The sequence below is a fragment of the Pseudomonas thermotolerans DSM 14292 genome (assembly GCF_000364625.1).
GTDB classification, from domain to species: Bacteria; Pseudomonadota; Gammaproteobacteria; order Pseudomonadales; family Pseudomonadaceae; genus Aquipseudomonas; species Aquipseudomonas thermotolerans.
Genome location: NZ_KB822618.1, coordinates 1 through 55239, shown reverse-complemented (window position 1 = coordinate 55239; position 55239 = coordinate 1). Strand labels below are relative to the sequence as shown.

The following is a 55239-nucleotide window of genomic DNA, read 5'->3' as shown; positions in this document are numbered from 1 at the left end:
AGGTCCTGGGGCAGCTCGGTGATCGCCTGACCGTAGACCAGGGCGAACGGCAGCTCCTGCTGGGCGTCGGCCTGGCTGTCGGCGGGGTCTGGCGTGCTGTCCTGCATGGCGTCCTCATGCACCGAATGGGGAACCGGCGATTTGCCGGACGGGTCGAACTCTTCGAGAGCCGCCCCGGCATTCTATATCGAGTTGCCTCAGGCCTGCCGCCGCTGCTCGGAGCCTTTCCCGCCCGACGCAATGATGAGGGACTGCCAGATGAAAATCCTGATGACGATGCTCAGCGCGCTGCTGCTGACGCTCAGCCTGGCCCAGTTGCCGGCCCAGGCCGCGATGATCGCCACCGACGAGGTGGTCGCCAACCAGCAGGTGGAGGCCGACCGCGACAAAGTCCGCGACTTCCTGAGCCGGGCCAGCGTGGAAGAACGCATGAAGGTGCTCGGCGTAGACGCCGCGGCGGCGCGCAGCCGGGTCGACGCCCTGACTCCCGCGGAAGTCGCCAGCCTGGCGCAGCGCATCGACAGCCTGCCGGTCGGCGGCGCGCTGAGCGGCACCGACGTGATCATCATCCTCCTGGTGGCGATCCTGGTGGTACTGATCCTCTAGGCCCGATCGCCTCGTCCGCCCCGGCCCGAGGTCGGAAGCCTCGCCTGTCAGGCCAGCTCAGCGAAGGGTGTCGGGTCGCCACAACCGACGCGCAGCACCTCCACCTCGTCGTCCACCAGGCTGACCACGGTGGAGGCTTCCAACCCGCCGAAACCGCCGTCGATGACCAGATCCACCTGATGCTCGAGGATCTGGCGCATCTCGTAAGGATCGCTCATAGGCAGTTCCTCGCCGGGGAGGATCAAGCTACTACTGATCAGCGGCTCGCCCAGCTCGGCGAGCAATGCCTGGGCGATGGGATGTACCGGCACGCGCAGACCGATGGTGCGCCGCTTGGGATGCAGCAGCATGCGCGGCACCTCGCGGGTGGCGTTGAGGATGAAGGTGTAGGACCCCGGGGTGTAGGTGCGCAGCAAGCGGAAGGCAACGGTGTCCACCTTGGCGAACAGGCCGAGCTGCGAGAGATCACGGCATACCAGGGTGAAGTTGTGCTTGTCGTCCAGTCGGCGCAGGTGGCGGATACGATCCACCGCGCTCTTCTCGCCGATCCGGCAACCGACCGCGTAGGAGGAGTCCGTCGGGTAGACGATCACCCCGCCTTTCCTGACGATCTCCACGGCCTGTTTGATCAGACGGGGTTGCGGGTTTTCCGGGTGGACCTGGAAGAATTGGCTCACATTGACTCCCTGTTCAGCGTGCAACGGAAACGCATTGGCCATAGTCGAAACGCGTCCAGAGTGGCGGCAGATCTTCCGGCAAGGCGCGAAACAGGCCCAGTTCGGACCACTGCCCCGGGGCATGGAAATCACTGCCGACGCTCGCCAGCAGACCGAACTCCCGGACCAGAATCGCCAGGCTGCCGACCTGTTCAGCCGGCTGCATGCCGTTGACCACCTCCAGAGCATGCCCTCCCGCGGCGACGAATTCGGCCACCAGCCGGCGCCGCTTGCTGCGGGTGAAATCGTAATACCAAGGGTGCGCCAGACTGATCCAGGCACCCGACTCTCTCAGCGTAGCAACCGTCTGCTCGAGCGTCGGCCAATGCTGCTTGACGTCGCCCAGCTTGCCGGCCCCCAGCCACTTGCGGAACGCCTCGGCGCGGTCGCGCACGTGGCCGGCGCGCACCAGGTATTCGGCGAAATGCGGACGAGCCGGGGCGTTCTCGCTGTCGCCCAGTTCACACTGGACCTGCCGGGCGCCGAAGAAGGCTCCTGGCATGCCCTTGGCCTCCAGGCGCCGGCCGATCTCCTCGGCACGCCGCCAGCGGCCCTCGTGCAGTTCGGCCAGCGCCCGGCGCAAGGCTGGCGCGTCGGCGGCGAAACCGTAGCCGAGCACGTGGATGGTCGCCCCTCCCCAGGTGCAGGACAGCTCCACGCCATTGATCAGGCGCAGCCCCAGACTGTCGGCCGCCGCCCGCGCCTCGTCCAGCCCCTCCAGAGTGTCGTGGTCGGTCAGGGCCAGCAGGCGCACGCCTCGCTCGTGGGCTCGGGCGACCAGAGCAGCGGGCGTCAGCGCACCGTCCGAAGCGGTGCTGTGACAATGCAGGTCGATGGACATGGGGCAGGTTTTCCATTCAGGGATATGGCCGAGACGGAACCTCAACAGCCCCGGGTTGTTTGATATTATGCCGGCACATCCCGCACCTGGCTGCCACCGTGAAACAATTCATCGATTTCATCCCCCTGATCCTCTTCTTCATCGTCTACAAGCTCGATCCGCGCAGCATCGAACTGGCCGGCCATGAACTGACTCTCGGGGGCATCTTCAGCGCCACGGCGGTACTCATCCTCAGCTCGCTGGTGGTGTACGGCAGCCTGCTGGCGATCCAGCGCCGCCTCGACAAGGGGCAGTGGCTGACCCTGATCGGCTGCCTGGCCTTCGGTTCCCTGACCCTGCTGTTCCACGACGAAACCTTCCTGAAGTGGAAAGCCCCGGTGGTGAGCTGGCTGTTCGCCATCGGTTTCGCCGCCAGCCACTTCATCGGCGACAGGCCGCTGATCCAGCGCATGATGGGTCACGCCGTGCAACTGCCGCAGCCGATCTGGAACCGTCTGAACGTCGCCTGGGTGCTGTTCTTCATCATCAGCGGCGCGGCCAACCTGTTCGTGGCCTTCACCTTCGAAAGCATCTGGGTCGACTTCAAGGTCTTCGGCAGCCTGGGCATGACCCTGCTGTTCCTGATCGGCCAGGGCCTATTCCTGGCCCGCCACATCCACGACGGCGCCCAAGGGGCCGTACCCTCCGCCACCAAGAGCAAGGACTGACATGCTGTACGCCATCATCGCCACCGACGTCGCCAACTCCCTGGAAAAACGCCTGGCCGCCCGTCCGGCCCACCTCGCCCGCCTCGAGCAGCTGAAGGCCGAAGGCCGTCTGGTCCTCGCCGGCCCGCACCCGGCCGTGGACAGCAACGACCCGGGCGCCGCCGGCTTCACCGGCAGCCTGGTGGTGGCCGAGTTCGAGTCCCTGGAAGCCGCCCAGCGCTGGGCCGATGCCGACCCCTACTGCGAAGCCGGCGTGTACGGTCAGGTGATCGTCAAGCCGTTCCGCAAGGTCCTGCCCTGACGGACAGCCGGATGGCCGGAGCGCCAGCCGCGAGATTGCCGACAACCTGCTGGAAAGGGGAGTTCCAATGCGCCGTACGTTGTCCCTGCTGTTCGCCGGCCTGCTGGCCGCTCCGGGCCTGATGGCCGAGGAAGCCGCGGTACCGGCCAGCCCCGATCCACGACTCGTCGCGCTGGAACAGCGCCTGGCCGAGAGCGAACGTCTGCGTGGCGAGCTGGATAGTCGCCTGCAGAGTCTTCGGAAGGACGGCGACGCCCAGCTGACGCGCCTGCTCCAGGAAAACCGGCGCCTCAAGCTGCAACTCAATGAAGCGCTGGCCGAACGGCAGCCCCGCTGGCTCGACGAGCGGCAGCAATGGTTCGCCGCCGGCGGCGGCGTGGCCCTGCTCGGCGTGCTGCTCGGAGCCCTACTGCGTGGCCGGCGCAGGACCCGCCGGGAATGGTTGAACTGAATCCTCTATGAGCGACCTGCTGCTGATCGACGACGACCAGGAACTCTGCGAACTGCTGGTCGCCTGGCTGACCCAGGAAGGCTTCCACGTCCGCGCCTGCCACGACGGTGTTTCCGCCCGCGCCGCGCTGGCCGCCACCCCGCCGGCGGCGGTGGTTCTAGACGTGATGCTGCCGGACGGCAGCGGACTGGAGCTGCTCAAACGGCTGCGCAGCGAGCACCCCGAACTGCCGGTGCTGATGCTCTCGGCGCGCGGCGAGCCGCTGGACCGCATCATCGGCCTGGAGCTCGGCGCCGACGACTACCTGGCCAAGCCCTGCGATCCCCGCGAGCTGACCGCCCGCCTGCGCGCCGTGCTGCGCCGCAGCAGCCAACCGCCGAGCGTCTCCGGGCAACTGGAGGTCGGCGACCTGTGCTTCAGCCCGGCCCGCGGAGTGGTCAACATCGGCAACCACGAGGTTTTCCTCACCCTCTCCGAGGGGCGCATCCTCGAGGCCCTGCTGCGCCAGCCCGGCGAGCCGTTGGACAAGCAGGAACTCGCCCAGCTGGCCCTGGGCCGCAAGCTGACCCTCTACGACCGCAGCCTGGACATGCACGTCAGCAACCTGCGCAAGAAGATCGGTCCGCATCCGGACGGCCGCCCGCGCATCCTCGCGCTGCGCAGCCGCGGCTACTACTACGCGCCCTGACGGCGGGCCAGCCCCGCCCCGGCGCTCTCCAACCCCCATTCACCTTTACCCAGTCTTTACCCACACCTGACTGCGCTTGACCTTGACCTCCCTAGACTGAGCTCATCCGGCAAGCGGCCGGATCCTTGAAAGGAGATACCCCATGCGCAAGACCCTTATCGCTACCCTCCTCGCCATCAGCCTGCCGGCTGCCGCCCTGGCCAATCCGTTCGGCCACCATGGCCCCCGCGGTGGCGACCACGGCCCGCGCCACTTCCACGAGCTGAACCTGACCAAGGAGCAGCAGCGTGAAATCGCCAAGCTGATGGGCGATGAAATGAAGAATCAGCGCAAGATCACCAAGCGCTACCTGGACAAGCTGCCGGAGAGCGAGAAGAAGGCCATGGAGAAGGACCTGCAGGAAAACCGCGAGAAAACCCAGAAGGGTATCCGCGCCCTGCTGAACGCAGACCAGCAGAAAGCCTTCGACGAGCACCTGAAGAAGCTCGAGGAGAAACGTGCCGAGCGCGCCGAGTTCGAGGCCTGGAAAGCCGAGAAGGCCAAGAAGGCCCAGTAATCCCGAGCCGAAAACCGCCGGTACTCCCCCGCCATGGAGAGCATCGGCCCCTGATCCCACCCGCCTGGCCACAACGGCCAGGCGGGTTTCGTCATCTTCCGAGGAGTCGCCGTGCGTTCCCTGTTCTGGCGCATCTTCGCCAGCTTCTGGCTGGCCATCGCCCTGGTCGCCGGGCTGTCGCTGCTGTTCGGCCACGCGCTGAATCAGGACGCCTGGATCATCGCCCGCCATCCGGCGCTCAAGGAGCTGCCGGAGACTTGGGTACAGGTCTACCGGGAACACGGCCCCGAGGCGGCCCAGAAGCTGCTGGAGCAACGCAAGCGGCGCTACCGGGTCGACACCCAGGTGCTCGACAGCAGCGGCGAACCCCTGGTGCGCGGTACCCTGCCGCCGCGCGCCGCAGCGTTCGAGGCGCGCCACCGCGCCCCCCTGCCCTGGCGTCGGCTGACCCAGGAATACAGAGGCCCCGACGGCGAATCCTATCTGTTCATCTACCGCATCCCCCACCCGGAGCTGGATGCCTGGCACCGCAGCAGCCTGGCCTGGCCACTCGCCGCCCTGGGCATCGCCCTGGTGGTGCTCACCGTGTTCAGCCTGCTGCTGACCCTGTCCATCACCCGCCCGCTGGATCGCCTGCGCCGCGCCGTGCATGACCTGGGGCGCACCGCCTACCAGCAAAACAGCCTGGAGCGCCTGGGCCGCCGGCGCGACGAGCTGGGCGTACTGGCCAGCGACTTCAACCGCATGGGCCAGCGCCTGCAGGGGCTGATCGCCAGCCAGCGCCAGCTGCTGCGCGACGTCTCCCACGAACTGCGCTCGCCACTGGCCCGCCTGCGCATCGCCCTGGCCCTGGCCGAGCGCGCCTCGCCGGAGGAGCGCGAGAATCTCTGGCCACGCCTCGGCCAGGAATGCGACCGCCTGGAGGCGCTGATCGCCGAGATCCTCGCCCTCGCCCGCCTGGATGCCGAGCCCGGCGCCCGCCAGCCGGTGGTCCCGCGCGCCCAGCTCGAACAGTTGCGCGAGGACGCCCGGCTGGTCGCCCCGCGCCAGGAGATCCGCATCAGCGGCGGCGAAGGCCTGGAACTGCAGGGCTGGCCGGACATGATCAACCGCGCCCTGGACAACCTGCTGCGCAACGCCCTGCGCTTCAATCCGGAGGATCGGCCGGTGGAGATCGACATCCGCCGCGACGCCGGGCGCATCCGCATCCGCATCCGCGACCACGGCCCGGGCGTGCCGGCGGAGCACCTGGGCCAGCTCGGCGAGCCGTTCTTCCGCGCGCCCCAGCAGAGCGCCCCCGGCCACGGCCTCGGCCTGGCCATCGCCCGCCGCGCCATCGAGCGGCATGGCGGCAAGCTGCGGCTGGACAACCACCCCGAGGGCGGCTTCATCGCCGAGGTGGAGTTGCCGGTCTGAGAGCCCGGACCGCCGCCCCCTACACCTGCAGCAGGCGCTCGCGCAGGGCCTGGATCTGGTCGCGCACCTCGGCGGCGGCCTCGAACTCCAGGTCGCGGGCCAGCTGCATCATCTTCTCCTCGAGCTGGCGGATGCGCTTGGTGATCTCGCTCGGCGAACGCAGCTCGCTCTCGTAGCGGCCGCTCTCCTCCGCCACCTTGGCCACGCCCTTGCGCTTGCCGCCGCGCGAGCCGGGCACGGTGGCGCCTTCGAGGATGTCCTGGACCTCCTTCTTGACCCCCTTGGGCACTATGCCGTGGGCCTCGTTGAAGGCTATCTGCTTGGCGCGACGCCGCTCGGTCTCGTCGATGGCGCGCTGCATCGAGCCGGTGATGGTGTCGGCATAGAGGATCGCCTTGCCGTGCAGGTTGCGCGCGGCGCGGCCGATGGTCTGGATCAGCGAGCGCTCGGAGCGCAGGAAGCCTTCCTTGTCGGCATCGAGGATCGCCACTAGGGCCACCTCGGGCATGTCCAGCCCCTCACGCAGCAGGTTGATGCCGACCAGCACGTCGAAGGCGCCGATGCGCAGGTCGCGGATGATCTCCACGCGTTCCACGGTATCGATGTCCGAGTGCAGATAGCGCACCCGTACGTCGTGGTCGGCCAGGTAGTCGGTGAGGTCCTCGGCCATGCGCTTGGTTAGGGTGGTGACCAGCACGCGCTGGTCGGCGGCCACCCGCTTGCGGATTTCCGAGAGCAGATCGTCCACCTGGGTGGTGGCCGGACGCACCTCGATCTCCGGGTCCACCAGGCCGGTGGGACGCACCACCTGCTCGACCACCCGCCCGGAATGCTCGGCCTCGTAGGGCCCCGGAGTGGCGGAAACGAAGATGGTCTGCGGGCAGACCGCCTCCCACTCCTCGAAGCGCAGCGGCCGGTTGTCCAGCGCCGAGGGCAGTCGGAAGCCGTACTCCACCAGGGTTTCCTTGCGCGAGCGATCGCCCTTGTACATGGCGCCGACCTGCGGGACGGTGACGTGGGACTCGTCGATCACCAGCAGGGCGTTGTCCGGCAGGTAGTCGTAGAGGGTCGGCGGCGGCTCCCCCGGGGCGCGCCCGGAAAGGTAGCGCGAGTAGTTCTCGATGCCGTTGCAGTAACCCAGCTCGAGGATCATCTCCAGATCGAAGCGGGTGCGCTGCTCCAGGCGCTGCGCCTCCACCAGTTTGTTGTGTGCACGCAGCCATTCCAGGCGCTCGGCCAGCTCCACCTTGATCTGCTCCACCGCGCCGAGCAGGGTCTCGCGCGGGGTGACGTAGTGGGTCTTCGGATAGAAGGTGAAGCGCGGCAGCTTCTTGATCACCTCGCCGGTCAGCGGGTCGAAGGCCGCCAGGCTCTCCACCTCGTCGTCGAACAGCTCGACGCGCACCGCTTCCAGCTCGGATTCGGCCGGGAAGATGTCGATCACGTCGCCGCGCACCCGGAAGCTGGCGCGGGCGAAGTCCAGGTCGTTGCGGGTGTACTGCAGCTCGGTGAGGCGGCGCAGCAAGGTACGCTGGTCCATTCTGTCGCCGCGGTCGATGTGCAGGACCATCTTCAGGTACTCCTCCGGACTACCCAGGCCGTAGATGGAGGAGACGGTGGCCACCACGATGACGTCGCGCCGCTCGATCAACGCCTTGGTGGCGGACAGGCGCATCTGCTCAATGTGGTCGTTGATCGAGGCATCCTTCTCGATGAAGGTGTCCGAGGCCGGCACGTAGGCTTCCGGCTGGTAGTAGTCGTAATAGGAGACGAAATACTCCACTGCGTTGTGCGGGAAGAACGCTTTGAACTCACCGTACAGCTGCGCGGCCAGGGTCTTGTTGTGGGCCAGCACCAGGGTCGGGCGCTGTACCTGTGCGATCACGTTGGCGATGCTGAAGGTCTTGCCGGAACCGGTCACCCCTAGCAGCGTCTGGTGCGAGAGGCCGGCCTCCAGCCCCTCGACCATCTGGCGGATGGCTTCCGGTTGGTCGCCCGCAGGCTGGTAACGGGTCACGAGCTGGAACTGAGACATGGCTTTCCTCTATGCAATGGCACGCGCGCCGGGCAACGAACGCGATGCGGATCGGCGACTGTGACGCCCCCCGACAGACTACGTCAAAGTCCCGTGTACCGGGATGGGAAACGACGCCGGGCAGGGGCTGTGCCCCGCCAGCCGTTTCTCGGGAGAAAAGCCTTTAATTCGGGCGTTTTCACTGTCGCCCCGTACACAGGGGACCGCTATACTAGCGCCCCGTTCAGGCGTCCCCAACGCCCCAGAGGGGGACGCAAGGCCTCCACCCTCACCTTCGAGCAGCCGCATCCATCATGAGTCTCTTCTCCGCCGTAGAAATGGCCCCCCGGGACCCCATCCTGGGCCTCAACGAAGCGTTCAATGCCGATCCCCGTCCCACCAAGGTGAACCTGGGCGTGGGCGTCTACTACAACGAAGAAGGCCGCATTCCGCTGCTGCGCGCCGTCGCCGAGGCCGAGAAGGCCCGCCTGGCGGCCCACGCCCCACGCGGCTACCTGCCGATCGAAGGTATCGCCGCCTATGACCAGGCGGTGCAGAAACTGCTGTTCGGCAACGACTCCGCGCTGCTCGCCGAGGGGCGCGCGGTCACCACCCAGGCCCTGGGCGGCACCGGCGCGTTGAAGATTGGCGCCGACTTCCTCAAGCGCTTGCTGCCGAATGCCGTGGTGGCCATCAGCAACCCGAGCTGGGAAAACCACCGCGCGCTATTCGAGGCGGCCGGCTTCCCGGTGCAGAACTACCGCTACTACGACCCGGCCAGCCACGGCGTGGATCGCGCCGGCCTGCTGGAAGACCTGCGCGCCCTGCCGGCCCGCTCCATCGTGGTGCTGCACGCCTGCTGCCACAACCCGACCGGCGTGGACCTCAAGCCCGAGGACTGGAAAGCCGTGCTGGAGGTGCTGCGTGAGCGCGAGCACGTGCCCTTCCTGGACATCGCCTATCAAGGCTTCGGCGACGGCATCGATCAGGACGCCGAAGCGGTGCGCCTGTTCGCCGCCTCCGGCCTGCAGTTCTTCGTCTCCAGCTCCTTCTCCAAATCCTTCTCGCTGTACGGCGAGCGCGTCGGCGCCCTGTCCATCGTCACCGCCTCGAAGGACGAGGCCGTCCGCGTGCTGTCGCAGGTCAAGCGGGTAATCCGCACCAACTACTCCAACCCGCCGACTCACGGCGCCAGCGTGGTCTCCGCGGTGCTCAACAGCCCCGAGCTTCGCGCCCTGTGGGAAGAGGAACTGGGCGAGATGCGCGAGCGCATCCGCAACATGCGCCTGGCCATGGTCAAGCAGCTGGCCGAACTGGGCGCCAAGCGCGACTTCGGCTTCGTCACCGAACAGCGCGGCATGTTCTCCTACTCGGGCCTGACCGCCGAGCAGGTGGAGCGCCTGAAGAGCGAGTTCGGCATCTACGCAGTGGGGACCGGGCGCATCTGCGTCGCCGCGCTGAACGACAGCAATCTGGACGCGGTCACCCGCGCCATCGCACAGGTACTGTGAAAAAAAATCCGCTGAGGGAAGTCGGCAACGCTTGACTTCCCCTTTTTAATCAGTAGGATACGCACCGTTGTTCCGCGATAGCTCAGTCGGTAGAGCAAGTGACTGTTAATCACTGGGTCCCTGGTTCGAGTCCAGGTCGCGGAGCCAAACTTCAAAGCCCTGAGTGAAAGCTCGGGGCTTTTTCATTGGCGGCTCTGGAACTCTCACCAGGGACTGCGTCCCCGGTTATTCGGCCCTAACGGGCCTCCCCCCCTGCGGGGCTGCGTCTAAGCGCGTTCGGCTTGCGCCGTCGAGCCCGGATCGCCGAGCCAAGCTCGTAAGCCACGAATGAAAGCGCGGGGCTTGCGGTTTTCCGGCCGCAGGCTGCCCGCGCCGACCATTCGACCCTGCGCTTCCACGCCCTGCCGCACCGGCGCCTGCCCTCTCCGCGCGAGACGCTGCCGGCATGGAGCGGAACGGCCACTCACAACCGCCGCAGATGGCAGGTCACTTCCTCGCGGTCGTGGTAGAGCTGTTTGCAGCCGATGACGACCCTGACTCCACGGCCCTGCAGACCGTCGGCGATGCGCTCCAGCAGGCGGCGCACCTCGGCGTAACGCTGCTTCATCGGCAGCTTGAGGTTGACCACCGCCTCGCGGCACAGCCCCTCGCCCAGCCAGGTCTCGATCAGCGCCGCGGTGCGCGCCGGCTTCTCGACGATGTCGCAGACCATCCAGTCCACCGGCTTGCGAGGACGGAACACGAAGCCGTCGGCGCGCAGGTGCTCGACCAGCCCGGAGTCCATCAGACTCGGCGCCATGGGGCCATTGTCCACGGCGGTGACCCGCATGTGCCGGTTGACCAGCTGCCAGGTCCAGCCGCCGGGGGCAGCGCCCAGGTCCACGGCAGTCATCGCCGGAGCCAGGCGGTTTTCCCATTCGTCACGGGGGATGAAGTGGTGCCAGGCCTCCTCCAGCTTGAGGGTCGAGCGACTCGGTGCCTCGCGGGGAAACTTCAGACGCGGGATGCCCATGGGCCACATCGCCGAGTTGTCCGCCTCGGCCAGGCCGAGGAAGGCCTCGCGGCCGCTGCGGAAGGTCAGCAGCAGGCGCGGCTTGCCGGCGTCCTCCACCAGCCGCCCGGCCTTGACCAGGGCCTTGCGCAGCGGCATCTCGAATTTCCGGCAGAAGGTGGACAGCTCCTTGCCTTCGTTGCTGTCGAACACCTCTAGCCACAGGCTGCCGCACACCGGGTAGTCGGCCAGGGCCTCGAGCAGTGCGCCGACCCGGTCGCTTTCCGGCAGGCCGACGAAACGCCCGCGCGCCCACTGGCGGGGGAAGATCAGCCCGGCGAAACGCAGCCGGCGCATCAGTTGCGCGGCGCCGTCGGCCTCAGCACAGATGAACTCCGCATAGGCGGTGCCCGGCTTGGCCTTGGCGTAGCCGGCGATGCCCAGGCCGACGGCGTGCTCAGTGATCTCCGCGCACACCTCTCCCTCGAAGCCTGGACGGCAGTGCAGTAGCAAAGAATTCATGGGAAAGTCTCCTGAGGCCGCGCATGATAGCGGAATCGCCGGGGTTCTGACCGGGCGGACTGGCAAAAGGCGGCAAAGCGGTCTAGCTTGTTGGTTCCAGTCCGTGAACCGGCCCGAGCCGTGAGGGCCTGTGAGGAGAGTCTGCAATGCCGTCCCTGGATAGCTTCAACTGCCGCCGCACCCTGCAGGTCGGCGGTCGGGTCTACCACTATTTCGACCTGCCCAGCGCCTCACGCAGCCTGGGCGACATCAGCCGCCTGCCGATATCCCTGAAGGTGCTGCTGGAAAACCTGCTGCGCTTCGAGGACGACGCCACCGTCAGAGCCGCGGACATCCGCGCCCTGGTGGACTGGCAGAAGACCCGCAGCTCCGCGCACGAGATCCAGTACCGCCCGGCCCGGGTGCTGATGCAGGACTTCACCGGCGTGCCGGCAGTGGTCGACCTGGCGGCGATGCGCGCGGCCATGGCCGCGGCCGGTGGCGATCCGCAGAAGATCAACCCGCTGTCGCCGGTGGATCTGGTCATCGACCACTCGGTGATGGTCGACCGCTATGCCTCGCCGCAGGCCTTCGCCGACAACGTGGCCCTGGAGATGCGCCGCAACGGTGAGCGCTACAGCTTCCTGCGCTGGGGCCAGCACGCCTTCGCCAACTTCCGCGTGGTGCCGCCGGGCACCGGCATCTGCCACCAGGTCAACCTGGAGTACCTGGCCCGCACCGTGTGGACCCGGGAAGAAGACGGCCGGCTGTACGCCTTCCCCGACACCCTGGTCGGCACCGACTCGCACACCACGATGATCAACGGTCTCGGCGTGCTCGGCTGGGGCGTCGGCGGCATCGAGGCGGAAGCGGCCATGCTCGGCCAGCCGGTATCCATGCTGATTCCCGAGGTGATCGGCTTCAAGCTCACCGGCAGGCTGCGCGAAGGCATCACCGCCACCGACCTGGTGCTGACCGTCACCCAGATGCTGCGCCAGAAGGGCGTGGTGGGGAAATTCGTGGAGTTCTACGGCGACGGACTGGCCGACCTGCCCCTGGCCGACCGCGCCACCATCGCCAACATGGCCCCGGAATACGGCGCCACCTGCGGTTTCTTCCCGGTCGACGAGGTCACCCTCGCCTACCTGCGCCTGTCCGGCCGTCCGGAAGACAGCGTGCAGCTGGTGGAGGCCTACAGCAAGGTCCAGGGAATGTGGCGCGAGCCGGGCCACGAGCCGCTGTTCACCGACACCCTGGAGCTGGACCTGGGCAGCGTCGAGGCCAGCCTGGCCGGCCCGAAACGCCCGCAGGACCGCGTGGTGCTTCCCCAGGTGCCCAAGGCCTTCGCCGATGCCCTGGCCCTGCAGCCCAAGGCTGCCGACCAGGCCGGCGCCGGCAAGCCGCTGGTCGAGCACGACGGGCAGCGCTACGAGCTGGAGGACGGCGCCGTGGTGATCGCCGCCATTACCAGCTGCACCAACACCTCCAACCCCAGCGTGATGATGGCCGCCGGCCTCCTGGCGAAAAAGGCGGTGGAAAAGGGTCTGACCCGCAAGCCCTGGGTGAAGAGCTCGCTGGCGCCCGGCTCCAAGGTGGTCACCGACTACTTCCAGGCTGCCGGCCTCACCCCCTACCTAGAACAGCTCGGCTTCCACCTGGTCGGCTACGGCTGCACCACCTGCATCGGCAACTCCGGGCCGCTGCTCGAGCCCATCGAGAAGGCCATCCAGCAGGCCGACCTGACGGTCGCCTCGGTGCTTTCCGGCAACCGCAACTTCGAGGGCCGCGTGCATCCACTGGTGAAGACCAACTGGCTGGCCTCGCCGCCTTTGGTGGTGGCCTTTGCCCTGGCCGGCAGCGTGCGCCTCGACCTCAGTCGCGAACCGCTGGGCACCGGCAAGGACGGCCAGCCGGTGTACCTGCACGACATCTGGCCTAGCCAGGCGGAGATCGCCGCGGCCATCGCCCGGGTCGACAGCGGCATGTTCCGCAAGGAATACGCCGAGGTGTTCGCCGGCGACGCCCAGTGGCAGGCCATCCAGGTGCCGCAGAGCGACACCTACCTGTGGCAGGCGGACTCCACCTACATCCGCCAGCCGCCCTTTTTCGAGAACATCGCCGGCGACCCGCCGCACATCGGCGACATCCACCAGGCGCGCATCCTCGCCGTGCTCGGCGACTCGGTAACCACCGACCACATATCCCCGGCCGGCAACATCAAGGCCGACAGCCCGGCCGGTCGTTACCTGCGCGAGCACGGCGTGGCGCCGGAAGACTTCAACTCCTACGGCTCGCGGCGCGGCAACCACGAGGTGATGATGCGCGGCACCTTCGCCAACATCCGCATCCGGAACGAGATGCTCGGGGGCGAGGAAGGCGGCTACACCCTGCACCTCCCCAGCGGCGAGAAGCTGGCGATCTACGACGCGGCGATGCGTTACCAGGAGGCCGGCACGCCGCTGGTGATCGTCGCCGGCAAGGAATACGGCACCGGCTCGTCGCGCGACTGGGCGGCCAAGGGCACCAACCTGCTGGGCGTGAAGGCGGTGCTCGCCGAGAGCTTCGAGCGCATCCACCGCTCCAACCTGGTGGGCATGGGCGTGCTACCGCTGCAGTTCCTGCCCGGCCAGGACCGCCGCTCCCTGGGGCTTTCCGGCCAGGAAACGCTGGACATCCGCGGGCTAGACGGCGTCGAGTTGCATCCGAAGATGCGCCTGACCGTGGAGGTGCACCGCCCGGACGGCACCCGCAGCAGCTTCGAGGTGCTCTGCCGCATCGACACCCTCAACGAGGTGGAGTACTTCAAGGCCGGCGGCATCCTCCACTACGTGCTGCGGCAGATGATCGGCCGCTGATCCGCCCCACAGAGACCGGACGCTGGATCAGGGAAGATCCATACGCCAGGAGAATGTGACGCGATTCAGAAAACGTATACACTCGCCGGCCCTTGGCAGCCCTCAACTCCAATAGCCTGCTGCCGATAACAGGGAACCACCACACGGACCCTTGCCATGCGTAACAACCAGCCGGTCACCCAGCGCGAGCGAACGTTTTCCGCCCAGCAGCGCCTGATCTCCACCACCAACCTCAAGGGCCAGATCCTCTACTGCAACGACGCCTTCGTCGACATCAGCGGTTTCAGCCGGGAGGAACTGGTCGGCTCGCCACACAACATCGTGCGCCATCCGGACGTACCGCCGGCCGTGTTCGCCCACATGTGGCGCACTCTGCAGAAGGGCCGCCCGTGGATGGGCATCGTCAAGAACCGCAGCAAGAACGGCGACCACTACTGGGTGAATGCCTACGTCACCCCGATGCTGGAGAACGGCCAGGTGGTGGGCTACGAGTCCGTGCGCGTCAAGCCCACCGCCGAGCAGGTGCGCCGCGCCGAGGCCCTGTACCGGCGGATCAATGCCGGCAGACCGGCCATCCCCCACCAGGACCGCTGGCTACCGATCCTCCAGGCCTGGCTGCCGTTCATCCTGGTTAGCCAGATCGGCTTCCTCATCGGCCACTTCATCGGCAGCACCTGGGGCTTCCTGATCGCCGCCCTGCTCTCCGTGCCGCTGGGCATGCTCGGCCTGATCTGGCAGTCGCGCGGCGTGCGCCGCCTGCTGCGCATCGCCGATCAGGTCACCTCGGACCCGCTGATCGCCCAGATGTACACCGACAGCCGCGGCGCCGAAGCCCGCCTGGAAATGGCCATGCTCAGCCAGGACGCGCGCCTGAAGACCTGCCTGACCCGCCTGCAGGACACTGCCGAGCAGTTGACCCGTCAGGCCGACCAGGCCAACCAGCTGGCACAGAACAGCTCCAACGGCCTGGAGCGCCAGCGCGCCGAGACCGAGATGGTCGCCACCGCCATCAACGAGATGGCCGCCACCACACTGGAGGTGGCCAGCAACGTAGCGCGCGCCGCCATCGCCACCCAGGAGGCCAACCGCCTGTCCGGCGAGGGCCGTGCCATCGCCGCCGAGACCCGCGAGGCGATCCTGCGCCTCTCCGAGGCCGTCAGCGAGACCGGCGAGACCGTCACCCGCCTGGCCCAGGACAGCAACGAGATCGGTGGCGTGGTGGACGTGATCAAGAGCATCGCCGACCAGACCAACCTGCTGGCCCTCAACGCCGCCATCGAGGCGGCGCGCGCCGGCGACATGGGCCGCGGGTTCGCAGTGGTGGCCGACGAGGTGCGCTCGCTGGCCCAGCGCACCGCCGAGTCCACCGAGCAGATCCACCAACTGATCGCCAAGCTGCAGCGCACCGCCGAAGAAGCGGTACTGACCATGGAGATCGGTCGCAAGCAGGCCGACGAGGGCGTCGAACGCGTGCAAAAGGCCGACCAGGCGCTGCACGGCATCAGCGAGGCGGTGGCCAACATCACCGACATGGCCAACCAGATCGCCGCCGCCGCCGAGGAACAGAGCTCGGTGGCCGACGAGATCAGCCGCAACATCACCACCATCGCCCAACTGGCCGACCAGACCGCCACCGAGGCGCAGAACACCACGGAACTGAGCCGCGCCCTGACCGCCACGGCGCACAGCCAGTCGGCGCTGGTGGAACGCTTCAACCGCTGAGCGCCCCTTCACGAAGCGCAGGCCTGCCACCACCTCGGCAGGCCTTCCGCTCCGCCGGGCCGTTAGCCGGCCATCCTCGTCAGGAACCCCACCACCGCATCCGCCGCGCGATCCAGATGCTGCGCATGGCTGAAGCCGGATGCCTTGAGCGGCTTGAGGTCGTGGTCTGCAGCCGGCAGCCAGCACAGCTCTATGGCGCCTGACAACCGGTAACCCTCCACGGTCGGCCGGTTGCCCAGGGCATCGCGCTCGCCCTGGACGATCAGAGTCGGCGTGCGCAGTTCCGCCAGGTGCCCTACCCTCGGCTTCTCCGGCTTGCCGGCGGCGTGGAAGGGGTAGCCCAGACAGACCAGCGCATCCGCTCCCAGCTCGTCGGCCAGCAGACTAGCCATCCGCCCGCCCATGGACTTGCCGCCGATGGCCAGCGGCCCGTCCACCCGTGCACGCACCTGGGCATGCACCTCGCGCCAGCGCTCCAGCAGTTGGGCCTGGGGATTCGGCGGCCGCCGACGCCCGTCCAGTCGGCGTGCCGCCATGTAGGCGAACTCGAAGCGCACCACATTCACGCCGCGCTCCGCCAGGCGCTCGGCCATGCCCTGCATGAAGTCGCTGTCCATGGGCGCGCCGGCGCCGTGGGCGAGAATCAGGGTGAACCGGCCACCGGCTGCGGCGTGTTGCCACAGCAGCTCGGCAGGACGGTATTGCCCTTGACCCAGATCAATGTTGGTGGAAGGGGGGTTGGACATGCTTGCCGTGCACCCTCGTGCAAGAAATAACCAATCGAACCGTGGACGGAAGCCAACGCAAATGACCACAGCAACAAGTACCGCCTATCACTACAAGGTGGTCCGCCAGTTTGCCCTCATGACCGTGGTCTGGGGGATAGTGGGGATGGGGATGGGAGTCCTGATCGCCGCACAGCTGGTCTGGCCGGAACTCAACTTCGATCTCCCATGGACCAGCTTCGGCCGACTGCGACCGTTGCACACCAACGCGGTGATCTTCGCCTTCGGCGGCTGTGCTCTGTTCGCGACCTCCTACTACACCGTGCAGCGTACCTGCCAGACCCCCCTCTTTGCACCTGGACTTGCCGCCTTCACCTTCTGGGGCTGGCAGCTGGTGATCCTGCTGGCGGCGGTGACCCTGCCGCTGGGCATCACCACCTCCAAGGAATACGCCGAACTGGAATGGCCGATCGACCTGCTGATCACTGTAGTCTGGGTCGCCTACGCCATCGTCTTCTTCGGCACCCTGGCCACCCGCAAGACCAAGCACATCTACGTGGGTAACTGGTTCTTCGGCGCCTTCATCGTCACCGTGGCGATCCTGCACATCGTCAACAGCCTGGAAATGCCGGTCACCTTCTGGAAGTCCTACTCCCTCTACTCCGGTGCCACCGACGCCATGGTCCAGTGGTGGTACGGGCACAACGCCGTGGGCTTCTTCCTGACCGCCGGCTTCCTGGGCATGATGTACTACTTCGTGCCCAAGCAGGCCGAACGCCCGGTCTACTCCTACCGCCTGTCCATCGTCCACTTCTGGGCGCTGATCGCCGTGTACATCTGGGCCGGTCCGCACCACCTGCACTACACCGCCCTGCCCGACTGGGCCCAGTCCCTCGGCATGGTGATGTCGGTGGTGCTGCTGGCGCCGTCCTGGGGCGGCATGATCAACGGCATGATGACCCTCTCCGGCGCCTGGCACAAACTGCGCAGCGACCCCATCCTGCGCTTCCTGGTGGTCTCCCTGGCCTTCTACGGCATGTCCACCTTCGAAGGCCCGATGATGTCCATCAAGACCGTCAACGCCCTGTCCCACTACACCGACTGGACCATCGGCCACGTGCACGCCGGTGCCCTCGGCTGGGTGGCCATGGTCTCCATCGGCTCGCTGTACCACCTGATCCCGCGCGTCTACGGCCGTGAACAGATGTACAGCCTGGGCCTGATCAACGCCCACTTCTGGCTGGCCACCATCGGCACCGTGCTGTACATCGCCTCCATGTGGGTCAACGGCATCGCCCAGGGCCTGATGTGGCGCGCCATCAACGACGACGGCACCCTGACCTACTCCTTCGCCGAGACCGTCGCCGCCAGCCACGCCGGTTACGTGGTACGCATGCTCGGCGGGGCGATCTTCTTCCTCGGCATGTTCCTGATGGCCTACAACACCTGGCGCACCGTGCGCGCCGGCAAGCCGGCCGAAACCGCCGCTGCCGCCCAGCTGGCCTGAGGAGAATCGCGATGAACAAGCATGAAGTAGTCGAAAAGAACCTGGGACTGCTGATCCTCTGCATGGTGCTGGCCGTCAGCATCGGCGGCCTGACCCAGATCGTCCCGCTGTTCTTCCAGGACGTCACCAACAAGCCGGTGGAAGGCATGAAGCCGCGCACCGCCCTGGAGCTGGAGGGCCGCGACGTCTACATCAAGGAAGGCTGCGTCGGCTGCCATTCCCAGATGATCCGTCCGTTCCGCGCCGAGACCGAGCGCTACGGCCACTACTCCGTGGCCGGCGAAAGCGTCTGGGACCACCCCTTCCTGTGGGGCTCCAAGCGCACCGGTCCGGACCTGGCCCGCGTCGGCGGCCGCTACTCGGACGAGTGGCACCGCGCCCACCTGTACAACCCGCGCAACGTGGTGCCTGAATCCGTGATGCCGGCCTACCCCTGGCTGGTGGAACGGAAGCTGGACGGCAAGGACACCGCCAAGAAGATGGAAGCGATGCGCGCCCTGGGCGTGCCCTACACCGATGAAGACATTGCCGGCGCTCGCGAGGCCGTCAAGGGCAAGACCGAGATGGATGCCCTGGTCGCCTACCTGCAGAGCCTTGGCACCATCATCAAGAGCAAACGGTGACTGTGATGGATATCGGGACCATTCGCGGACTTGGCACCCTCGTCGTTTTCATAGCCTTCGTCGGACTGATGCTCTGGGCGTTCAGCTCCAGACGCAAGAAGGACTTCGACGAGGCCACCTTGCTGCCGTTCGCCGACGACCCCGAATCCATCAAGCACGTCCAGCAAGAGCAAGCTTCTAGGAGTAACAAAGAATGACCCCCTTCTGGAGTCTGTACGTCACCGTACTGTCCCTGGGCACCATCTTCGCCCTGACGTGGCTGCTGTTCGCAACCCGTCGCGGCCAGCGCGCTGACACCACCGACGAAACCGTCGGTCACTCCTTCGACGGTATCGAAGAGTACGACAACCCCCTGCCGAAATGGTGGTTCCTGCTGTTCTGCGCCACCATCGTGTTCGCCCTAGGCTACCTGTTCCTGTACCCGGGCCTGGGTAACTGGAAAGGCATGCTGCCGGGCTACAGCTACCTGAACAACGAGACCAAGCAGGAATTCGCCGACGGCCAGCCGGGCTGGACCGGCGTCCACGAGTGGGAAAAGGAAATGGCCAAGGCCGACGCCAAGTTCGGCCCCATCTTCGCCAAGTTCGCCGCCATGCCCATTGAGGAAGTGGCCAAGGACCCGCAGGCTCTGAAGATGGGCAGCCGCCTGTTCGCCTCCAACTGCGCCATCTGCCACGGTTCCGACGCCCGCGGCGCCTACGGCTTCCCGAACCTGACCGACGACGTGTGGCGCTGGGGCGGCGAGCCGGAAACCATCAAGACCACCATCATGGACGGTCGTCACGGCATGATGCCTGCCCAGGGCCCGGTGATCGGCGACCAGGGCGTGCACAATGTCGCCGCCTTCGTCCTCACCCAGCTGCACGGCCGCAAGCTGCCGGAAGGCGTGGAAGCGGACGTCGAGGCCGGCAAGCAGATCTTCGCCACCGTCTGCTCGGCCTGCCACGGCGCCGAAGGTAAGGGCACCCCGGCGCTCGGCGCGCCTGACCTGACCCGTCCGGATGCCTTCATCTACGGCACCAGCTTCACCCAGCTGCAGCAGACCATCCGCTACGGCCGCACCGGCGTGATGCCTGCTCAGGCCGAACTTCAGGGCAACGACAAGGTCCACCTCCTGGCGGCCTACGTGTACAGCCTGTCCCACGGCGAATCCGCCGCCGAGTAAGCCTCCCCCCTCCCCCGGCTCCGCACGGAGCCGGGCGGAATCCCTCCGCGCGACGTAGCGTCGCACATCCCGCCAGTCCCTCCGGCGTATAATCGAGCCCCGATCTCTGTCGGCATTGCACTGACCGAGGCATTCCCCATTGCCGTGGTACGCATGATGAGCAAACAAATTCCGGTTCAGGACGTGACCCCGCAGGCCAAGCCCGCGACAGGAAACGTCGATCTCTATGCTTCAAGGGAAAAGATCTACACCCGCTCCTTCACCGGCTTCTACCGCAACCTGCGGCGCTTCGGCGGGGCCATCCTGTTCCTGCTGTATTTCGGTACCGTGTGGCTCACCTGGAACGGCCGCCAGGCCGTCTGGTGGGATTTGCCGGAGCGCAAGTTCTTCATCTTCGGCGCCACCTTCTGGCCGCAGGACTTCATCCTTCTCTCCGGCATCCTGATCACCTGCGCCTACGGGCTGTTCTTCATCACGGTATTCGCCGGCAGGGTGTGGTGCGGCTACACCTGCCCGCAGAGCGTCTGGACCTGGATCTTCATGTGGTGCGAGAAGATCACCGAGGGTGATCGCAACCAGCGCATGAAGCTCGACAAGGCGCCGATGAGCGTCAACAAGTTCCTGCGCAAGTTCGCCAAGCACGCCCTGTGGATCCTGATCGGCTTCGTCACTGGCCTGACTTTCGTCGGCTACTTCTCGCCGATCCGCGAGCTGGTGATCGACCTGTTCACCGGCGAGGCCAGTGGCTGGGCCTACTTCTGGGTGGCCTTCTTCACCCTGGCCACCTATGGCAACGCCGGCTGGCTACGCGAGCAGGTGTGCATCTACATGTGTCCCTACGCCCGCTTCCAGAGCGTGATGTTCGACAAGGACACCCTGATCGTCTCCTACGACCCACGCCGCGGCGAGAAGCGCGGCCCGCGCAAGAAGGGCGTCGACTACCGAGCCCAGGGGCTCGGCGACTGCATCGACTGCACCATGTGCGTACAGGTCTGCCCCACCGGCATCGACATCCGCGACGGCCTGCAGATCGAGTGCATCGGCTGCGCCGCCTGTATCGACGCCTGCGACGGCATCATGGACAAGATGGGCTACCCCCGCGGCCTGATCAGCTACACCACCGAACACAACCTGTCCGGACAAAAGACCCATCTGCTGCGTCCGCGGCTGATCGGCTACGCCACCGCCCTGCTGCTGATCATCGCCACCCTGACCACTGCTGTGATCACCCGTCCGCTGGCCGGCTTCGACGTCAGCAAGGACCGCGTGCTGTTCCGCGAGAACAGCCAGGGCTGGATCGAGAACGTCTACAGCCTGAAGATCATGAACAAGGACCAGCGCGACCACACCTACGTGATCGGCGCCTACGGTCTGGATGGCATCCAGCTCGGCGGCAAGCAGGAAGTGCAGGTCGCCGCAGGCGAGATCGTCACCTTGCCGGCGCAGCTCTCGGTAGCCCCGGAGAAGCTGCCCTCGACCACCAACGAGGTGTTCTTCACCCTGCAGAGCACCGACGATCCGGACATCAAGGTCGAAGCCAAGACCCGCTTCATCGGTCCGCGCCTCAACTGATAGCCTCGGGCGCGCCTGGCGCGCCCGCTTCCTTCACGAGAACACCTGAATGCCCGTGCAACCCCAACACACCACCCGCTGGTACAAGAACTTCTGGCCCTGGGCCATCATCGGCATGCTGGCCACCTCGGTGCTGCTTAGCATCAACCTGATCCGCATCGCCATCGACAACCAGGACACACTGGTCAACGACAACTATTACGAGGCCGGCAAGGGCATCAACCGTTCCCTGGACCGTGAGCGGCTGGCCCGCGACCTCGGCCTGCGCGCGCAGATCCGTATCGACGAGTTGACCGGCGAGCTGAGCCTGCGTCTCAGCGGCGCCAGCACCCCCGAGCAGCTGGAGATCAACCTGTTCTCCCCCACCCAGCCGGAGAAGGACCGCCACATCCGTCTGATGCGCAGCGCCAGCGAGCCGGACCGCTACATCGGCCAGCTCACCGAAGCCGTCGAGGGCCGCCGCTTCATCGAACTGCTCGGCGAACAGGACGGTAGAACCTGGCGCATCTTCGAGGAAGAGACCGTCGCCCCGGGCGCCGAGCTGGTGCTGGGCGACGAAGCCATTCCGGGAGCCGAAGACCTGAGCCGATGAGCACGGCCGACGGCACCGCCGTATCCCGCCAGGCGCCAACCAGCGCGCCCCTGCCCTGCTACCACTGCGGTTTGCCGGTGCCCGCCGGCAGCCGCTTTCGCGCCGCCGTGCTCGGCGAAACCCGCGAGTTCTGCTGCCCGGGCTGCCAGGCGGTGGCCGAGGCCATCGTCGCCGGCGGTCTGGAAAGCTACTACCGGCACCGCAGCGAGCCGTCCGCCAACCCGCAGAACCTGCCCCAGCAGCTCACCGACGAGCTGGCTCTCTACGACCGCCCCGAGGTGCAGCAGCCCTTCGTCCATCACCAGGGCGAACTGGCCGAAGCCACCCTGCTGGTGGAGGGCGTCAGCTGCGCCGCCTGCAGCTGGCTGATCGAGCATCACCTCGGGCGCCTGCCGGGGGTCGCCGAGGCGCACCTCAACCTCTCCAACCATCGCCTGCAGGTGCGCTGGGCGGACAGCCAGCTGCCGCTCAGCCAACTGCTCACCTCGCTGCGCAAGATCGGCTACGTCGCCCACCCCTACCAGCCGGACCGCGCCACCGAGCAGCTCGCCGCGGAAAACCGCCGGGCCCTGCGCCGGTTGGGCGTCGCCGGCCTGCTGTGGTTCCAGGCGATGATGGCAACCATGGCCACCTGGCCGGAATTCAACATCGACCTCAGCCCCGAACTGCACCAGATCATGCGCTGGGTGGCGATGTTCCTCACCACGCCGATCGTCTTCTACAGCTGCGCGCCCTTCTTCCGCGGCGCCCTGCGCGACCTGCGCACCCGCCACCTGACCATGGACGTCTCGGTGTCGCTGGCCATCGGCAGCGCCTATCTGGCCGGCATCTGGACGGCGATCAGCGGGCGCGGCGAGCTGTACTTCGACGCCGTCGGCATGTTCGCCCTGTTCCTGCTCGCCGGCCGCTACCTGGAACGCCGCGCTCGCGAGCGCACGGCGGCGGCCACCGCGCAACTGGTCAACCTGCTGCCGGCCTCCTGTCTACGCCTGGATGCCGAAGGCCACGGCGAGCGCATCCTGCTCAGCGAACTGCGCGTCGGCGACCGCGTGCAGGTGCCGCCCGGCGCCGTGCTGCCGGCCGACGGGCGGATCCTCGAGGGTCAGTCCAGCGTCGACGAATCCCTGCTCACCGGCGAATACCTGCCGCAGCTGCGAGGCGTCGGCGATACGGTGACCGCCGGCACCCTCAACGTCGAGGGTCCGCTGGTGGTGGAGGTCCAGGCCCTCGGCCAGGACACCCGGCTGTCAGCCATCGTCCGCCTGCTGGAGCGTGCCCAGGCGGAGAAGCCGCGTCTGGCCGAGCTGGCCGACCGCGCCGCGCAGTGGTTCCTGCTGCTCTCCCTGCTGGCTGCCGCCGCCATCGGTCTGATCTGGTGGCAGCTGGATGCCGGGAGGGCCTTCTGGGTGGTGCTGGCCATGCTGGTGGCCACCTGTCCCTGCGCCCTGTCCCTGGCCACCCCCACCGCGCTCACCGCGGCCACCGGCACCCTGCACAAGCTCGGTCTGCTGCTCACCCGCGGCCACGTGCTGGAAGGCCTCAACCAGATCGACACGGTGATCTTCGACAAGACCGGCACCCTCACCGAGGGCAAGCTGACCCTGCGCGAGATACGCCCGCTGGGTAGCGTCGACGCCGACGCCTGCCTGGCCCTCGCCGCCGCCCTGGAGAATCGCTCCGAGCACCCTATCGCCAAGGCCTTCGGCCAGGCCCCGGAGGCCGCCGAGGAAGTGGTCGCCAGCCCCGGCCTCGGCCTCGAAGGGCTGGTAGCCGGTCGCCGTCTGCGCATCGGCCAGCCGGCATTCGTCGCCGAACTGAGCGGCCAGCCGGCACCGGCGATCCCCGACGAGGCCGGCCAGTGGCTGCTGCTCGGCGACAGCCATGGCCTGCTGGCCTGGCTGGTTCTCGACGATCGCCTGCGCGGCGATGCCTCTCAGCTGCTGGACGCCTGCCGGGCGCGTGGCTGGCGCACCCTGCTGCTCTCCGGCGACAGCTCGCCGATGGTCGCCAGGGTCGCCACCGAGCTGGGCATCGACGAAGCCCGTGGCGGCCTGCGCCCGAACGACAAGCTGGCGGTCCTCCAGCAACTGCGCGAACAGGGGCACCGGGTTCTAATGCTCGGCGACGGGGTCAACGACGTGCCAGTGCTGGCCGCCGCCGACATCAGCGTGGCCATGGGCTCGGCCACCGACCTGGCGAAGACCAGCGCTGACGCGGTGCTGCTCTCCAACCGCCTGGAGGCCCTGAGCGCGGCCTTCGCCATGGCCCGCCGCACGCGCCGGATCATCATCGAGAACCTACTATGGGCAGGGCTGTACAATGGGTTGATGCTGCCCTTCGCCGCCCTCGGCTGGATCACCCCGGCCTGGGCGGCCATCGGCATGTCCGTCAGCTCGCTGACCGTGGTGCTCAACGCGCTCAGGCTGACGAAACCTTGACCCCGGCCCCAGGCTCCGCCCGGCTTCTTATTGCGGTCCAGTGAAGGTAGTCTGGGGCCGCTTCCTGACGAGACACTGCCATGCCTGCGCTCTACGTCCTGATTCCCGTCGCCCTGCTGATCGTCGCGGTGGCCATCTACGTGTTCTTCTGGGCGGTGGACAGCGGCCAGTACGACGACCTCGACAGCCCGGCGCACAGCATCCTGTTCGACGACGAACCGCAGCACCAGGCCGGCGTCGACGAGGCCGAAGGCAAGTCCGAGGACCGGCAGGGACCGCCACGTGGCTGAACTGCTACCGCTGCTGGTTTCCGCACTGATCCTTGGCCTGCTCGGTGGTGGCCACTGCCTGGGCATGTGCGGCGGACTGATGGGCGCCCTAACCCTGGCCATCCCGCCGGAACGGCGCGCCCAGCGGCTTCGCCTGCTGCTCGCCTACAACCTCGGGCGCATCCTCAGCTACGCCGCCGCCGGGCTGATCATCGGCCTGGCCGGCTGGGCGCTGGCCAGCAGCCCGGCGGCCAAGCTCCTGCGGGTGATCGCCGGCCTGCTGCTGATCGCCATGGGCCTGTACCTGGCCGGCTGGTGGAGCGGCCTGACCCATGTCGAGGCGCTCGGCCGCGGTCTCTGGCGCCATCTCCAGCCAGTCGCCAAGCGCCTGCTACCGGTGGCCAGCGTGCCCCGCGCCCTGCTGCTCGGCACGCTCTGGGGCTGGCTGCCCTGCGGCCTGGTCTACAGCACCCTGCTATGGGCCGCCAGCCAAGGCGACGTCCTGCACAGCGGCCTGCTGATGCTGGCTTTCGGCCTCGGCACCTGGCCGGTGCTGATCGCCACCGGTCTGGCCGCCGAACGTCTCGGCGCCCTGCTGCGCCGTCGCGGGGTACGCCTGGCCGGTGGCCTGCTGGTGATTATCTTCGGTCTCTGGACCCTGCCCGGCCCACACCAGGCCTGGCTGCTGGGCCACTGAGGCGCACCCCGTGGCACCAGCCCGCGCTTCCGCTTCTCTTGTCCCAGATCAAAGCGGCCCCCCGTAGCGCTCCGTAGACTCCGCGTCACTGAATGCCTTGAATGCGGAGCGCTGCCATGCTCGAAACCATCCACTGGGACCCTGACCTGATTCGCCGCTACGACCTGCCCGGCCCGCGCTACACCTCCTACCCCACCGCCGTGCAGTTCCATCCCGGTGTTGGCCAGTTCGAGCTGCTCCAGGCCCTGCGCGACAGCCGCAAGGCCGGCCGCTCGCTGTCGCTCTACGTGCACATCCCGTTCTGCGCCAACATCTGCTACTACTGCGCCTGCAACAAGGTGATCACCAAGGACCGCAGCCGCAGCGCGCCCTATCTGCAACGCCTGTTCCGCGAGTTCGAGCTGGCCGCCCATCACCTCGGCCGCGAGCAGGTGGTCGAGCAACTGCACTTCGGCGGCGGCACGCCGACCTTTCTCGATCACGCCCAGTTACGCCAGGTGATGAGCGAGCTGCGCCGCAACTTCACCCTGCAGGACGACGACAACGCCGACTTCAGCATCGAGATCGACCCGCGCGAGGCCGACTGGGCGACAATGGGTCTGCTCCGCGAGCTGGGCTTCAACCGCATCAGCCTGGGCGTCCAAGATCTCGACCCAGCGGTGCAGCGCGCGGTCAACCGCCTGCAGAGCCTGGAGGAGACCCGCGCCATCGTCGACGCCGCCCATGCCCTGCACTACCGCTCGGTGAACATCGACCTGATCTACGGCCTGCCCAAGCAGACCCCGGAGAGCTTCGCGCGCACCGTGGAGGAAATCATCGCCCTGCAGCCCAACCGCCTGTCGGTGTTCAACTACGCCCATCTGCCGGAGCGTTTCATGCCGCAGCGGCGCATCAACAGCCAGGAACTGCCCTCACCAGCCGACAAGCTGACCATGCTGCACAGCACCATCGAGCAGCTGGAGCGCGCCGGCTACCGGCACATCGGCATGGACCACTTCGCCCTGCCCGACGACGACCTGGCCATCGCCCAGGAGGACGGCCGCCTGCACCGCAACTTCCAGGGCTACACCACCCACGACCACTGCGACCTGATCGGCTTCGGCGTCTCCGCCATCAGCCACGTCGGCTCGCTGTACTGCCAGAACAGCAGCGACCTCGCCCAGTACCAGGACAGTCTCGACCAGGGTCAGCTCGCCACCTGCCGCGGCCTGCACAGCAGCCGCGACGACGATATCCGCGCCGAGGTGATCCAGCGCCTGATGTGCGACTTCCGCGTCGACTTCGCCAGCATCGAGCAACGCCACGGCCTGGAGTTCCGCCGCTACTTCGCCAACGTCTGGCCGAATCTCGAGCAGATGGCCGCCGACGGCCTGATCGAGCTGGGCGACGAGCACCTCCGCGTGCTGCCCGCCGGTCGCCTGCTGGTCCGCGCGGTGAGCATGCTGTTCGACCGCTACCTCAACCCGGCGGAGAACGTCCGCTTCTCGCGGGTGATCTGAGAGCCCGCCCCTCTGGATCCGGGGGCGCGTGGTCATTCGCCACTTCCTCCGCGCTGGCAGTCCCGGTGTCCCTGGAGTACCCTTACGCGAAGTCCGTGTATCCCAGGAATCGCTCCCAAATGTCCGAAACCATCAAGGTTCGCGCCTTGCCGCAGGTGAACTGCAAGGATTGCAGCCTGGCCAGCCTGTGCCTGCCGCTGTCGCTCAATCTCGAAGACATGGATGCCCTCGACGAGATCGTCAAGCGTGGTCGACCGTTGAAGAAAGGGGACTTCCTGTTCCGCCAGGGCGATCCCTTCGATTCGGTGTTCGCGGTGCGCTCCGGAACCCTGAAGACCTTCAGCCTCAGCGACGACGGCGTCGAACAACTGACCGGCTTCCACCTGCCCAGCGAGCTGGTCGGCCTGTGCGGCATGGACAGAGAGGTCTACCCGGTGTCCGCCCAGGCCCTGGAGACCACTTCGGTCTGCGAGATCCCCTTCGAGCGCCTCGACGAGCTGTCCGCCGAGTTGCCCCAACTACGCCGCCAGCTGATGCGCGTGATGAGCCGGGAGATCCGCGACGACCAGCAGATGATGATGCTGCTCTCCAAGAAGACCGCCGACGAACGCATCGCCACCTTCCTGGTCAACCTGTCGGCCCGCTTCCGTGCCCGCGGCTATTCGGCCAACCAGTTCCGTCTGTCCATGTCGCGCAACGAGATCGGCAACTACCTGGGCCTGGCGGTGGAGACCGTGTCCCGGGTATTCACCCGCTTCCAGCAGAACGGTCTGATCAGCGCCGAAGGCAAGGAAATCCGCATCCTCGACCCCATCGCACTGTGCGCCTCCGCTGGCGGCAGTCTCGACGGCTGATTTCGGCGGCGCGGGCCTGCCCGGTCCGCGCCCAGGACCGCACCACGATGATCTTCGACGAATACAGCATCAAGACCCTGATCCGCCCGGTACCGGACTTTCCCAAACCCGGCGTGATCTTCCGCGACATCACCCCCCTGTTCCAGTCGCCGCGCGCCCTGCGCATGGTCGCCGACAGCTTCATCCAGCGCTACGTGGAAGCCGACTTCAGCCACATCGCGGCCATGGATGCGCGCGGTTTCCTGATCGGCTCGATCATTGCCTACGAGCTGAACAGGCCGCTGGTGCTGTTCCGCAAGCAGGGCAAGCTGCCCGCCGAGGTGCTCAGCGAGCCCTACCAGACCGAATACGGCGAGGCCTTCCTGGAGGTCCACGCCGACAGCCTGTGCGAGGGCGACGCGGTGCTGATCTTCGATGACCTGATCGCCACCGGCGGCACCTTGCTGGCCGCCGCCAAGCTGGTTCGACGCATGGGCGCCCGGGTGTTCGAGGCGGCGTCGATCATCGACCTGCCGGAACTCGGCGGCTCGCAGAAGCTGCAGGATGCCGGCATCCCCACCTTCAGCCTGACCGCCTTCACTCTCGACGAGCGCTGATGCCCGCCGGGTCCACGTTCGTGGGCCCGCCCCTGCCCGCTGCGACTCCCGCGCCCGCTGCCTTTTTGTCGGACAACACAACTAAAGTTGGCCGCAGGCCGTCCCGTCTTGCTCAATAGTTACATCAGGCAATGACAAAGTCGTCACCGACCGCGTCATGCGATCCATAACAAGAACGGCGGCAGTGGGCCTGCCGCCCCAGAGCGAGGACTCCGCGATGTCGACCACTGCCACCAATCCGCTGCCCAACGCCAGCTTCCCGGTGCGCCGCATGGACTTCAACTTCGCCGAAACCAAGAAGTACTGGTGGAGCGACGACCCCTTCCTGACCCAGTTCATGAACAACCTGTCGTCCCTGTTCCCCTATGGCGAGAAGTTCTTCGTCGACAGCGTGCGTGCCATCCGCGACCAGATCAGCGATCCGCAGCTGAAGAAGGACATCAGCGCTTTCATCGGCCAGGAGGCCATGCATTCCAAGGAACACGCCACCTACAACGAGTACGCCACCGCCCACGGCATCGACCTGGAGCGCCTCGAGCAGCGCGTCCGGGTACTGCTGGAGTGGGTCACCCGCCTCACCACCAAGAAGCACCGCCTGGCCATCACCTGCGCCCTGGAGCACTTCACCGCGACCATGGCTCAGCAGCTGCTGGAGCGCGAAGACCTTACCACCCAGATCGACGACCCGAAGATGTACAAGCTGTGGCTCTGGCACGCCATCGAGGAGAACGAGCACAAGGCGGTCTGCTACGACGCCTACCAGGCGATCGGCGGCGGCTACTTCACCCGGGTGATCCTGATGCTGCTGACCACCCTGATCTTCTTCGCGGTGATCGGTTGGTTCCAGATCCACCTGCTGCGCAAGGACGGCCAGTTGTTCAACTGGCGCTCCTGGAAGCGTGGCCTGGCCACCCTGCTCGGCCCACGCAACGGCTTCTTCACCCGGCTGATCGGCCCCTACCTGGCCTACTATCGCCCGGGCTTCCACCCCCTCGACCACGAAACCAAGGCGCTGGAAAACAACTGGCGGCAGCGCCTCGGCTTCAGCAGCTGATCGCACTCCCGAGTGGGCGGCGTCGTTTCCCCACGACGCCGCTTTTTTATTTAAGCCTGCTCGCTGGCAACCGGGGCGCGCTGCAGCTGACCGAGGGCCTGCAGCACGCTGGCGCCGGTGAACAGCATCAGCACCTGCTCCTCGGCCAGGCGACGGATGGCCTCGCGCTGCCCGGGCTCACTCAGGTAGTCGAGGGACATCTGGAACAGGTTGCGGCTCACCAGATTGGAGATGCGCAGCACCACCTCACGGTCCACCAGAGGCGGCAGCAGCTGGAACTCGAGGATGTCCTCGGCCATGTCGGCACCGAAGGCGTCCATCAGCTCGCGCAGCGCAGCGCGCAGCACCGGTGAGGCGCCATGCAGCTCGCGCACGCCGATGATGAAGGTTTCCGGATGGGCCTCCACGAAGTCGAAGAACAGTTGCACCGTCTCCTGGCAGACCCGTCGGCCGCGGCCCAGGTCGATGCCGAACAGCCTGGGGGCGACCTCCGCCTCGCCCGTCACCGCCCGCTGGGCTGCCTCGCGGCGCAGTTCGCGCAGCGGCTGGCGCAGACGGCCGGCGATGTCGCGGATCAGCGCCAGGCCGAGGTCGTCCACATCCTTGAAGTGCCGGTAGAAGGTGTTTGGGTTCAACCCCGCCTCGCGGGCCAGTTCGCGCAGCCCCAGGCTGCTCAGGCTGCGACTGGTCGAGGTCAGCCGCAGCGCCGCCTCCATCAGCAGGCGCTTGCCGGGTGCGGCGGCATTTTCACGATCCCTATCCATACTTTCCCTACCTTTAGATGGGCTGCCGGTTACCCAGGTTGCCGTGGAGTATACACGTGTCTACATTGGTAGACAGCCGTATACGCCATCCAAAAAAGATAACAGGAGCTCGGCCCATGAATGCGTCAGTGTCCCCGCCAAACGCCACCCGCCATTGTCGGATCGCCATCGTCGGCAGCGGCTTCTCCGGTCTCGGCATGGCCATCCGCCTCAAGCAGCGCGGCGAAACGGACTTCCTGATCTTCGAGAAGGAGGCCGGCGTCGGCGGCACCTGGCGTGTCAACAACTACCCGGGCTGCGCCTGCGACGTGCAGTCCCACCTGTACTCCTTCTCCTTCGAGCCGAACCCGAAGTGGACGCGGATGTTCGCCCGCCAGCCGGAGATCCAGAGCTACCTGGAAGGCTGCTGGAACAAGTACCGCCTGCAGGAACAGACCCTACTGAACACCGAGATCGTCCGCATGCGCTGGGACGACGCCGAGGAGCTCTGGCACCTGGAGGACGCCCAAGGTAACCAGTACAGCGCGCAGTTCGTGGTATCCGGCATGGGCGCCCTGTCCACCCCGTCGATTCCCAAGCTGAAGGGCCTGGAGAACTTCAAGGGCACCCAGTTCCACTCCCAGCAGTGGAACCACGACTACGACCTGAGCGGCAAGCGGGTGGCGGTGATCGGTACCGGCGCCTCGGCGATCCAGTTCGTGCCGCAGATCCAGAAGCAGGTAGCCCGCCTCGACCTCTACCAGCGCACCGCCCCCTGGATCATGCCCAAGCCGGACCGCCGCATCAGCGAGAAGGAGCGCGCCCGCTTCCACCACTTCCCGCTGTTCCAGAAGCTCTGGCGCGGGCTGATCTACACCCTGCTGGAAAGCCGGGTGTTGGCCTTCGCGTTCGCCCCGCAGGTGCTCAAGCTGGCCCAGAACTACAGCAAGTGGTACATCCGCAAACAGATCCCGGATGAGGCCCTGCGCGCCAAGGTCACCCCTGACTACGTGATGGGCTGCAAGCGCGTGCTGCTCTCCAACGACTACTACCCGGCGCTCGCCCAGCCAAACGTCGAGGTAATCACCGACGGCATCCAGGAAGTCCGCGAGCACAGCATCGTCACCGCCGACGGCACCGAGCGGGAGATCGACGCGATCATCTTCGGCACCGGCTTCATGCCCACCGACCCGATTCCCCGCGGGGTGATCTTCGGCCGCGGCGGCGTCGATCTGATCGACACCTGGCCGGAAGGTCCGGAGGCCTACAAGGGCACCATGACCGCCGGCTTCCCCAACCTGTTCTTCCTGATGGGACCGAACACCGGTCTCGGTCACAACTCCATGGTCTACATGATCGAGTCGCAGATCCACTACGTGCTGGGCGCGCTCGACCTGCTCGCGGAGCGCGACCTGTGCAGCCTGGAGGTCAAGCGCGAGGTGCAGGACAGATTCAACCGCCGGCTGCTCGGCAAGCTCGACACCACGGTGTGGAACGCCGGTGGCTGCAAGAGCTGGTACCTGCACCCAGTGAGCGGCCGCAACTGCACCATCTGGCCCGGCTTCACCTGGCACTTCCGCATGCTGACCCGCCATTTCGACCCGGCGGCCTACCATTTCAGCCGACGGCATGCCGTCCACCCCGCCCAGAGCCATGCCATCGCCAGGGAGGCCACTGCATGAAATCCTTCGAGAACAAGGTCGCCGCAATCACTGGCGCCGGCTCCGGCATCGGCCGCGCCCTCGCCTACCGCCTGGCCCGTCAGGGCTGCCACCTGGCCCTCGCCGACGTCAACGCCGAGGGCTTGGCGGAAACCGCCGCGCAGGCGCGCCAGCTGGGGGTGACCGTCACCGAGGCGCAGGTGGACGTCGCCGACCGCGCTGCGGTGCATGCCTGGGCCGAGCAGGTGGTGCGCGACCACGGCCGGGTCAACGCCATCTTCAACAATGCCGGGGTGGCCCAGAGCGGCACCGTGGAAGGCAACGACTACGCCGACTACGAGTGGATCATGGGCATCAACTTCTGGGGCGTGGTGCACGGCACCAAGGCCTTCCTGCCGCACCTCAAGGCCAGCGGCGAAGGCCACATCGTCAACATCTCCAGCGTGTTCGGGCTGTTCTCCCAGCCGGGAATGAGCTCCTACAACGCCACCAAGTTCGCCGTGCGCGGCTTCACCGAGTCGCTGCGCCAGGAGCTGGACATGCTCGACTGTGGGGTGTCGGCCAGCTGCGTGCATCCCGGCGGGATCAAGACCAACATCGCCAGGACCGCGCGGATGAACGACAGCCTGGCGCAGGTCACCGGCCAGGATCCGGAGCAGGCCCGCCGGCAGTTCCACGAGCAACTGCTGCGCACCAGCCCGGACCGCGCCGCCGAGGTGATCATCAATGGCGTGCTGCGCAACAAGCGGCGCATCCTGATCGGCCCCGACGCCTGGCTGCTGGACGGCATGCAGCGCCTGATGCCGGCCCTCTACCAGCGCCTGGTGGTCACCTCCATGCGCCTGGCCGCGCGCTTCGCGCCGAAGAAGCCGGCCACCCAAGTCAGCACTGACTAGCCGCGGCGGCCAGCCACCAGTGGCGTGGCTGCGCGGACAAGGAGCGGACCGAGCGAGCCGGGGTCTCTTCATGGACCCCGGCGCTCTCGCTCCGGCACTCGATGCTGAACAGCGCGCCGCTGTTCAGCAGCAGGGTGAACAGCCCCGTCACCAGGGGCGCGGTGGAAAAGGCCTGGTAGTGGCGCTGACCGGCCCAGCGCCCCTCGATCCGCCAGAGCTCCTCGGCGCTGAGTTCCACCGCGAAGTCCAGGCAGCCCTGCATGCTGCGCACGGGGGCCACCAGCTGCAGCAGGAGGCGACCCACTTCATCCGAACGCCCGGCTCGGGCGCGTACCCATGCCACGTGGCTGACCGTCATGCTTGGTGTCCTCCAGTAGGTGTTCGACCCGGGAAAAGCTACGGCCTGATCGACCGGCAGCGTTAGCCGATTTCTGGAGGATTCTTGCCTGATCCTGCATGAGCGCCGCAGGTCGGGAAGCCTTGCCGGGAAGCGTATTAGCCGCGGAATCTTCGTCCTTGCCTGATTCTGGCGAATACTTGCCTGATTCTGCGCAGCTGACCGAAGCATGCAGACTTGCCCGAAACCCCGGGGGTAAGCTTGCCGCACCGCATTCGAGGACGCCGCCATGATCCGACCTGCCGACGACCTGCGGCCGCGCCAGGAAGAACTGGTCGCCCTGCTGCACCGCCTGACCCACGAGGAGGGCGTCCGGCCCACCATCATCGAGGGGCTCTTTGTGGTCCGCTGCAACCAGCCCACACCGCCGATGCCGGGCATCTACCAGCCGAGCCTGTGCGTGATCGCCCAGGGCCGCAAGGAAATCCGGGTGGGCGATGCCACCTTCCTCTACGACTCGCTCCACTACCTGGTGGCTTCGGTGACCCTGCCAGTCGCCGGACAGGTGATCGAGGCCTCGCCGGAACGCCCCTACCTGAGCATGCGCCTGGACTTCGCACCGGCGCAGATCAGCCGCCTGATCGCCGAGGCCGGTCCCTTCGCGGTGGACGGCGAGGGCAGCGAGTGCGGCCTGACCATCACCCGCCTCGACGCTGCGTTGCTGGATGCGCTGATCCGCCTGGTCGGCCTGCTGGAGACGCCGCGAGACATCCCCTTCCTCGCCCCCATGATCCAGCGGGAGATCCTCTACCGGGTGATGAACGGCCCCCAGGGGCGCATCCTCCAGGCCATCGCCGCCGCCGACAGTCAGGACCACCGCATCGCCCGGGCCATCGAGTGGCTCAACGAGAACTTTCACCGGCCGCTGCGCATCGAGGAGCTGGCCCGCACGGTGAACCTCAGCCCTTCCACCCTGCACCACCGCTTCAAGGCGGTCACCGCGCTCAGCCCGCTGCAGTATCAGAAGCAGCTGCGCCTGCAGGAGGCCCGCCGGCTGATGGTCACCGAAGGCCTGGAGGCTGCGGCGGCCAGCTACCGGGTCGGTTACGAGAGTCCCTCGCAGTTCAGCCGCGAATACAGCCGGCTGTTCGGCGCCCCGCCGCTGCGCGACCTGGGCCGCCTGCGGCCCAGCGTGCGGAACATCCTGACCAGGTAGCGCGGTAGCGCGCGGCGCCGGCATTCGGAAATCCGAACGCGCCAGGCTGGAATATTCGGCAGACCGGACGCAGCCGTCCCGAAGCTCATCGCAAAATCCTAAAAAATCCCTTTAATTTCAATCACTTGATCAAAAAGAAAGGGGCTGGCACGCAACCTGCTCTTCTCCTGGCCGAATGCCCTCGGCGCGTGGCGGCCTGCCGCGCCCGGGGCAGACCACGAAAACAACAAGCCGAGGACAAGATCCATGCGCATCGCTCCCCAGTTCCTGGCCGCCGCCGTGGCCGCCGCCCTGCTGTCCAGCAGCGCCATCGCCGAGGAACTCACCGGCACCCTGAAGAAGATCAAGGAAACCGGCACCATCACCCTGGGCCACCGCGACGCTTCCATTCCCTTCTCCTATCTCGGCGCCGAGCCGGGCAAGCCAGTCGGCTACGCCCACGACCTGCAGCTGAAGGTGGTCGAGGCCATCAAGACCGAGCTGGGCCTGCCGGAGCTGAAGGTCCGCTACAACCTGGTCACCTCGCAGACCCGCATTCCGCTGGTGCAGAACGGCACCGTGGACTTGGAGTGCGGCTCCACCACCAACAACCTGGAGCGCCAGCGCCAGGTGGACTTCTCGGTGGGCATCTTCGAGGTCGGCACCCGCCTGCTGACCCGCAAGACCTCCGGCATCCGGGACTTCGCCGACCTCAAGGGCAAGAACGTGGTGACCACCGCCGGCACCACCTCCGAGCGTCTGCTCAAGGCGATGAATGCCGAGAAGCGCATGGGCATGAACATCATCTCCGCCAAGGACCACGGCGAATCCTTCCTGATGCTGGAGTCCAACCGCGCGGTGGCCTTCATGATGGACGACGCCCTGCTCTACGGGGAAATGGCCAAGGCCAAGAACCCGGACGACTGGGTGGTGGTCGGCGAGCCGCAGTCCTATGAGATCTACGGCTGCATGCTGCGCAAGGGCGACCCGGCCTTCAAGCAGCTGGTGGACAAGGCCCTGAGCGCCACCTTCGCCTCCGGGGAAATCAACGAGATCTACGCCCGCTGGTTCCAGAACCCCATCCCGCCGAAGGGGCTGAACCTCAAGTTCCCGATGAGCGACGAGCTGAAGAAGCTGATCGCCAACCCAACCGACAAGTCCGCGGAAGAGATCTGACCGGAGAATCGGCCAGGGCACCCTCTCCCGCTGGCGGGAGAGGGTCGGGATGAGGGTGGGGATCACGCCCCCTCATCCTTGGCCTCGCTCCCTCGGGAGAAGGGTTGCCCGGACCGACCTCGTGCAATCTCCGAATCGACCGCTCTCCTTCCGAACCAAGCAAGAGAACTCCCTGATGAACTACAACTGGGACTGGGGCGTATTCTTCAGGTCTACCGGGATCGGCGAGGAAACCTACCTGGACTGGTTCGTCGCCGGCCTGGGCTGGACCATCGCCGTCGCCCTGGCGGGCTGGATCATCGCCCTACTGCTGGGCACGCTGCTCGGCATTCTGCGCACCGTGCCGAACCGCTGGCTTGCCGGCATCGCCACCTGCTACGTGGAAATCTTCCGCAACGTGCCGCTGCTGGTGCAGCTGTTCCTCTGGTACTTCCTGGTGCCCGACCTGCTGCCCGAGCCGCTGGAGCTCTGGTTCAAGCAGGACCTGTCGCCGGCCACCTCTGCCTACCTGTCGGTAGTGGTGTGCCTCGGCTTGTTCACCGCTGCGCGGGTCTGCGAGCAGGTACGCACCGGCATCCAGGCCCTGCCCAGAGGGCAGTTGGCTGCCGGCCACGCGCTGGGTTTCCGCCTGCCGCAGATCTACAAGGACATCCTCCTGCCGCAGGCCTTCCGCATCATCATCCCGCCGCTGACCAGCGAGTTCCTGAACATCTTCAAGAACTCCTCGGTGGCCTCGCTGATCGGCCTCATGGAGCTGCTGGCGCAGACCAAGCAGGCCGCCGAGTTCACCGCCAACCTGTTCGAGGCCTTCACCCTGGCCACCCTGATCTACTTCACCCTGAACATGGGCCTGATGCTGCTCATGCGCCTGGTGGAGAAGAAGGTGGCGGTGCCAGGCCTGATCGCCGTGGGAGGCAAGTGATGGACTTCAGCGCGATCCTCCCGGCCCTGCCGGGACTCTGGGAAGGCATGCTCACCACTCTGCAGCTGATGCTGCTGGGCGTGCTCGGCGGCGTGCTGCTCGGCACCCTGCTGGCGGTCATGCGCCTGTCGCACAACCGCCTGCTGGCCAACCTGGCCGCCACCTACGTCAATTACTTCCGCTCTATCCCGCTGCTGCTGGTGATCACCTGGTTCTACTTCGCGGTGCCCTTCCTGCTCCGCGCGATCACCGGCGAGGACACCCCAGTAGGGGCCTTCACCTCCTGCGTGGTGGCCTTCCTGATGTTCGAGGCAGCCTACTTCTGCGAGATCGTCCGCGCCGGCATCCAGTCGATTCCCAAGGGCCAGATGGGCGCCGCCCAGGCACTCGGCATGACCCACGGGCAATGCATGCGGCTGATCATCCTGCCCCAGGCGTTCCGCAAGATGACCCCTCTGCTGCTGCAGCAGAGCATCATCCTGTTCCAGGACACCTCGCTGGTCTACGCCGTGGGCCTGATGGACTTTCTCAACGCCGCCCGCTCGCGCGGCGACATCATCGGCCAGCCCCATGAGTTTCTGATTTTCGCCGGCCTCGTGTACTTCACCGTCAGCTTCGCCGCCTCGCTGCTGGTCAAGCGTCTGCAAAAAAGGTTAGCCGTATGATTTCCATCCAGAACGTCTACAAGTGGTACGGGGACTTCCAGGTGCTCAGCAACTGCAGCACCGAGGTGAGCAAGGGCGAGGTGGTGGTGGTCTGCGGGCCATCCGGCTCCGGCAAGTCCACCCTGATCAAGTGCGTCAACGCCCTGGAGCCCTTCCAGCGGGGCGATATCGTGGTGGACGGCATCTCCCTCGCCGATCCGAAGACCAACCTGCCCAAGCTGCGCTCGCGGGTCGGCATGGTGTTCCAACACTTCGAGCTGTTCCCGCACCTCTCCATCACCGAGAACCTGACCATCGCGCAAATCAAGGTGCTCGGCCGCGGCAAGGACGAGGCCACCGAGAAGGGCCTGGCCCTGCTCGAGCGCGTCGGCCTCAAGGCCCATGCCCACAAGTACCCCGGCCAGCTCTCCGGCGGCCAGCAGCAGCGCGTGGCGATCGCCCGCGCGCTGGCCATGGACCCGGTGGTAATGCTCTTCGACGAGCCCACCTCGGCACTCGACCCGGAAATGGTCAACGAGGTGCTGGACGTCATGGTCCAGCTCGCCCAGGAAGGCATGACCATGATGTGCGTGACCCACGAGATGGGCTTCGCCCGCAAGGTGGCCGACCGGGTGATCTTCATGGACCAGGGGCAGATCGTCGAAGACTGCGCCAAGGAAGCTTTCTTCGGCGACCTCTCGGCGCGTTCCGAGCGCGCCCGCCAGTTCCTCGCCAAGATCCTCCAGCACTGAGCATCCGGCCCCTCTGCCGTTCGTCCGCGGCGGAGGGGCCGGCGGCAATCCGGCGCACCGGTCAACTGGTCAGCCCGAGACATCTGTGATGCAATCCCCGCCTTCCGACCTTCGTGCGCCGCTGCCCGTCCTGCCGACCATGAAGCCCCGCCTGATCCGCCGTCTGCTGCTGCCGCTGCCGATCCTCCTGCTGATGCTGACCTGCGGCTACGTGGCCGAACGCCTCAGCGAGCGGGCCGGGATCCGCGCCCTGGCAGAGAACGGCGCGCGCCAGCTGGAGCTGCACGCCCGCGCGCTGGAAAGCGAGATCAGCACCCACACCTACCTTCCCAGCCTTCTGGAGCTGGAAGGCGACGTCATCCGCCTGCTGCTGCAACCCACGCCCTATCGCCGCGAGCGGGTCAACCGCTACCTGGAAGGCCTCAACCAGCGCAGCGGCAGCCGCGCGATCTACGTGCTGGACCCCAGCGGCCGGGTGCTGGCCACCAGCAACTGGCAGGACGCCGACAGCTTCCAGGGCGAGGACCTGTCCTTCCGCGCCTACTTCCAGGATGCCATCGCCGGCCGCCCGGGGCGTTTCTATGGGATCGGCACCACCACCGGCGAGCCCGGCTACTACCTGGCCCACGGCCTGCGCCACGCGGGCCGGATCGTCGGCGTGGCGGTGGTCAAGATCCGCCTCGACCGGCTGGAGCGGCGCTGGGAGCGCGCCCGCCTGGACGCCTTCGTCAGTGACGAGAACGGCATCATCATCCTCTCCAGTGATCCGTCCCGCCGCCTCAGGTCGGTCCGCCCACTGGACGACGAGACCCGCAGCCGCCTGGCCGGCAGTCTGCAGTACCACTGGGTGCGCCTCGACGAGCTGCAGCCGCTGAACCGCCAGCCACTCAACCCGGGTGCCGAACTGCTCAGCCTGCCGGTCCGCAGCGCCAACGGCGAGGAACACCCGGTGCGCTACCTGGCGCAGAGCCAGCCGCTCCACGACAGCGCCTGGACCTTCACCCTGCTCACCCCGCTGCAGGACGTGCGCCGCGAGGCGATGAGCCACGGCATGCTGGCGGCGGCGGCCTTCGCTCTGCTGGCCATCCTGCTGATCGCCTGGAACGAACGGCGCAAGGTGATCGCCACCCGCCTGGCCGCCCGCGAGGCCCTGCAAGAGGCCAACAGCCAGCTGGAACGCAAGATCGCCGAGCGCACCGCCGACCTGCGCGCCAGCAACGAGCGGCTACGCGCGCAGATCCGCGAGCGCCGCCAGGCCGAGGAAACCCTGCGCAAGACCCAGGACGACCTGATCCAGGCCGGCAAGCTGGCGGTGATCGGGCAGATGTCCACCAGCATCGCCCACGAGCTCAACCAGCCTCTGGCCGCCCTGCGCACCCTGGCCGGCAACAGCGTGCGCTTCCTGCAGCGCGGCAACCTGGAGACCGCCAGCAGCAACCTGCAGACCATCAACGAGCTGGTCGACCGCATGGGGCGGATCACCGCCAGCCTGCGCGCCTTCGCCCGGCGCTCCGACGACACCGGCGAGGCGCAGCTGGGCAAGGCAGTGGATGCCGCCCTGTTCCTCCTCCAGCCGCGCCTGGAACGCACGCCGCTGACCATCCACCGCGACTTCGCCGAGGCCTGTCTGGCCATCGACCAGACCCGCCTGGAGCAGATCCTGGTCAACCTGATCGTCAACGCCATCGACGCCATGGCCACGCAACGCGACCGCCAGCTCTGGCTGGAGGGCCGCCTCGACGACCAGGGCCGCTACCGGCTCGGCGTGCGCGACAATGGCCCGGGTATCCCGCCGGCGCTGCGCAGCCACCTGTTCGAACCCTTCTTCACCACCAAGCCCGGCGAGCAGGGCCTGGGCCTCGGCCTGACCCTCTCCGCCAGCCTGGCCGCCGCGGCAGGCGGCAGCCTCAGCGTCCGTCACCCGGAGGAAGGCGGCACCGCCTTCGTGCTGATCCTGCCGGTCCTCGCCACAGCCCCCAACGAGACCGCCGCCGATGAATGAAGCGCTGACCGTACTGATCGTCGAGGACGACCCCCTGGTCCTACTGGGCTGCCAGCAGGCCCTGAGCCTGGAGGACATTCCCAGCATTGGCGTGGGCAGCGCCGAGGCCGCCCTGGAGCAGGTCGGCGAGGACTTCGCCGGCATCGTCATCAGTGACATCCGCCTGCCCGGCATCGACGGCCTGGAGCTGCTCGGCCGCCTCAAGGCCCGCGACCCCAGCCTACCGGTGGTGCTGATCACCGGCCACGGGGACATCTCCATGGCGGTCGGCGCCATGCGCGACGGCGCCTACGACTTCATCGAAAAGCCCTTCTCCCCCGAACGCCTGGTGGACGTGGTACGCCGCGCCCTGGAGCAGCGCGGCCTGGCCCGCGAAGTGTCCGCCCTGCGTCGCCAGTTGGCCGGCCGCCAGGCCCTGGAGCAGCGCCTGATCGGCCGCTCGCCGGCCATGCAGCAGCTGCGCGAGCTGATCGCCAACGTCGCCGACACCTCGGCCAACGTGCTGATCGAGGGCGAGACCGGCACCGGCAAGGAGCTGGTGGCGCGCTGCCTGCACGACTTCAGCCGGCGCCGCGACCGGCAGTTCGTCGCCCTCAACTGCGGCGGCCTGCCGGAAAACCTCTTCGAGAGCGAGATCTTCGGCCACGAGGCGCACGCCTTCACCGGCTCCAACAAGCGGCGCATCGGCAAGATCGAGCACGTCGACGGCGGCAGCCTGTTCCTCGACGAGATCGAGAGCATGCCCCTCAACCTGCAGATCAAGCTGCTGCGGGTGCTGCAGGAACACAGCCTGGAACGCCTGGGCTCCAACCAACCGATCCCGGTGGACTGCCGAGTGATCGCCGCCACCAAGGCCGATCTCGGCAAGCTGGGCAAGACCGGACAGTTCCGCAGCGACCTCTACTATCGCCTCAACGTAGTGACCCTGGAGCTGCCGCCGCTGCGCGAGCGCCGCGAGGACATCCCGCTGCTGTTCGAGCACTTCCTCCAGCAGTCCTCGCTGCGCTTCGACCGTCCCGCGCCGGAACTGGACCGCAACACCCTGTCCTGCCTGATGGCCCATGACTGGCCAGGCAACGTGCGCGAGCTGCGCAACGTGGCGGAACGCTTCGCCCTCGGCCTGCCGGTGTTCAAGAAGGGCGCGGCCAGCGCGGAAAGCGGCGGTCCCTCCTTCGCCGAAGCAGTGGAGGCCTTCGAGCGCAGCCTGCTGGCCGACGCCCTGGAGCGCCACGGCGGCAACCTCAGCCAGGCCGCCCAGGCCCTGGGCATGGCCAAGACCACGCTGTTCGACAAGGTGAAGAAGTATGGGCTGTAGCGTCCGGCGCTAGTCCGGCCGCGACGCGTCGTCGCGCGGCTGTAGCCTGGCCGGCTCCTCACCCTGGCGGTTGCGACGCAACTGCTCTTCCAGAAGCGGCAGCTCTCGGGCACGCGGGTCGGACGTCAGGCTGCTGGGCGGGCGGTTGTCGAGCAGCGGCGGATGGCTAGGGAAAATCCCCCGCGGCACCTGGTAGGGGGCGGGCTGGACGTAGGGCGCCGGGGTCGGGTTTCCCGGCGTGCCCGGCTCCGCGCCCAGGGCCGGCAGACCGGCCAGGGCGAGGGTCAGCGCCAGGGCTGGGCTCTTCATCGCGTTCTCCCGCAGGCTGTGCCTGCAGCTTAGGCCACGCGACCCGACGGGAACGCCCCGGCGGTCAGCGCAGCAACGGGGTGTTCAGCACCTTGGAGGGGCCGCCGATCAGGCTCTCGCTGAGCGTCACGAAGTCCTTGGTACTGACCTTGTCCAGGCGCATCAGGGCGCGGGCCACGTCGTCCAGGGAGTAACGCTTGTCGCTGCGCTGGCGGATTTCCCGGTCCAATTCCTGGAGGAGCAGGACGGCGCGGGCGGTGACCGGGCCGGTGGACCGCTCGGTGCGCAGGCTGGTGACCTTGCGGCTCCACTTGGCCAGCGACTTGCGCACCTGCTGGTAGCGGCCCTCGGTCATCCCGCCGGCGCGGCGCAGCAGCTCGATGGCGTAGTACTCGGCCAGGCCTTCGGTGATCCAGTCGCTGCGGTCGGTGTCACGGATGCCGCTGAACACGTGGACCAGCTCGTGGACCAGCGAGCTGGTGCCGTTCTCGCTGACCAGCGGGCGTGCGGCGTGCATGAACAGCGAGTTGGGACCGGACAGCCCACCGCGCCACATCGGATCGCCTGCAGCGACCACCAACAGCTTGGCCGGGTCGCGAGGGAACACCGCCTGAGCCTCCGGCCAGACGAAGGTCAGCAGGGTCAGTATGTCCATGCGGCGCACCCCCTCGCCCACTGGCGCGGCCACAGTCACGTCGGTCTCGCCCAGGCGGGCACGCCGGGTACCCAGTTCGCCGGCGAGGATCCAGCCGGTAGGGCGGTCGAAGACCCGCGTCGGGTTGTCGATGCGAAAGCGGTTCTTGCCGATCCGCGGCCAGCCGGTCTCCACGCTCTTCCAGCCCTTGGGCAGCTCGAACTGCAGGCGGGCGACCAGCTCGATCCCCGGTACCTCGTCCACCTGGGCGCTGGGCACCAGGTCGTCGCCCCGCATCAGGGCCCACTTGTCGGTCATCCGCGCATCGTAGCTGCCGGATTCGCGCAGGTGGCTGACCCGCACCCGGTAGCGCAGGGTGCGCTTGCCCTCGCCGGGCAGCCAGGTGCCGTAACGGCCCTCCTCTTCCAGGCTCCACTCGCCGTCAGCCTGGAAATCGCTGTAGTAGCCCTTGTCGCCCAGATTGAAGCGCAGTCTGCGCAGCGCGTCGCCGCGCTCCAGGGTCAGGCTCACTTCGGCCTGGTCGCTTTCCGGCAGGAAACGCACCAGATAGTCGAGATCGACTTTCTTGCCGGCCGCCCCCGCCGGCGTGCAGAGCGCAGCGGCAAGGGCGAGGGGCAACAGGGTACGGAAGGCTTTCACGCTGACGGCTCCTTGAGATCGGTGGACAGTCCATCGCCCGCCGCGCGGCGGGACGGACCATGATGCCAGAGGCGCTTGGACAATGGAGGATGCGGCGAGTTTAGCGAGTCGCGCTGGGGAGTCTGCCAGTCAGGAACTTCCGCGCCCCTCAGCCAGCGCGGAAGATCATGTAGTCCTCCCAGTCGTCCTCGCTCACCGCATTCTCGCTGAGCATGCGGCCGGCCTGGGAGATGCCGGCCTTGTGCACCGCCTGCGGGTCGCCGCAGACCAGCGGGTGCCAGGGCGGCAGATCCAGCCCCTCGGCGACCAGGCGGTAGGCGCAGGTCGGCGGCAACCAGCGGAACTCGCTGGCCTGTCCGGGGGTGAGCTGGATGCAATCGGGGACGAACTGCCGGCGGTTCGGGTAGTCGCGGCAGCGGCAGGTCTCCAGGTCGAGCAGCTTGCAGGCGATGCGCGTGTAGTAGACGCTGCCGTCGTCCTCGTCCTCGTCCTCGAGCTTCTGCAGGCAGCACAGGCCGCAGCCATCGCACAGGGACTCCCACTCGTCGTGGTCGAGTTCGGCGAGCGTCTTGCGTTTCCAGAAGGGTTCGACTTTGGCGGCCATGGGCATGCGTGGAGCTGGCTAAAAGGCCGCGAGTCTAGCGCTCCCGGCGCCCTGGGCCAAGGACCGCAGGGCGGACGACTGCCTCAGTAGCCGCGGGCGAAGTCCACCTCGCCGCGCAGCGCCTCGCCTGCCTGGTAGCGGGCCAGGTTGTCGAGGAACAGCCGGGCCATCAGCGGTGGCTGGGTAGGCGCTGCGCTGTGCCCGGTGAGCAGCAGGCCGTAGGCGATCCAGAACGGATGGCGCGGGGGCAGCGGCTCCTGGCGGCAGACGTCGATCACCGCACCGGCCAGATGGCCGTCCTTGAGCGCCGCCACCAGGTCAGCATCGACCACCGCGCTACCACGCCCGGCGTTGATGAACAGCGCGCTGGGGCGGAAGCGAGCGAACAGCGCGGCATCGTAGATGTCCTGAGTCTCCGGGGTGTCCGGCAGCAGATTGATCACGTAGTCCGCCTCGCCCACCAGGCGGCCCAGCGCCTCCAGCCCGGCCACCTCGCGGAACGGCTCCAGGGGCCGCGGCCGGCGGGCGATGCCGTACAGCTCAAGACCAAAGGGTGCCAGGAAGCGGGCCACGCTCTGGCCGATGTCGCCGCAGCCGACGATCAGCGCCCGGCGTCCGGCCAGGCTGTGCGGCAGGCGGCCGTTCCACTGGCGCAGGGCCTGGCTGGTCAGCCGCGCCAGCACCTCGCGTTCGTGGGCCAGCAGGTAGGTGAGCACGTACTCGGCCATCACCTGACCGAAGATGCCCACGGCACGGGTCAGCCGGTAGTCGCGCGGCAGCCCGGCGGCCAGCAGCGGGGTGATTCCTGCCCAGGTGGATTGCGCCCAGATGGGCTTGCAGCCACGACGCAGCAGGTGGACCAGCAGGTCCGGCTGGCCGAGCCAGATCGGACAGTCGGCAGCCAGGGCGGCCAGCTCCACGGGGTCGGCGCTGCCACGCAGCTCCAGGCTTGGCTCGGCCGCGCGGAGCAGTTCGGCGTAGCGGGAATGGTCGTGTTCGGCGATCAGGATGGACATGAAGGGACTTCGTGCCCGGCCGGCAGGCCGGGCCAGGTTGGGGTCAGACCGGGTCGTTGCGGCTCAGCAGCTCGTCCGGCAGGTGCTGGATGTAGTCGTCCTCCGGCGGCGGCATCTGCAGGTGGAAGCCCTGCTTGTCGAGGTTCTCCAGCACCTGTTTGATGTCCTCCCGGGCCAGCTTGCGCTGCGGGGTGAGGACCAGGTCGAAGACGTGCTGGGGCGGGCCGAACACGCTGAGCAGCGCCTCCGGCACCCTGCTCAGGGCGTCGGCCTTGAGCACGTAGAGGTACATCTCGTTCTTGCGCGGACTCTTGTAGATCGAGCAGATACGTTTCATGCCTGTTCTCCCGGCGTCTGGCCGGCCAAGGTGTCGAGCAGCGCCTGCCCCATGAGTTCGCGACGCCAGCCGCGCAGCGAGTCGGGTAGCCGGTAGGGGCCGGCGGGAAAACCGCTTTTCAGCAGGCTTTCCAGGGTCTTCTTGCGCAGCATCAGCTCCGGCGCCATGTCGAGCCGCTCGGCCTCGCGCTGGCCGACCGCACGGAGCTTCTTGAGCAGCCCGGAGGCTTCCGGCGGCAACGGCTCAGGCAGCGGCTCGGGCCATTCGCCGGGCGGCAGCGCGGCAGCCTCGGCGATCAGCCGGAGGATGAGCTCGCCGTCCTGGCGCACGGTGCGCGGGTGCATGTCGTCGATGCGCGCCAGGCTGTTCAGGTTGTCCGGCTGGAAGCGCGCCAGAGGCCACAGGGAGTTCTCCCGCAGCACCCGGTTGCGAGGTTGATTGCGCGCCCGTGCCTCGCGCTCGCGCCAGGCGCAGAGGGCGCGCAGCACGGCAAGCTGCTGACGGGACAGCTTCCAAGCCAGCTTGGCCTCCTTGTAGGCCTCCTCGGGAGGAGTGACGCGGCGCTGGCTGGCCAGCAACTCCTCGCCGTCCTCCAGCAGCCAGGCATTCTTCTCCGCCGACAGTTTCGGCAGCAGGGCCTTGTAGACCTCGGCCAGGTGCAGCACGTCCTCGGCGGCGTAGCTGAGCTGGGTGGCACTCAGCGGGCGCTGCAGCCAGTCGGAGCGGGTCTCGCCCTTGGGCAACTCGATGCCGAGCAGCTCCTGTACCAGCCGCGAGTAGCCCATGGAGAAGCCCAGGTTCAGGTAGGCGGCGGCCAGCTGGGTGTCGAACAGCGGCGACGGCAGACTGCCGGTCAACCGGGCGAAGACCTCGAGGTCCTCGCTGCAGGCGTGCAGCACCTTGACCACCGCCGGGTTCTCCAGCAGCCGGGCCAAGGGCGTCCAGTCGCCGATCAGCAGCGGATCGATCAGCCAGGCGCGACTGCCGTCGCCGACCTGCACCAGGCCGGCCTGGGGATAGAAGGTGTCGACCCGCACGAACTCGGTGTCCAGCGCCACGAAGGGCAGCTGCTGCCACTCGGTGCAGCGCTGTGCCAGGCTGGCGTCGTCGCGGATCCAGTTGATTTCGATAGCCACGGGGCTCTCCTTTGCGAAGGCGCGCAGTATATCCACCCTGGTGATGAACGGATATTCGCGGTTGCCCGCAGTTGCGCGCAGTCACTATGCTGCCGGCGGTTGTCCGACAAATAACGAAGCATAAGAGAATGCCATGCAAAAGATTCTCGGACTGGCCTGCGTGCTGCTCATCGCCGGTGCCGCCTACCTAGCCGTCACCCCCAGCCCCATCGACCCCCTCCCCTGGGACGCCCCCGCGGCCCCGCCGCTGACCGGCGTGCTGGAGCCCAACGATACCCTGATGAAGGCCGAGCTGCTCGCCCAGGGCCAGATCCACGGTCCGGAGGACACCGCGGTGGACGCCCAGGGACGGGTCTACGCCGGCCTGCACGACGGCCGGGTGGTGCGCATCGGCACGGACGGTCGGGTGGAGACTTTCGCGGACACCGGTGGCCGGCCGCTGGGCATGGACTTCGACGCCCAGGGCAACCTGATCGTCGCCGACGCTTACAAGGGCCTGCTGAGCATCGACCCACAGGGCCGGATCGCGGTGCTCACCACGGAGGCCGACGGCGTGCCGTTCCGCTTCACCGACGACCTGGACATCGCCAGCGACGGGCGCATCTACTTCACCGACGCCTCGGCCAAGTTCCGGCAGCCAGACTACCTGCTCGACCTGCTGGAGGCCCGCCCCCACGGCCGTCTGCTGCGCTACGACCCGGCCAGCGGGAAGACCGAGACGCTGCTTGGCGATCTCTACTTCGCCAACGGCGTGGCGCTGTCCCAAAACGAGGACTTCGTGCTGGTCAACGAGACCTACCGCTACCGCATCCAGCGCTACTGGCTGAAGGGCGCGAAGGCCGGCAGCCACGAGGTCTTCATCGACAACCTGCCGGGCCTGCCGGACAACCTGCAGGGCGACCGCGCAGGGACCTTCTGGGTGGCCCTGCCCAGCCCACGCAAGGCCAACGCCGACTTCCTGCACCGGCATCCCTGGCTGAAGGCGCAGCTCGCCAAGCTGCCGCGCGCGCTCTGGCCGAAGGCGACGCCCTATGGTCTGGTCATCGCCCTCGACGAGAACGGCCGGATCATCCGCAGCCTGCATGACACCAGCGGCGCACACCTGCGCATGGTCACCTCGGTGAAGCCGGTGGGCGACTACCTGTACCTGGGCAGTCTGGACAACGACCGGATCGGCCGCCTAAAGATCAACTGAGGAACGTGCCCGGCAGGCGGTGGCCGCCGGGCCTGACTGCAGGCCGTCAGCGCAGCTGTTCGGCGGCCAGCGGGGTGTCGCCGGTGGCCGGCTCGCCTGCCGGCTGATCGAACAGCGCCTCCATGCGCCGGCGAGTCTCGGCCATCAGCTCCTCCAACTGCTCGACGCCGTAGCCGCTGACGTCCAGCGGTTCGCCGACTCGCAGGCACACCGCCTGGCCGAGGTTGAACTGCCAGGTGCGCGCCGGCAGCACGCGGTGGATGCCGTTGATGACCACCGGAACGATCACCGCCTGGGTATCCAGGGCCAGGTGAAAGCAGCCCTTCTTGAAGGGCAACAGCCGGCCGTCCCGGGAGCGGGTGCCTTCCGGCGCGGCCCAGAGGACGATGCCGCTTTCCATCATTCTCTTGGCGATTTCCAGGTCCTTGAGCGCCTGCTCGCGGTTGTGGCGGTCCAGCGAGGGGAATTCGGCAAGGCGCATGGCCCGGCCGAAGAAGGGAATGCGGAACAGCTCCTTCTTGGTCAGCATGCGGATCGAGCCCGGCAGGGCGACGAAGGTGGCCGGGATGTCGTAATGGCTGCTGTGGTTGCACAGCAGCAGGTAGCGGCGGCCGTCGTTGAAGTCCGGCACCTGCCCTTCCACGCTCAGCCGCACGCGCACCAGGCGCAGCAGCAGGGACGACCAGCGCCGTGTATAGCTATCGATATCGCGGCGGCTCAGGCGGCCGAACAGGGCACGAAAGATGACCACCAGGCAGTAATAGAGGGTGACCGCGCAGGTTCCCAGTACCACGCCAATGCGGCGGGCCAGTGTCGCGCTTTCAGTAACGGGTTGCAGGCGCAGCATGGAAGCTCCATCTCTTTTTTCACGTCGCGGGTCTATGATGCCCACTCACTCGCTAACGATACAGGAGTTCGTCATGCCTCTCGCGCAACTGATCACCGCCGAGCAACTGGCTGCCCACCTCGCCGAACCCAGGCTGGTGATCCTCGACTGCCGCTTCGCCCTGGAGGACGTCGACTACGGCCAGCGCAGCCATGCCGAGGGACACCTGCCCGGCGCACGGTTCGCCGACCTGGAGCGCGACCTCTCCGGCCCCGTCGTCAAGGGCGTGACCGGCCGCCACCCGCTGCCCGATCCGGCCCGCCTGGTGGAGCGCCTCCGCGACTGGGGCATCGACGACGACAGCCAGATCGTCCTCTACGACGACGGCCCCGGCGCCTTCGCCGCCCGCGCCTGGTGGCTGCTGGCCTGGCTGGGCAAGCGCGATGGCGTCTATCTGCTCGACGGCGGCCTGAATGCCTGGCGCGCCGCCCAGCTGCCGCTCACCACTGAGCCGCCGGCCAGCCGTCGCGGCAGCTTCCAGGGCCAGCCGGACGAACGCCTGGTAGTAACGGCCGAACAACTGCGCCAGAGCCTCGACGAGCCCGGCCTGACCCTGTTGGACGCCCGCGCCCTGCCGCGCTTCCGCGGCGAGGTGGAGCCCATCGACCCGGTGGCCGGACACATCCCCGGGGCCCTCTGCGCAGCCTTCACCGATAACCTCGGCAGCGACGGTCGCTTCCTGCCCGCCGATCGCCTGCGCCAGCGCTTCGCCGAGCTGCTCGCCGGCCGCTCTCCTGAAGGTCTGGTGGCCTACTGCGGCTCGGGAGTCACCGCCTGCCACAACCTGTTCGCTCTCTGCCTCGCCGGCTACCCGCTGGCCCCGCTGTACGCCGGTTCCTGGAGCGAATGGATCACCGACCCTACCCGACCGGTGGCCACCGGCGGCTGACCGTTCCATGCCCCTCCCCTCACAGGAGAGAGATCCGGAGGGAGCTTCGCCGGATGCCAGCTGACAATCGCCCCGCCCTCTTTTCCCATCTCCCGAACGCGGGGGATGGGGCTGTTCGGACACCTGACCGGCACCAATCCTCCCTCTCCCCCGGGAAGGGCCGGGAGCGAGGAAGCTAGTCGGTCGTCTGCCGCAGCCCCACTGTCCAGCACATCCCCCCAGCCCCGCTACGGCCCTCGTCCTGCGCGAGCTCCAGCCCAACGTGTCAGGGTCTGTTAAGTACCAGCGGCTATATGGCTTATAACCACAAAGTTGCCATTGATTTAAAAACAAGCCTTTACAGCAGAAAGATCGCACTACACTTCAACGTGAGCGGCTAACCCCGCTTCCGGTGGGGCCTTTCCGAGAACACCAGAAGAAGCTGCCAAGCGCCCGGCCTCACCGGCATCTATTTCGCCGGAGGATGGTATGGGTATCGCCGCTAGTGAACTGTGCCAGCACGTCATCCGCCCTACCCTCCTCTACCTCGGCTGTCATTCGCCCAGCGCCGAAGCTCTGCTGCTCGGCATCGCCGCCACCCAGTCAGGCCTCGGCAGCGCCCTGGACGACGCCAAGGGCCACGGTCTCTACCGGATCGACGAAGTTCGCCACCGTCTACTCTGGGACAACCATCTGGCCCGGGATCCGGACCTGGCCAGCAAGGTGCGCGGCCTGGCCAGCCAGCATGCCTTCCTCGCCGCGCCGCATCTGGAGCTGACCGTAAACCTACGCTATGCCACCGCCATCGCCTGGCTACTGGTGCAGGTAGAGGAAACCCCGCTGCCCGCCGCCGATGACCTGCCGGGGCTGGCGCAGATCTGGCGACAGGTGTTCCGTCCCGACGGCCAGGTCCGCGAGTTCCTGCACGCCTGGCGGCACTGCGTGGGGCGTCTCAGTCATGCCGCCTGACTGGTCAGGCCAATTGGTCCGACAACCCGGGGAGCTGCGGCAGAATATCGCAAGATGCCATCACGTTCCCGAAAATTGTCCGACAATCCTCGAATAATCCGGACTGGAAAGCCGCCCGAAATGCTGTTAGCTTTCGCCCGTTTTCTGTTCCGGAGTAACAATAATGAAACAACAATGGCTGAAGACCACCCTCGCCCTTTCCATCGCTGCCATTTCCACCCACAGCCTGGCCAACGGCATCGCCATTAACGAACAGAGCGCCAGCGCCGCCGGCACCGCCTACGCCGGCCGCGCCTCCTCGGCCCTGGACGCCAGCACCATCTATGGCAACCCGGCGGGCCTCTCCAAACTCAAACGCAGAGAAGTGAGCGGCGGCCTGGCGGTAATCGACGCCAAGGTCGACATCGACCACGCCAACGGCGCTGCCCAAGGCACCAACAAGGGCGACTCCGTGCCCCTATCCGTGGTGCCCTTCGGCTATTTCTCCACCCCCGTGGACGATCGCCTCACCTTCGGCCTGGGCGTCTACGTGCCCTATGGCATCATCAACGACTACGAGAGCAGCTTCCAAGGTCGCTACCTGGGCAGCTACAGCAAGGTCCAGGTGATCACCGTGCAGCCCACCGTGAGCTACAAGATCACCGACCGCGTGTCCTTCGGCTTCGGCCCGACCATCAACCGCATCGACGGTCAGCTGAAGAACAATCTGAACAACGCCGGCGCCTTCGGCAGCGGCGACGCCACCCTGAACATCAAGGGGCACGACAGCGCCTTCGGCTTCAACGCCGGCATCATGGTGGACCTCACCGACGACACGACCTGGGGCCTGACCTACCACTCCAAGGTCACTTACAAGCTCAAGGGCGATACCAAGGTCAAGGGTGGCAACGGTCCCATCCTGGGCCTGGCCAACGGCAAGTACGACGCCGATTTGAGCATCACCCTGCCCGAGTCCGTCGACACCTCCATCACCCACAGGCTGAACGACCAGTGGACGCTGCACGCCGGCGCCACCTGGACCCGCTGGAGCCGCCTGGACACCCTGGAAGTGAAAAACTCCGGCATCCAGAACCCGCTGATCGCTGGCCAACTGGGCACCGTATCGGAAGAGCTCGACTGGCATGACACCTGGGCCTTCTCTCTGGGGGCCTCCTACCAGCTCAACCCGCAGTGGGTGCTGCGCACTGGTTTCGCCGTGGATGCCGCGCCGACCAGCAACGACAACCGCAACGTGCGCATCCCGGTGGGCAACCGCAAGGTCTTTGCTCTGGGCGCCGGCTGGTCGCCGAACGCCGACCTGACCATCGACGTCGCCTACGCCTACCTCTGGGAAAACGACGCCAAGGTCGACCAGCCCGGTCGTGAGCCGGCCCTCCCTGGCCTCCCGTCGCTGCAGCCGGGCTACCAGGCCAGCTACTCCAACAGTGCCCAGGGCCTGATGGCGCAGATGACCTACCGCTTCTGAGCCGTCCCGGCCAAAAGGAAAGCCCCACCTGCGTGGGGCTTTCTTCTTTAGGGCTGCCGATCTCCCCGTCTAGGGCCGGGATGCAATGGCCTGCTCGATGGCCGCGCGCAGCTGCTCGCTGTCCGGCTTGGTGCGACTGGAGAAGCTGGCCACCACCTTGCCCTGGCGATCGACCACATACTTGTAGAAGCTCCAGCGTGGCGGCCCACTCTGTTCGGCCAGCTCCCTGAACAGCGGGATCGCCCGGTCGCCGCTGACCGCCTGGGGCTCGGTCATGGTGAAGGTCACCCCGTAGTTGACGTAGCAGACCTCGGCGGTCTTCGCGCTGTCGGCATCCTCCTGGTGAAAGTCGTTGGAGGGCACCCCGAGCACCTCCAGCCCCTGCGCCCGATATTCCTGGTAGAGCGCCTCCAGCCCCTTGAACTGGGGGGCGAAGCCGCAGTAGCTGGCGGTATTGACCACCAGCAGGGGTTTGCCGGCGAAGCGTTCGCAGAGATCGATGCTGTCCTTGGCACGCAGCCTGGGCAATTCCCCCTGCAGCAGGACCGGACACTCGGCGGCCTGCGCCGTGCCGGTCAGGGCGGCGAGCAGCAGCACGGCACAGGATGGGATGGTCTTCATGGTGCAGCCTCTGTTCGGATGGATACAGGCACACGCTAGACCCGGAGCGCTCAGCCGGCAATCACCTGCCGGTCTGGCTCGGTCCCGCCGTCGCGGGACGCCGGCATTAACACTTTATTCATATTGTCCCACCCCAGAGTGCTGGCTAGTGTGAGCTGCGATCTCCCCCTATCGGGCAAACCGGACCCATCCCATGCGTACCCAGCTGTCGAATCTCCTCACCCTGTTCACCGCCCTTGCCCTTCCTCTCACCAGCCACGCCGAGGCCGTCGATCCGGAAGCCTACATCCTCAAGAACGGCCACCAGTTCACCAGCGTCGGCGCGGACGGCCACACGCAGCTCTATTCCAACACCATCAAGGTCGGCAAGGAGCAACTGGCCAGCCTGACCGCGCAGATCGCCAGCCTGCCCAAGCATGCCGACACCCTGCGCGCCTGCACCTTCCTGCGCGACCAGGTGAAGGCCGGCATTCTCCGCAATGGCGGCAAGCTGGACGACGTTCTGGTCGCCAACCATGGCTACGAAGGCCCCATCGTCGCCTGCACGCTGAGCTACGTGCCCAACGCCGGCGGCGACAAGCTGATCTACAGCAAGAACGGCGAGAAGGGCATCTACATGCTCTTCGTGGTGGAGTGAGCCCGCCTAGCCGACAGGCAGATCCACGCTGAAACAGGCTCCCCGGGTGGCATTGCGCACCTTCAGCTGGCCGCCCATCTGGCGGATGATCCCGTAGCTCACCGACAGCCCCAGGCCCGTCCCCTTGCCGACGGGCTTGGTGGTGAAGAAGGGATCGAAGATCCGCTCCAGCAGCTCCGGCTCGATGCCGCCGGCATTGTCCTCCACCTCGATGAGCACCCGGCCGTCGCGCAGGCCGGCACGTACCTGGATCCACGGCCGTAGCTCAGGCTCGCGCTCCTGGCGGGAGAGCAGCGCGTCCGAGGCATTGACCAGCAGATTGATCAGCACCTGCTCCAGTTGGTCCGCGTGGCCGAGAAGTTCCGGCAGTTCGCCTAGCTCCATGTCCAGCGCTATCCCCTTCTGCTGCAGTCGGTCGCAGAGCAGCCCCACCGCGCCTTCGACAGCTTCCTTAGGCTGGAAGTACTGGCGCTCGATCTCCGAGCGCCGGCCGAACACTCGCATGTGATCGACGATTCGCGCGGCTCGCTGGACCTGTCCCTCGATGCGGCCCAGTTTGGTCAACAGATAGTCGTCGGTCAGCTCGCCGTTCTCGACGCGCTTGAGCAGGTTCATCAGGGCCACCCGCATCACGTTGAGCGGCTGGCTGATCTCGTGGGCGATCCCCGTGGCCATGGTCCCCAGGGTGGCCATCTTGGCGCTCTGATAGAGCTGCTGGCGGGAACGGTGCAGCTCGGTATCGTCGCGGCCAACCGCCTGCACCTCGATCAGGAAGCCGTTCTCGTCGAACACCCCGCGTTCCGACCACAGCCACCAGGCATGTTCGTGACCTGGCAACTGCACGCGGATCTCCACCGTACTGAGTGGCTGCGCCGGGGTCATCGCGCTGAGGCGCTTGCGAAAGTCCTCGCACTGCTCCTCGGTCAGGAATTTCGACAGGTTCAGGGTGCCGATTGCCTCGTCCCCACAGCCCAGGTACCTGAGCAGGGGGCGGTTAGCGAAGGTCAGGGTGAGGTCCGGCCTGTAGCGGCAGATCATGCTGGGCGAGTCCTCCACCAGCAGACGGTAGCGCTCCTCGCTCTGCCGTACCCGCTCCGTCGCCTCACGGGTCTCGGTCACGTCCAGGCACAGGCCCACCGCCTCCAGCGGTTGCCCTTCGTCATCCCGCAGCAGCTTGGCTTCGTCGTGTATCCAGTGATAGCCGCCCAGACGGTCGCGAAGCCGGTAGTTGCACCCCACCTTGCCGTCGCGCAGCAGGCAGCGGGTACGCTCCAGGAAGATCTCCCGGTCCTCCTCGTGCACCAGGGAAAACACCGAGCGCTCGCGCAACTCTGGCAATGTCCAGCCCAGCACCGTCTCCAGGCTGGCGCTGACGAACTCCGGAGTCAGCGCCCCGTCTTTGTAGCGCTCCACGTAGATGATCGCCGGGGCGCGGTCCACCAGGTTCTCGAGACGGGAGATGGCCGCGGCGGCAAGGGCCTCATTGGTCTTGAAGTCGTCGATGTCGACGGCGAAACCGATGATCCGCCCGCGCTGCATCCGCCCGCCCAAGCGGAACCAGCGCCAGCCATCGCCGGAACGCAGGCGTAGGACCTGATCGAACATTCCGCCGTGGGCAACTGTGTCGGCCAGATGGACCCGGAACTCGTCGCGGTCGGCCGGATGCATCAGGCCCGGCATGTCCATGGGCTCGGCCGCTGTCCCGAACAGGCGATCCGCGAAGCCCGGTCCGAACAGGTAGCGATCCTCTGCGGGCAGATATTCCCACCAGCTGCTGTCGAGCAGCTCCTGCAGGCACTGGCTACGCTCTTCCTCCGCGCGATGCGCCTCGAGGCGCAGACGCTGGAGCCAGGGCATGGCCACCCCGGCCAGCAGGTACAGCCAGTCCTCGCCACTCAGTACCGGGATGGCGGACTCAGCATCCAGACAGACCAGCCAGGCCTGTACGCCGCCGCGCTCGCCGTAGGGTACCAGCCAGAGCGAGTCATTCCCCTGGCCCACCCGCTTGGGCGCGGCACAGTGACTGTCCAGCAGCGGCTGCAGCTCGGCTTCATCGGGGAGTGCCGCCCGAGTTCCAGGCCGCACGAAGCGACTGCACCGAGCCCAGCCTCCTCCACCCTGCGCCAGGAACAGGCCCGCCGCGGCAATTCCCAGACGCAGCACCAGCCCTTCGAGAAACTCCTCGAGGAGCCTCTCCACATCTTCAGTGCGCGCCTGCCACAGCCGGCTGCCCAGCCTGGTGGCATGGGCCAGCAACTGCAGGCGCTGCTCTCCGGCCCGTACCCGCTCGATCTGATCGCTGACATCCAGCAGACGGAGCGCCCAGCCATCGGACAGGCGCTCCAGCCAGCCGCGAGCGTACAGGCTGGCCCCCTTGGTCGTCCGAAAGGCCAGGTCGAGCACTTGGCCTTCGAACAGCGGAAGATCCTCCGCCGACCAAAGCGGAGGCTCTGCCAGCCAGTCGCGCAACTCACTTCCGAAGTTACTTTCACATGAAGGGGCGGATGCAGAAACTGAGTGCAACACAGTCATTGAATTGAAGCCGGAGCATCATGCCGCATAGCGATCGCTTTCTGCACGACCTCGCTCATGACTTCGATCGGGCACTTGTAGTCGAAGCGCTTGCGGGGGCGCATGTTCAATTGCAGGGCAATGGCATCCAGTTCCTCCTGGCTGTGTACCGACAGGTCCGTGCCCTTGGGCAGGTACTGGCGGATCAGTCCATTGATGTTCTCGTTGCTGCCGCGCTGCCAGGGGCTGTGCGGGTCGCAAAAGTAGATCGCCACCCCCGT

The 55239-nt window shown here is 67.1% G+C and carries 56 protein-coding genes and 1 tRNA gene (1 of these 57 only partly in view); 38 read left to right on the top strand and 19 right to left on the bottom strand.

All coding sequences use genetic code 11. The features are described from left to right. Positions 1-107: the beginning of a segregation and condensation protein A gene (locus H165_RS0114420; RefSeq protein ID WP_017939649.1), read on the bottom strand. 718 nt of this gene lie to the left of the window's left edge; the window shows 107 of its 825 coding nt (coding positions 1-107); its start codon is at positions 105-107; the stop codon falls past the left edge of the window. Positions 108-258: 151 nt separating this feature from the next. Between H165_RS0114420 and H165_RS0114415 the strand changes: the two genes are divergently transcribed. Beyond that, positions 259-606, top strand: a complete 348-nt coding sequence (locus tag H165_RS0114415; protein ID WP_017939648.1) for a PA2779 family protein — start codon at positions 259-261, stop codon at positions 604-606. A 47-nt stretch (positions 607-653) separates the two neighbouring features. Here H165_RS0114415 and H165_RS0114410 read toward each other — a convergent pair whose 3' ends face one another. Continuing rightward, positions 654-1283: an L-threonylcarbamoyladenylate synthase gene (locus H165_RS0114410; protein ID WP_017939647.1), complete on the bottom strand. Its 630-nt coding sequence runs from the start codon at positions 1281-1283 to the stop codon at positions 654-656. Between the two features lie 13 nt (positions 1284-1296). Continuing rightward, positions 1297-2163 carry a PHP domain-containing protein gene (locus H165_RS0114405; protein WP_017939646.1) on the bottom strand — a complete coding sequence of 289 codons (867 nt, stop codon included), beginning with the start codon at positions 2161-2163 and terminating at the stop codon, positions 1297-1299. A gap of 98 nt (positions 2164-2261) precedes the next feature. On the opposite strand from H165_RS0114405, the gene H165_RS0114400 reads away from it, so the two are divergent. From H165_RS0114400 to H165_RS0114375, 6 genes are all read left to right on the top strand, one after another. After that, entirely contained in the window at positions 2262-2870 is a 609-nt protein-coding gene (locus tag H165_RS0114400) for a septation protein A (RefSeq protein ID WP_017939645.1), read from the top strand. A gap of 1 nt (position 2871) precedes the next feature. Then, positions 2872-3171 (top strand): YciI family protein, encoded by a 300-nt coding sequence (locus H165_RS0114395; RefSeq protein ID WP_017939644.1) that lies wholly within the window; start codon positions 2872-2874, stop codon positions 3169-3171. A 67-nt stretch (positions 3172-3238) separates the two neighbouring features. Then, the gene (locus H165_RS0114390) at positions 3239-3622 is read left to right on the top strand and encodes a hypothetical protein (RefSeq protein ID WP_026146647.1); all 384 of its coding nucleotides are present in this window, start codon (positions 3239-3241) and stop codon (positions 3620-3622) included. Positions 3623-3629: 7 nt separating this feature from the next. After that, complete coding sequence (locus H165_RS0114385) at positions 3630-4310, top strand: response regulator transcription factor (protein WP_017939642.1); 681 nt, start codon at positions 3630-3632, stop codon at positions 4308-4310. Positions 4311-4452: 142 nt separating this feature from the next. Then, a complete protein-coding gene (locus tag H165_RS0114380) occupies positions 4453-4866 on the top strand; it encodes a Spy/CpxP family protein refolding chaperone (protein WP_017939641.1) in 414 nt (137 codons plus the stop codon). 111 nt (positions 4867-4977) lie between these two features. Then, positions 4978-6282, top strand: coding sequence for a sensor histidine kinase (locus H165_RS0114375; RefSeq protein WP_017939640.1), 1305 nt, complete (start codon positions 4978-4980; stop codon positions 6280-6282). 19 nt (positions 6283-6301) lie between these two features. Here H165_RS0114375 and uvrB read toward each other — a convergent pair whose 3' ends face one another. Continuing rightward, on the bottom strand, positions 6302-8317 hold the full coding sequence (gene uvrB, locus H165_RS0114370) for an excinuclease ABC subunit UvrB (protein ID WP_017939639.1): 2016 nt from the start codon (positions 8315-8317) through the stop codon (positions 6302-6304). A gap of 293 nt (positions 8318-8610) precedes the next feature. Between uvrB and H165_RS0114365 the strand changes: the two genes are divergently transcribed. Together H165_RS0114365 and H165_RS0114360 are read left to right on the top strand one after the other, a co-directional pair. After that, the gene (locus H165_RS0114365) at positions 8611-9807 is read left to right on the top strand and encodes an amino acid aminotransferase (protein ID WP_026146646.1); all 1197 of its coding nucleotides are present in this window, start codon (positions 8611-8613) and stop codon (positions 9805-9807) included. A gap of 71 nt (positions 9808-9878) precedes the next feature. Further along, a tRNA-Asn gene (locus H165_RS0114360) sits at positions 9879-9954 on the top strand. A gap of 316 nt (positions 9955-10270) precedes the next feature. On the opposite strand, the gene rlmM is transcribed toward H165_RS0114360, so the two are convergent. Further along, on the bottom strand, positions 10271-11320 hold the full coding sequence (rlmM, locus tag H165_RS0114355; protein WP_017939637.1) for a 23S rRNA (cytidine(2498)-2'-O)-methyltransferase RlmM: 1050 nt from the start codon (positions 11318-11320) through the stop codon (positions 10271-10273). Between the two features lie 146 nt (positions 11321-11466). Between rlmM and acnA the strand changes: the two genes are divergently transcribed. Then, on the top strand, positions 11467-14154 hold the full coding sequence (acnA, locus tag H165_RS0114350; protein ID WP_017939636.1) for an aconitate hydratase AcnA: 2688 nt from the start codon (positions 11467-11469) through the stop codon (positions 14152-14154). Positions 14155-14310: 156 nt separating this feature from the next. Continuing rightward, the gene (locus tag H165_RS0114345) at positions 14311-15876 is read left to right on the top strand and encodes a methyl-accepting chemotaxis protein (protein WP_017939635.1); all 1566 of its coding nucleotides are present in this window, start codon (positions 14311-14313) and stop codon (positions 15874-15876) included. Between the two features lie 62 nt (positions 15877-15938). Here H165_RS0114345 and H165_RS0114340 read toward each other — a convergent pair whose 3' ends face one another. After that, a complete protein-coding gene (locus H165_RS0114340; RefSeq protein WP_017939634.1) occupies positions 15939-16622 on the bottom strand; it encodes an alpha/beta family hydrolase in 684 nt (227 codons plus the stop codon). A gap of 61 nt (positions 16623-16683) precedes the next feature. Here H165_RS0114340 and ccoN point away from each other — a divergent pair, with 61 nt between their 5' ends. The 13 genes from ccoN (at position 16684) to H165_RS0114275 (ending at position 29467) form a co-directional block, all read left to right on the top strand. Beyond that, a complete protein-coding gene (ccoN, locus tag H165_RS0114335) occupies positions 16684-18108 on the top strand; it encodes a cytochrome-c oxidase, cbb3-type subunit I (RefSeq protein WP_026146645.1) in 1425 nt (474 codons plus the stop codon). A gap of 11 nt (positions 18109-18119) precedes the next feature. Next, positions 18120-18731 carry a cytochrome-c oxidase, cbb3-type subunit II gene (ccoO, locus tag H165_RS0114330; protein ID WP_017939632.1) on the top strand — a complete coding sequence of 204 codons (612 nt, stop codon included), beginning with the start codon at positions 18120-18122 and terminating at the stop codon, positions 18729-18731. 5 nt (positions 18732-18736) lie between these two features. After that, complete coding sequence (locus H165_RS0114325) at positions 18737-18928, top strand: CcoQ/FixQ family Cbb3-type cytochrome c oxidase assembly chaperone (RefSeq protein WP_026146644.1); 192 nt, start codon at positions 18737-18739, stop codon at positions 18926-18928. Further along, positions 18925-19896 carry a cytochrome-c oxidase, cbb3-type subunit III gene (ccoP, locus tag H165_RS0114320; RefSeq protein WP_017939630.1) on the top strand — a complete coding sequence of 324 codons (972 nt, stop codon included), beginning with the start codon at positions 18925-18927 and terminating at the stop codon, positions 19894-19896. Before H165_RS0114325 ends, ccoP begins: the two co-directional genes overlap by 4 nt. A gap of 156 nt (positions 19897-20052) precedes the next feature. Beyond that, on the top strand, positions 20053-21468 hold the full coding sequence (ccoG, locus tag H165_RS0114315; protein WP_026146643.1) for a cytochrome c oxidase accessory protein CcoG: 1416 nt from the start codon (positions 20053-20055) through the stop codon (positions 21466-21468). A gap of 49 nt (positions 21469-21517) precedes the next feature. Beyond that, complete coding sequence (locus tag H165_RS0114310) at positions 21518-22060, top strand: FixH family protein (protein WP_017939628.1); 543 nt, start codon at positions 21518-21520, stop codon at positions 22058-22060. Next, positions 22057-24498 (top strand): heavy metal translocating P-type ATPase, encoded by a 2442-nt coding sequence (locus tag H165_RS18645; RefSeq protein ID WP_017939627.1) that lies wholly within the window; start codon positions 22057-22059, stop codon positions 24496-24498. Before H165_RS0114310 ends, H165_RS18645 begins: the two co-directional genes overlap by 4 nt. A gap of 80 nt (positions 24499-24578) precedes the next feature. After that, positions 24579-24788 (top strand): cbb3-type cytochrome oxidase assembly protein CcoS, encoded by a 210-nt coding sequence (ccoS, locus tag H165_RS0114300; protein ID WP_017939626.1) that lies wholly within the window; start codon positions 24579-24581, stop codon positions 24786-24788. Further along, positions 24781-25464, top strand: coding sequence for a sulfite exporter TauE/SafE family protein (locus H165_RS0114295; protein ID WP_017939625.1), 684 nt, complete (start codon positions 24781-24783; stop codon positions 25462-25464). Before ccoS ends, H165_RS0114295 begins: the two co-directional genes overlap by 8 nt. 116 nt (positions 25465-25580) lie before the next feature. Beyond that, on the top strand, positions 25581-26963 hold the full coding sequence (gene hemN, locus H165_RS0114290; protein ID WP_017939624.1) for an oxygen-independent coproporphyrinogen III oxidase: 1383 nt from the start codon (positions 25581-25583) through the stop codon (positions 26961-26963). Between the two features lie 119 nt (positions 26964-27082). Further along, positions 27083-27817: a fumarate/nitrate reduction transcriptional regulator Fnr gene (gene fnr / locus H165_RS0114285; RefSeq protein WP_017939623.1), complete on the top strand. Its 735-nt coding sequence runs from the start codon at positions 27083-27085 to the stop codon at positions 27815-27817. A gap of 47 nt (positions 27818-27864) precedes the next feature. Continuing rightward, positions 27865-28413, top strand: coding sequence for an adenine phosphoribosyltransferase (locus H165_RS0114280; protein ID WP_017939622.1), 549 nt, complete (start codon positions 27865-27867; stop codon positions 28411-28413). A 217-nt stretch (positions 28414-28630) separates the two neighbouring features. Next, positions 28631-29467 carry a metal-dependent hydrolase gene (locus H165_RS0114275; protein ID WP_026146642.1) on the top strand — a complete coding sequence of 279 codons (837 nt, stop codon included), beginning with the start codon at positions 28631-28633 and terminating at the stop codon, positions 29465-29467. A gap of 50 nt (positions 29468-29517) precedes the next feature. On the opposite strand, the gene H165_RS0114270 is transcribed toward H165_RS0114275, so the two are convergent. After that, complete coding sequence (locus H165_RS0114270) at positions 29518-30231, bottom strand: TetR family transcriptional regulator (RefSeq protein ID WP_017939620.1); 714 nt, start codon at positions 30229-30231, stop codon at positions 29518-29520. Between the two features lie 116 nt (positions 30232-30347). Here H165_RS0114270 and H165_RS0114265 point away from each other — a divergent pair, with 116 nt between their 5' ends. Continuing rightward, the gene (locus H165_RS0114265; protein ID WP_017939619.1) at positions 30348-31892 is read left to right on the top strand and encodes a flavin-containing monooxygenase; all 1545 of its coding nucleotides are present in this window, start codon (positions 30348-30350) and stop codon (positions 31890-31892) included. Then, a complete protein-coding gene (locus tag H165_RS0114260) occupies positions 31889-32767 on the top strand; it encodes an SDR family NAD(P)-dependent oxidoreductase (RefSeq protein ID WP_017939618.1) in 879 nt (292 codons plus the stop codon). Before H165_RS0114265 ends, H165_RS0114260 begins: the two co-directional genes overlap by 4 nt. On the opposite strand, the gene H165_RS18640 is transcribed toward H165_RS0114260, so the two are convergent. Next, a complete protein-coding gene (locus H165_RS18640; RefSeq protein ID WP_017939617.1) occupies positions 32754-33125 on the bottom strand; it encodes an antibiotic biosynthesis monooxygenase in 372 nt (123 codons plus the stop codon). The genes H165_RS0114260 and H165_RS18640 overlap by 14 nt on opposite strands. 268 nt (positions 33126-33393) lie before the next feature. Here H165_RS18640 and H165_RS0114250 point away from each other — a divergent pair, with 268 nt between their 5' ends. After that, positions 33394-34320 (top strand): AraC family transcriptional regulator, encoded by a 927-nt coding sequence (locus tag H165_RS0114250; RefSeq protein ID WP_017939616.1) that lies wholly within the window; start codon positions 33394-33396, stop codon positions 34318-34320. Positions 34321-34418: 98 nt separating this feature from the next. Here the strand turns inward: H165_RS0114250 and H165_RS19625 are convergent, their stop codons facing one another. Continuing rightward, on the bottom strand, positions 34419-34568 hold the full coding sequence (locus H165_RS19625) for a hypothetical protein (protein WP_155943621.1): 150 nt from the start codon (positions 34566-34568) through the stop codon (positions 34419-34421). Between H165_RS19625 and H165_RS0114240 the strand changes: the two genes are divergently transcribed. The 6 genes from H165_RS0114240 to aauR all read left to right on the top strand — a co-directional run bounded on the left by H165_RS0114240 (position 34567) and on the right by aauR (position 41110). Continuing rightward, positions 34567-35475 carry a glutamate/aspartate ABC transporter substrate-binding protein gene (locus H165_RS0114240; RefSeq protein WP_017939614.1) on the top strand — a complete coding sequence of 303 codons (909 nt, stop codon included), beginning with the start codon at positions 34567-34569 and terminating at the stop codon, positions 35473-35475. The genes H165_RS19625 and H165_RS0114240 overlap by 2 nt on opposite strands. A gap of 175 nt (positions 35476-35650) precedes the next feature. Beyond that, positions 35651-36397 (top strand): amino acid ABC transporter permease, encoded by a 747-nt coding sequence (locus tag H165_RS0114235; protein ID WP_017939613.1) that lies wholly within the window; start codon positions 35651-35653, stop codon positions 36395-36397. Beyond that, positions 36394-37062: an amino acid ABC transporter permease gene (locus H165_RS0114230; RefSeq protein WP_197020070.1), complete on the top strand. Its 669-nt coding sequence runs from the start codon at positions 36394-36396 to the stop codon at positions 37060-37062. Before H165_RS0114235 ends, H165_RS0114230 begins: the two co-directional genes overlap by 4 nt. After that, positions 37059-37793 (top strand): amino acid ABC transporter ATP-binding protein, encoded by a 735-nt coding sequence (locus H165_RS0114225; RefSeq protein WP_017939611.1) that lies wholly within the window; start codon positions 37059-37061, stop codon positions 37791-37793. The genes H165_RS0114230 and H165_RS0114225 overlap by 4 nt, the downstream gene beginning before the upstream one ends. A gap of 88 nt (positions 37794-37881) precedes the next feature. Then, entirely contained in the window at positions 37882-39795 is a 1914-nt protein-coding gene (locus tag H165_RS0114220) for a sensor histidine kinase (protein WP_017939610.1), read from the top strand. Next, complete coding sequence (aauR, locus tag H165_RS0114215) at positions 39788-41110, top strand: two-component response regulator AauR (RefSeq protein WP_017939609.1); 1323 nt, start codon at positions 39788-39790, stop codon at positions 41108-41110. Before H165_RS0114220 ends, aauR begins: the two co-directional genes overlap by 8 nt. Before the next feature lie 9 nt (positions 41111-41119). On the opposite strand, the gene H165_RS18635 is transcribed toward aauR, so the two are convergent. From H165_RS18635 to rnd, 6 genes are all read right to left on the bottom strand, one after another. Continuing rightward, on the bottom strand, positions 41120-41419 hold the full coding sequence (locus H165_RS18635; RefSeq protein ID WP_017939608.1) for a hypothetical protein: 300 nt from the start codon (positions 41417-41419) through the stop codon (positions 41120-41122). A gap of 64 nt (positions 41420-41483) precedes the next feature. Then, positions 41484-42695, bottom strand: coding sequence for a M61 metallopeptidase family protein (locus H165_RS0114205; RefSeq protein WP_051059509.1), 1212 nt, complete (start codon positions 42693-42695; stop codon positions 41484-41486). A gap of 166 nt (positions 42696-42861) precedes the next feature. Beyond that, positions 42862-43317, bottom strand: a complete 456-nt coding sequence (locus H165_RS0114200; protein WP_026146641.1) for a YcgN family cysteine cluster protein — start codon at positions 43315-43317, stop codon at positions 42862-42864. A gap of 83 nt (positions 43318-43400) precedes the next feature. Continuing rightward, complete coding sequence (locus H165_RS0114195; RefSeq protein WP_017939605.1) at positions 43401-44333, bottom strand: D-2-hydroxyacid dehydrogenase; 933 nt, start codon at positions 44331-44333, stop codon at positions 43401-43403. A 43-nt stretch (positions 44334-44376) separates the two neighbouring features. Continuing rightward, entirely contained in the window at positions 44377-44670 is a 294-nt protein-coding gene (locus H165_RS0114190) for a YcgL domain-containing protein (protein WP_017939604.1), read from the bottom strand. Continuing rightward, positions 44667-45806 (bottom strand): ribonuclease D, encoded by a 1140-nt coding sequence (gene rnd / locus H165_RS0114185; RefSeq protein WP_017939603.1) that lies wholly within the window; start codon positions 45804-45806, stop codon positions 44667-44669. Before rnd ends, H165_RS0114190 begins: the two co-directional genes overlap by 4 nt. A gap of 133 nt (positions 45807-45939) precedes the next feature. Between rnd and H165_RS0114180 the strand changes: the two genes are divergently transcribed. Next, the gene (locus H165_RS0114180; protein WP_017939602.1) at positions 45940-47001 is read left to right on the top strand and encodes an SMP-30/gluconolactonase/LRE family protein; all 1062 of its coding nucleotides are present in this window, start codon (positions 45940-45942) and stop codon (positions 46999-47001) included. Between the two features lie 46 nt (positions 47002-47047). On the opposite strand, the gene H165_RS0114175 is transcribed toward H165_RS0114180, so the two are convergent. Next, on the bottom strand, positions 47048-47848 hold the full coding sequence (locus H165_RS0114175; RefSeq protein ID WP_017939601.1) for a lysophospholipid acyltransferase family protein: 801 nt from the start codon (positions 47846-47848) through the stop codon (positions 47048-47050). A 73-nt stretch (positions 47849-47921) separates the two neighbouring features. On the opposite strand from H165_RS0114175, the gene H165_RS0114170 reads away from it, so the two are divergent. The 3 genes from H165_RS0114170 to H165_RS0114160 all read left to right on the top strand — a co-directional run bounded on the left by H165_RS0114170 (position 47922) and on the right by H165_RS0114160 (position 51189). Further along, positions 47922-48776 carry a sulfurtransferase gene (locus H165_RS0114170; RefSeq protein ID WP_017939600.1) on the top strand — a complete coding sequence of 285 codons (855 nt, stop codon included), beginning with the start codon at positions 47922-47924 and terminating at the stop codon, positions 48774-48776. Between the two features lie 468 nt (positions 48777-49244). Then, positions 49245-49724: a hypothetical protein gene (locus H165_RS0114165; RefSeq protein ID WP_017939599.1), complete on the top strand. Its 480-nt coding sequence runs from the start codon at positions 49245-49247 to the stop codon at positions 49722-49724. A gap of 163 nt (positions 49725-49887) precedes the next feature. Then, complete coding sequence (locus H165_RS0114160) at positions 49888-51189, top strand: outer membrane protein transport protein (RefSeq protein ID WP_017939598.1); 1302 nt, start codon at positions 49888-49890, stop codon at positions 51187-51189. Between the two features lie 69 nt (positions 51190-51258). On the opposite strand, the gene H165_RS0114155 is transcribed toward H165_RS0114160, so the two are convergent. Further along, positions 51259-51810, bottom strand: a complete 552-nt coding sequence (locus tag H165_RS0114155; protein ID WP_017939597.1) for a glutathione peroxidase — start codon at positions 51808-51810, stop codon at positions 51259-51261. Between the two features lie 193 nt (positions 51811-52003). Here H165_RS0114155 and H165_RS0114150 point away from each other — a divergent pair, with 193 nt between their 5' ends. After that, on the top strand, positions 52004-52447 hold the full coding sequence (locus tag H165_RS0114150) for a hypothetical protein (protein ID WP_017939596.1): 444 nt from the start codon (positions 52004-52006) through the stop codon (positions 52445-52447). Positions 52448-52453: 6 nt separating this feature from the next. Here H165_RS0114150 and H165_RS0114145 read toward each other — a convergent pair whose 3' ends face one another. Together H165_RS0114145 and H165_RS18630 are read right to left on the bottom strand one after the other, a co-directional pair. Then, positions 52454-54916 carry a PAS domain-containing sensor histidine kinase gene (locus H165_RS0114145; protein WP_017939595.1) on the bottom strand — a complete coding sequence of 821 codons (2463 nt, stop codon included), beginning with the start codon at positions 54914-54916 and terminating at the stop codon, positions 52454-52456. A gap of 59 nt (positions 54917-54975) precedes the next feature. After that, positions 54976-55239, bottom strand: a 264-nt coding sequence (locus H165_RS18630; protein ID WP_017939594.1) for an IS30 family transposase, incomplete at its 5' end; no start/stop codon positions are given.

What these genes read in the sequence shown, in the direction of transcription:
- H165_RS0114415 (WP_017939648.1), top strand. Translation starts at nt 259, where the DNA reads ATGAAAATCCTGATGACGATGCTCAGCGCGCTGCTGCTGACGCTCAGC.
- H165_RS0114405 (WP_017939646.1), bottom strand. Translation starts at nt 2,163, where the DNA reads ATGTCCATCGACCTGCATTGTCACAGCACCGCTTCGGACGGTGCGCTG.
- H165_RS0114395 (WP_017939644.1), top strand. Translation starts at nt 2,872, where the DNA reads ATGCTGTACGCCATCATCGCCACCGACGTCGCCAACTCCCTGGAAAAA.
- H165_RS0114390 (WP_026146647.1), top strand. Translation starts at nt 3,239, where the DNA reads ATGCGCCGTACGTTGTCCCTGCTGTTCGCCGGCCTGCTGGCCGCTCCG.
- H165_RS0114385 (WP_017939642.1), top strand. Translation starts at nt 3,630, where the DNA reads ATGAGCGACCTGCTGCTGATCGACGACGACCAGGAACTCTGCGAACTG.
- H165_RS0114380 (WP_017939641.1), top strand. Translation starts at nt 4,453, where the DNA reads ATGCGCAAGACCCTTATCGCTACCCTCCTCGCCATCAGCCTGCCGGCT.
- uvrB (WP_017939639.1), bottom strand. Translation starts at nt 8,317, where the DNA reads ATGTCTCAGTTCCAGCTCGTGACCCGTTACCAGCCTGCGGGCGACCAA.
- H165_RS0114365 (WP_026146646.1), top strand. Translation starts at nt 8,611, where the DNA reads ATGAGTCTCTTCTCCGCCGTAGAAATGGCCCCCCGGGACCCCATCCTG.
- rlmM (WP_017939637.1), bottom strand. Translation starts at nt 11,320, where the DNA reads ATGAATTCTTTGCTACTGCACTGCCGTCCAGGCTTCGAGGGAGAGGTG.
- acnA (WP_017939636.1), top strand. Translation starts at nt 11,467, where the DNA reads ATGCCGTCCCTGGATAGCTTCAACTGCCGCCGCACCCTGCAGGTCGGC.
- H165_RS0114345 (WP_017939635.1), top strand. Translation starts at nt 14,311, where the DNA reads ATGCGTAACAACCAGCCGGTCACCCAGCGCGAGCGAACGTTTTCCGCC.
- H165_RS0114340 (WP_017939634.1), bottom strand. Translation starts at nt 16,622, where the DNA reads ATGTCCAACCCCCCTTCCACCAACATTGATCTGGGTCAAGGGCAATAC.
- ccoN (WP_026146645.1), top strand. Translation starts at nt 16,684, where the DNA reads ATGACCACAGCAACAAGTACCGCCTATCACTACAAGGTGGTCCGCCAG.
- ccoO (WP_017939632.1), top strand. Translation starts at nt 18,120, where the DNA reads ATGAACAAGCATGAAGTAGTCGAAAAGAACCTGGGACTGCTGATCCTC.
- H165_RS0114325 (WP_026146644.1), top strand. Translation starts at nt 18,737, where the DNA reads ATGGATATCGGGACCATTCGCGGACTTGGCACCCTCGTCGTTTTCATA.
- ccoP (WP_017939630.1), top strand. Translation starts at nt 18,925, where the DNA reads ATGACCCCCTTCTGGAGTCTGTACGTCACCGTACTGTCCCTGGGCACC.
- ccoG (WP_026146643.1), top strand. Translation starts at nt 20,053, where the DNA reads ATGAGCAAACAAATTCCGGTTCAGGACGTGACCCCGCAGGCCAAGCCC.
- H165_RS0114310 (WP_017939628.1), top strand. Translation starts at nt 21,518, where the DNA reads ATGCCCGTGCAACCCCAACACACCACCCGCTGGTACAAGAACTTCTGG.
- H165_RS18645 (WP_017939627.1), top strand. Translation starts at nt 22,057, where the DNA reads ATGAGCACGGCCGACGGCACCGCCGTATCCCGCCAGGCGCCAACCAGC.
- ccoS (WP_017939626.1), top strand. Translation starts at nt 24,579, where the DNA reads ATGCCTGCGCTCTACGTCCTGATTCCCGTCGCCCTGCTGATCGTCGCG.
- hemN (WP_017939624.1), top strand. Translation starts at nt 25,581, where the DNA reads ATGCTCGAAACCATCCACTGGGACCCTGACCTGATTCGCCGCTACGAC.
- fnr (WP_017939623.1), top strand. Translation starts at nt 27,083, where the DNA reads ATGTCCGAAACCATCAAGGTTCGCGCCTTGCCGCAGGTGAACTGCAAG.
- H165_RS0114280 (WP_017939622.1), top strand. Translation starts at nt 27,865, where the DNA reads ATGATCTTCGACGAATACAGCATCAAGACCCTGATCCGCCCGGTACCG.
- H165_RS0114275 (WP_026146642.1), top strand. Translation starts at nt 28,631, where the DNA reads ATGTCGACCACTGCCACCAATCCGCTGCCCAACGCCAGCTTCCCGGTG.
- H165_RS0114270 (WP_017939620.1), bottom strand. Translation starts at nt 30,231, where the DNA reads ATGGATAGGGATCGTGAAAATGCCGCCGCACCCGGCAAGCGCCTGCTG.
- H165_RS0114265 (WP_017939619.1), top strand. Translation starts at nt 30,348, where the DNA reads ATGAATGCGTCAGTGTCCCCGCCAAACGCCACCCGCCATTGTCGGATC.
- H165_RS0114260 (WP_017939618.1), top strand. Translation starts at nt 31,889, where the DNA reads ATGAAATCCTTCGAGAACAAGGTCGCCGCAATCACTGGCGCCGGCTCC.
- H165_RS18640 (WP_017939617.1), bottom strand. Translation starts at nt 33,125, where the DNA reads ATGACGGTCAGCCACGTGGCATGGGTACGCGCCCGAGCCGGGCGTTCG.
- H165_RS0114250 (WP_017939616.1), top strand. Translation starts at nt 33,394, where the DNA reads ATGATCCGACCTGCCGACGACCTGCGGCCGCGCCAGGAAGAACTGGTC.
- H165_RS0114240 (WP_017939614.1), top strand. Translation starts at nt 34,567, where the DNA reads ATGCGCATCGCTCCCCAGTTCCTGGCCGCCGCCGTGGCCGCCGCCCTG.
- H165_RS19625 (WP_155943621.1), bottom strand. Translation starts at nt 34,568, where the DNA reads ATGGATCTTGTCCTCGGCTTGTTGTTTTCGTGGTCTGCCCCGGGCGCG.
- H165_RS0114235 (WP_017939613.1), top strand. Translation starts at nt 35,651, where the DNA reads ATGAACTACAACTGGGACTGGGGCGTATTCTTCAGGTCTACCGGGATC.
- H165_RS0114225 (WP_017939611.1), top strand. Translation starts at nt 37,059, where the DNA reads ATGATTTCCATCCAGAACGTCTACAAGTGGTACGGGGACTTCCAGGTG.
- H165_RS0114220 (WP_017939610.1), top strand. Translation starts at nt 37,882, where the DNA reads ATGCAATCCCCGCCTTCCGACCTTCGTGCGCCGCTGCCCGTCCTGCCG.
- aauR (WP_017939609.1), top strand. Translation starts at nt 39,788, where the DNA reads ATGAATGAAGCGCTGACCGTACTGATCGTCGAGGACGACCCCCTGGTC.
- H165_RS18635 (WP_017939608.1), bottom strand. Translation starts at nt 41,419, where the DNA reads ATGAAGAGCCCAGCCCTGGCGCTGACCCTCGCCCTGGCCGGTCTGCCG.
- H165_RS0114200 (WP_026146641.1), bottom strand. Translation starts at nt 43,317, where the DNA reads ATGGCCGCCAAAGTCGAACCCTTCTGGAAACGCAAGACGCTCGCCGAA.
- H165_RS0114195 (WP_017939605.1), bottom strand. Translation starts at nt 44,333, where the DNA reads ATGTCCATCCTGATCGCCGAACACGACCATTCCCGCTACGCCGAACTG.
- H165_RS0114190 (WP_017939604.1), bottom strand. Translation starts at nt 44,670, where the DNA reads ATGAAACGTATCTGCTCGATCTACAAGAGTCCGCGCAAGAACGAGATG.
- H165_RS0114180 (WP_017939602.1), top strand. Translation starts at nt 45,940, where the DNA reads ATGCAAAAGATTCTCGGACTGGCCTGCGTGCTGCTCATCGCCGGTGCC.
- H165_RS0114175 (WP_017939601.1), bottom strand. Translation starts at nt 47,848, where the DNA reads ATGCTGCGCCTGCAACCCGTTACTGAAAGCGCGACACTGGCCCGCCGC.
- H165_RS0114170 (WP_017939600.1), top strand. Translation starts at nt 47,922, where the DNA reads ATGCCTCTCGCGCAACTGATCACCGCCGAGCAACTGGCTGCCCACCTC.
- H165_RS0114165 (WP_017939599.1), top strand. Translation starts at nt 49,245, where the DNA reads ATGGGTATCGCCGCTAGTGAACTGTGCCAGCACGTCATCCGCCCTACC.
- H165_RS0114160 (WP_017939598.1), top strand. Translation starts at nt 49,888, where the DNA reads ATGAAACAACAATGGCTGAAGACCACCCTCGCCCTTTCCATCGCTGCC.
- H165_RS0114155 (WP_017939597.1), bottom strand. Translation starts at nt 51,810, where the DNA reads ATGAAGACCATCCCATCCTGTGCCGTGCTGCTGCTCGCCGCCCTGACC.
- H165_RS0114150 (WP_017939596.1), top strand. Translation starts at nt 52,004, where the DNA reads ATGCGTACCCAGCTGTCGAATCTCCTCACCCTGTTCACCGCCCTTGCC.